The sequence below is a fragment of the Exiguobacterium sp. Leaf196 genome, from assembly GCF_001423965.1.
Classification (GTDB): domain Bacteria; phylum Bacillota; class Bacilli; order Exiguobacteriales; family Exiguobacteriaceae; genus Exiguobacterium_A.
The window spans coordinates 188,783-246,453 of sequence record NZ_LMPV01000001.1 but is presented as its reverse complement, the minus strand read 5'-3'; the positions used below and the strand labels follow the sequence as shown (position 1 = coordinate 246,453).

54 protein-coding genes and 1 pseudogene (2 of these 55 running past the window's edge) are annotated in these 57,671 nt (G+C 46.9%); 7 read left to right on the top strand and 48 right to left on the bottom strand.

Annotation, left to right across the window (positions count from 1 at the left end):
• The 12 genes from recO to rpsU all read right to left on the bottom strand — a co-directional run.
• Nucleotides 1-559: the 5' portion of a DNA repair protein RecO gene (gene recO, locus ASG02_RS01295; protein WP_035409211.1), read on the bottom strand. Its footprint begins 191 nt before the window's first position; only the first 559 of its 750 coding nucleotides appear in the window; the start codon lies at nt 557-559; its stop codon lies off the left edge, out of view.
• A 3-nt stretch (nt 560-562) separates the two neighbouring features.
• Nucleotides 563-1,471 (bottom strand): GTPase Era, encoded by a 909-nt coding sequence (era, locus tag ASG02_RS01290; protein ID WP_023467500.1) that lies wholly within the window; start codon nt 1,469-1,471, stop codon nt 563-565.
• Nucleotides 1,464-1,862 (bottom strand): cytidine deaminase, encoded by a 399-nt coding sequence (locus ASG02_RS01285; protein WP_056060125.1) that lies wholly within the window; start codon nt 1,860-1,862, stop codon nt 1,464-1,466. Before ASG02_RS01285 ends, era begins: the two co-directional genes overlap by 8 nt.
• A 48-nt stretch (nt 1,863-1,910) precedes the next feature.
• Nucleotides 1,911-2,261 (bottom strand): diacylglycerol kinase family protein, encoded by a 351-nt coding sequence (locus ASG02_RS01280; RefSeq protein ID WP_035409213.1) that lies wholly within the window; start codon nt 2,259-2,261, stop codon nt 1,911-1,913.
• Complete coding sequence (gene ybeY / locus ASG02_RS01275; RefSeq protein WP_056060122.1) at nt 2,258-2,734, bottom strand: rRNA maturation RNase YbeY; 477 nt, start codon at nt 2,732-2,734, stop codon at nt 2,258-2,260. The genes ASG02_RS01280 and ybeY overlap by 4 nt, the downstream gene beginning before the upstream one ends.
• Nucleotides 2,731-4,788 (bottom strand): HD family phosphohydrolase, encoded by a 2,058-nt coding sequence (locus ASG02_RS01270; protein WP_056060120.1) that lies wholly within the window; start codon nt 4,786-4,788, stop codon nt 2,731-2,733. The genes ybeY and ASG02_RS01270 overlap by 4 nt, the downstream gene beginning before the upstream one ends.
• Nucleotides 4,789-4,824: 36 nt before the next feature.
• The gene (locus tag ASG02_RS01265) at nt 4,825-5,787 is read right to left on the bottom strand and encodes a PhoH family protein (RefSeq protein WP_056060117.1); all 963 of its coding nucleotides are present in this window, start codon (nt 5,785-5,787) and stop codon (nt 4,825-4,827) included.
• 171 nt (nt 5,788-5,958) lie between these two features.
• Nucleotides 5,959-6,429 carry a hypothetical protein gene (locus ASG02_RS01260; RefSeq protein ID WP_035409220.1) on the bottom strand — a complete coding sequence of 157 codons (471 nt, stop codon included), beginning with the start codon at nt 6,427-6,429 and terminating at the stop codon, nt 5,959-5,961.
• 13 nt (nt 6,430-6,442) lie between these two features.
• Entirely contained in the window at nt 6,443-7,426 is a 984-nt protein-coding gene (gene floA / locus ASG02_RS01255) for a flotillin-like protein FloA (RefSeq protein WP_035409222.1), read from the bottom strand.
• On the bottom strand, nt 7,423-7,932 hold the full coding sequence (locus ASG02_RS01250; protein ID WP_035409223.1) for an NfeD family protein: 510 nt from the start codon (nt 7,930-7,932) through the stop codon (nt 7,423-7,425). The genes floA and ASG02_RS01250 overlap by 4 nt, the downstream gene beginning before the upstream one ends.
• A gap of 181 nt (nt 7,933-8,113) precedes the next feature.
• Nucleotides 8,114-8,560 (bottom strand): GatB/YqeY domain-containing protein, encoded by a 447-nt coding sequence (locus ASG02_RS01245; protein ID WP_035409225.1) that lies wholly within the window; start codon nt 8,558-8,560, stop codon nt 8,114-8,116.
• Between the two features lie 21 nt (nt 8,561-8,581).
• Nucleotides 8,582-8,755 carry a 30S ribosomal protein S21 gene (gene rpsU / locus ASG02_RS01240; protein ID WP_012369719.1) on the bottom strand — a complete coding sequence of 58 codons (174 nt, stop codon included), beginning with the start codon at nt 8,753-8,755 and terminating at the stop codon, nt 8,582-8,584.
• A gap of 312 nt (nt 8,756-9,067) precedes the next feature.
• Here rpsU and ASG02_RS01235 point away from each other — a divergent pair, with 312 nt between their 5' ends.
• Nucleotides 9,068-10,321 (top strand): dicarboxylate/amino acid:cation symporter, encoded by a 1,254-nt coding sequence (locus ASG02_RS01235; RefSeq protein WP_056060114.1) that lies wholly within the window; start codon nt 9,068-9,070, stop codon nt 10,319-10,321.
• Between the two features lie 67 nt (nt 10,322-10,388).
• Here the strand turns inward: ASG02_RS01235 and pulA are convergent, their stop codons facing one another.
• The 13 genes and pseudogenes from pulA to ASG02_RS01170 form a co-directional block, all read right to left on the bottom strand.
• Nucleotides 10,389-13,301 (bottom strand): type I pullulanase, encoded by a 2,913-nt coding sequence (gene pulA, locus ASG02_RS01230; protein WP_056060111.1) that lies wholly within the window; start codon nt 13,299-13,301, stop codon nt 10,389-10,391.
• A gap of 178 nt (nt 13,302-13,479) precedes the next feature.
• Complete coding sequence (locus ASG02_RS01225) at nt 13,480-14,406, bottom strand: LCP family protein (RefSeq protein WP_056060109.1); 927 nt, start codon at nt 14,404-14,406, stop codon at nt 13,480-13,482.
• Nucleotides 14,407-14,419: 13 nt separating this feature from the next.
• Complete coding sequence (locus ASG02_RS01220; RefSeq protein WP_056060107.1) at nt 14,420-15,592, bottom strand: DHHW family protein; 1,173 nt, start codon at nt 15,590-15,592, stop codon at nt 14,420-14,422.
• 15 nt (nt 15,593-15,607) lie between these two features.
• Nucleotides 15,608-16,996: an MBOAT family protein gene (locus ASG02_RS01215; RefSeq protein ID WP_056060103.1), complete on the bottom strand. Its 1,389-nt coding sequence runs from the start codon at nt 16,994-16,996 to the stop codon at nt 15,608-15,610.
• Entirely contained in the window at nt 16,986-17,471 is a 486-nt protein-coding gene (locus tag ASG02_RS01210) for a hypothetical protein (RefSeq protein WP_035409236.1), read from the bottom strand. Before ASG02_RS01210 ends, ASG02_RS01215 begins: the two co-directional genes overlap by 11 nt.
• Nucleotides 17,468-18,568, bottom strand: a complete 1,101-nt coding sequence (wecB, locus tag ASG02_RS01205) for a non-hydrolyzing UDP-N-acetylglucosamine 2-epimerase (protein WP_035409238.1) — start codon at nt 18,566-18,568, stop codon at nt 17,468-17,470. Before wecB ends, ASG02_RS01210 begins: the two co-directional genes overlap by 4 nt.
• Nucleotides 18,569-18,680: 112 nt before the next feature.
• Nucleotides 18,681-19,421, bottom strand: a pseudogene (tagH, locus tag ASG02_RS01200) (teichoic acids export ABC transporter ATP-binding subunit TagH); the annotation flags it as partial.
• 11 nt (nt 19,422-19,432) lie between these two features.
• A complete protein-coding gene (locus tag ASG02_RS01195) occupies nt 19,433-20,233 on the bottom strand; it encodes an ABC transporter permease (RefSeq protein WP_035409242.1) in 801 nt (266 codons plus the stop codon).
• Nucleotides 20,230-21,522: a nucleotide sugar dehydrogenase gene (locus ASG02_RS01190; protein WP_035409245.1), complete on the bottom strand. Its 1,293-nt coding sequence runs from the start codon at nt 21,520-21,522 to the stop codon at nt 20,230-20,232. Before ASG02_RS01190 ends, ASG02_RS01195 begins: the two co-directional genes overlap by 4 nt.
• A 278-nt stretch (nt 21,523-21,800) precedes the next feature.
• Complete coding sequence (locus ASG02_RS01185) at nt 21,801-23,054, bottom strand: glycosyltransferase (RefSeq protein WP_056060100.1); 1,254 nt, start codon at nt 23,052-23,054, stop codon at nt 21,801-21,803.
• Entirely contained in the window at nt 23,051-24,367 is a 1,317-nt protein-coding gene (locus ASG02_RS01180) for a glycosyltransferase family 4 protein (RefSeq protein ID WP_235513989.1), read from the bottom strand. Before ASG02_RS01180 ends, ASG02_RS01185 begins: the two co-directional genes overlap by 4 nt.
• Complete coding sequence (locus ASG02_RS01175) at nt 24,262-25,266, bottom strand: bifunctional 2-polyprenyl-6-hydroxyphenol methylase/3-demethylubiquinol 3-O-methyltransferase UbiG (protein ID WP_056060095.1); 1,005 nt, start codon at nt 25,264-25,266, stop codon at nt 24,262-24,264. Before ASG02_RS01175 ends, ASG02_RS01180 begins: the two co-directional genes overlap by 106 nt.
• Nucleotides 25,263-27,887, bottom strand: a complete 2,625-nt coding sequence (locus ASG02_RS01170; RefSeq protein WP_056060092.1) for a glycosyltransferase — start codon at nt 27,885-27,887, stop codon at nt 25,263-25,265. Before ASG02_RS01170 ends, ASG02_RS01175 begins: the two co-directional genes overlap by 4 nt.
• A 287-nt stretch (nt 27,888-28,174) precedes the next feature.
• Here ASG02_RS01170 and ASG02_RS15675 point away from each other — a divergent pair, with 287 nt between their 5' ends.
• Nucleotides 28,175-28,339 (top strand): hypothetical protein, encoded by a 165-nt coding sequence (locus ASG02_RS15675; RefSeq protein ID WP_197026223.1) that lies wholly within the window; start codon nt 28,175-28,177, stop codon nt 28,337-28,339.
• Between the two features lie 55 nt (nt 28,340-28,394).
• On the opposite strand, the gene ASG02_RS01165 is transcribed toward ASG02_RS15675, so the two are convergent.
• Nucleotides 28,395-29,390 (bottom strand): NADP-dependent oxidoreductase, encoded by a 996-nt coding sequence (locus ASG02_RS01165; RefSeq protein WP_056060089.1) that lies wholly within the window; start codon nt 29,388-29,390, stop codon nt 28,395-28,397.
• A gap of 187 nt (nt 29,391-29,577) precedes the next feature.
• On the opposite strand from ASG02_RS01165, the gene ASG02_RS01160 reads away from it, so the two are divergent.
• The gene (locus ASG02_RS01160; protein WP_056060085.1) at nt 29,578-30,636 is read left to right on the top strand and encodes a PTS transporter subunit IIC; all 1,059 of its coding nucleotides are present in this window, start codon (nt 29,578-29,580) and stop codon (nt 30,634-30,636) included.
• Nucleotides 30,637-30,722: 86 nt separating this feature from the next.
• Here ASG02_RS01160 and ASG02_RS01155 read toward each other — a convergent pair whose 3' ends face one another.
• From ASG02_RS01155 to ASG02_RS01145, 3 genes are all read right to left on the bottom strand, one after another.
• Nucleotides 30,723-31,355: an HAD family hydrolase gene (locus ASG02_RS01155; protein WP_056060084.1), complete on the bottom strand. Its 633-nt coding sequence runs from the start codon at nt 31,353-31,355 to the stop codon at nt 30,723-30,725.
• A gap of 13 nt (nt 31,356-31,368) precedes the next feature.
• Complete coding sequence (locus ASG02_RS01150) at nt 31,369-31,932, bottom strand: DedA family protein (protein ID WP_035409260.1); 564 nt, start codon at nt 31,930-31,932, stop codon at nt 31,369-31,371.
• Between the two features lie 130 nt (nt 31,933-32,062).
• Nucleotides 32,063-32,497, bottom strand: a complete 435-nt coding sequence (locus ASG02_RS01145; RefSeq protein WP_035409261.1) for a YkvA family protein — start codon at nt 32,495-32,497, stop codon at nt 32,063-32,065.
• Nucleotides 32,498-32,633: 136 nt separating this feature from the next.
• Here ASG02_RS01145 and ASG02_RS01140 point away from each other — a divergent pair, with 136 nt between their 5' ends.
• Both ASG02_RS01140 and ASG02_RS01135 read left to right on the top strand, forming a co-directional pair.
• A complete protein-coding gene (locus ASG02_RS01140) occupies nt 32,634-33,383 on the top strand; it encodes an SDR family NAD(P)-dependent oxidoreductase (RefSeq protein ID WP_035409264.1) in 750 nt (249 codons plus the stop codon).
• Between the two features lie 334 nt (nt 33,384-33,717).
• Nucleotides 33,718-34,965 (top strand): murein hydrolase activator EnvC, encoded by a 1,248-nt coding sequence (locus ASG02_RS01135; RefSeq protein ID WP_035409266.1) that lies wholly within the window; start codon nt 33,718-33,720, stop codon nt 34,963-34,965.
• Nucleotides 34,966-35,028: 63 nt separating this feature from the next.
• On the opposite strand, the gene ASG02_RS01130 is transcribed toward ASG02_RS01135, so the two are convergent.
• The 15 genes from ASG02_RS01130 to lepA form a co-directional block, all read right to left on the bottom strand.
• Nucleotides 35,029-36,678 (bottom strand): methyl-accepting chemotaxis protein, encoded by a 1,650-nt coding sequence (locus ASG02_RS01130; RefSeq protein WP_056060081.1) that lies wholly within the window; start codon nt 36,676-36,678, stop codon nt 35,029-35,031.
• The gene (locus ASG02_RS01125; protein WP_056060078.1) at nt 36,675-37,649 is read right to left on the bottom strand and encodes a BMP family protein; all 975 of its coding nucleotides are present in this window, start codon (nt 37,647-37,649) and stop codon (nt 36,675-36,677) included. Before ASG02_RS01125 ends, ASG02_RS01130 begins: the two co-directional genes overlap by 4 nt.
• Before the next feature lie 137 nt (nt 37,650-37,786).
• Nucleotides 37,787-38,452 carry a deoxyribose-phosphate aldolase gene (gene deoC, locus ASG02_RS01120; RefSeq protein WP_035409273.1) on the bottom strand — a complete coding sequence of 222 codons (666 nt, stop codon included), beginning with the start codon at nt 38,450-38,452 and terminating at the stop codon, nt 37,787-37,789.
• A 75-nt stretch (nt 38,453-38,527) separates the two neighbouring features.
• On the bottom strand, nt 38,528-39,412 hold the full coding sequence (rarD, locus tag ASG02_RS01115; RefSeq protein WP_035409275.1) for an EamA family transporter RarD: 885 nt from the start codon (nt 39,410-39,412) through the stop codon (nt 38,528-38,530).
• 16 nt (nt 39,413-39,428) lie between these two features.
• A complete protein-coding gene (gene rarD, locus ASG02_RS01110) occupies nt 39,429-40,310 on the bottom strand; it encodes an EamA family transporter RarD (protein WP_235513988.1) in 882 nt (293 codons plus the stop codon).
• A gap of 47 nt (nt 40,311-40,357) precedes the next feature.
• Nucleotides 40,358-41,053, bottom strand: coding sequence for a 23S rRNA pseudouridine(2604) synthase RluF (rluF, locus tag ASG02_RS01105; protein ID WP_056060072.1), 696 nt, complete (start codon nt 41,051-41,053; stop codon nt 40,358-40,360).
• 524 nt (nt 41,054-41,577) lie between these two features.
• Nucleotides 41,578-42,912, bottom strand: a complete 1,335-nt coding sequence (mtaB, locus tag ASG02_RS01100; RefSeq protein ID WP_023467445.1) for a tRNA (N(6)-L-threonylcarbamoyladenosine(37)-C(2))-methylthiotransferase MtaB — start codon at nt 42,910-42,912, stop codon at nt 41,578-41,580.
• Nucleotides 42,913-42,917: 5 nt separating this feature from the next.
• On the bottom strand, nt 42,918-43,664 hold the full coding sequence (locus ASG02_RS01095) for a 16S rRNA (uracil(1498)-N(3))-methyltransferase (protein ID WP_056060069.1): 747 nt from the start codon (nt 43,662-43,664) through the stop codon (nt 42,918-42,920).
• A 4-nt stretch (nt 43,665-43,668) separates the two neighbouring features.
• Entirely contained in the window at nt 43,669-44,616 is a 948-nt protein-coding gene (gene prmA, locus ASG02_RS01090) for a 50S ribosomal protein L11 methyltransferase (protein ID WP_056060066.1), read from the bottom strand.
• A gap of 25 nt (nt 44,617-44,641) precedes the next feature.
• On the bottom strand, nt 44,642-45,748 hold the full coding sequence (gene dnaJ / locus ASG02_RS01085; RefSeq protein ID WP_023467442.1) for a molecular chaperone DnaJ: 1,107 nt from the start codon (nt 45,746-45,748) through the stop codon (nt 44,642-44,644).
• A 132-nt stretch (nt 45,749-45,880) separates the two neighbouring features.
• Nucleotides 45,881-47,707 (bottom strand): molecular chaperone DnaK, encoded by a 1,827-nt coding sequence (gene dnaK / locus ASG02_RS01080; protein ID WP_056060063.1) that lies wholly within the window; start codon nt 47,705-47,707, stop codon nt 45,881-45,883.
• A 48-nt stretch (nt 47,708-47,755) separates the two neighbouring features.
• A complete protein-coding gene (gene grpE / locus ASG02_RS01075; protein WP_023467440.1) occupies nt 47,756-48,313 on the bottom strand; it encodes a nucleotide exchange factor GrpE in 558 nt (185 codons plus the stop codon).
• Nucleotides 48,314-48,337: 24 nt separating this feature from the next.
• Complete coding sequence (gene hrcA, locus ASG02_RS01070) at nt 48,338-49,372, bottom strand: heat-inducible transcriptional repressor HrcA (protein WP_035409289.1); 1,035 nt, start codon at nt 49,370-49,372, stop codon at nt 48,338-48,340.
• A gap of 326 nt (nt 49,373-49,698) precedes the next feature.
• Nucleotides 49,699-50,838, bottom strand: a complete 1,140-nt coding sequence (gene hemW / locus ASG02_RS01065; protein ID WP_290773627.1) for a radical SAM family heme chaperone HemW — start codon at nt 50,836-50,838, stop codon at nt 49,699-49,701.
• Nucleotides 50,839-50,902: 64 nt separating this feature from the next.
• A complete protein-coding gene (lepA, locus tag ASG02_RS01060; RefSeq protein WP_056060060.1) occupies nt 50,903-52,726 on the bottom strand; it encodes a translation elongation factor 4 in 1,824 nt (607 codons plus the stop codon).
• A gap of 232 nt (nt 52,727-52,958) precedes the next feature.
• Between lepA and rpsT the strand changes: the two genes are divergently transcribed.
• Nucleotides 52,959-53,219: a 30S ribosomal protein S20 gene (gene rpsT, locus ASG02_RS01055; RefSeq protein ID WP_023467434.1), complete on the top strand. Its 261-nt coding sequence runs from the start codon at nt 52,959-52,961 to the stop codon at nt 53,217-53,219.
• Nucleotides 53,220-53,346: 127 nt separating this feature from the next.
• Here the strand turns inward: rpsT and ASG02_RS01050 are convergent, their stop codons facing one another.
• Nucleotides 53,347-53,790: a GNAT family N-acetyltransferase gene (locus ASG02_RS01050; RefSeq protein WP_035409297.1), complete on the bottom strand. Its 444-nt coding sequence runs from the start codon at nt 53,788-53,790 to the stop codon at nt 53,347-53,349.
• Between the two features lie 12 nt (nt 53,791-53,802).
• Nucleotides 53,803-54,804, bottom strand: coding sequence for a DNA polymerase III subunit delta (gene holA, locus ASG02_RS01045; protein WP_023467432.1), 1,002 nt, complete (start codon nt 54,802-54,804; stop codon nt 53,803-53,805).
• 100 nt (nt 54,805-54,904) lie between these two features.
• On the opposite strand from holA, the gene ASG02_RS15400 reads away from it, so the two are divergent.
• Complete coding sequence (locus ASG02_RS15400) at nt 54,905-55,066, top strand: YqzM family protein (protein ID WP_023467431.1); 162 nt, start codon at nt 54,905-54,907, stop codon at nt 55,064-55,066.
• Nucleotides 55,067-55,102: 36 nt separating this feature from the next.
• Here the strand turns inward: ASG02_RS15400 and ASG02_RS01040 are convergent, their stop codons facing one another.
• Together ASG02_RS01040 and ASG02_RS01035 are read right to left on the bottom strand one after the other, a co-directional pair.
• Nucleotides 55,103-57,265, bottom strand: coding sequence for a DNA internalization-related competence protein ComEC/Rec2 (locus tag ASG02_RS01040; protein WP_056060057.1), 2,163 nt, complete (start codon nt 57,263-57,265; stop codon nt 55,103-55,105).
• A protein-coding gene (locus tag ASG02_RS01035; RefSeq protein ID WP_056060054.1) for a helix-hairpin-helix domain-containing protein crosses the window boundary here: on the bottom strand, nt 57,265-57,671 show its 3' portion. 202 nt of this gene lie beyond the right edge of the window; the window shows 407 of its 609 coding nt (coding positions 203-609); its start codon lies beyond the right edge, outside the window; its stop codon occupies nt 57,265-57,267. The genes ASG02_RS01040 and ASG02_RS01035 overlap by 1 nt, the downstream gene beginning before the upstream one ends.

Here is a 57,671-nt window from a genome sequence, read left to right as displayed (position 1 = left end):
ACATATAGACAGCATGTTCATCCTCATGGCGATGCCGGCGACAGAGTAGACCGCCGTGGTGTAACGAAAAAGCGAATGGCGCTTCAGCACTTCCGCAAATCGTACAACCATTCAAATGTGGAGCAATGCCTAGATGACGCAACAGACGCAATTCGATGATGAAAGAGACGACGTCAGGATCTAGTCCTTCATCCATCGCCTCTAGTCCTTCGACGAATAAATCGTACAGCGCCGGTTGCGGCACCCGTTCATCAAGCGCTTTATCCGCAAGCTCCAATAGATACATCGCATAGGCCATCAACACGACATCTTGCCGAATATGCGCATGACTTGTAATGACGTCTGCTGATTTTAACTGACCGAGACCCCGTGAACGTGGATAGATATAGACAGCTCGGACGAAAGGCTGACTAGCCGCGTTAAAACGGCTACCCGGCTTCTTCGCTCCTCGCGCCATGACGGCGAGCTTGCCGAATTCACGTGTCAGTAGCGTAACGATCTTATTCGATTCACCATATACGACCGTTCGTAATACAAGCCCTTCCGCCTTATCGATCATCGCTTAATACTCATCATCGCGGAAGCCGAGTTCACGCAATTGACCGGCCTTGTTGCGCCAATCCTTTTGGACTTTGACCCACAAGTTCAGGTAAACTTTCGTCCCGAGTAACATCTCGATGTCCGTTCGTGCTTCAGAGCCGATTTCTTTTAGAAGTGCTCCGCGTTTACCGATGATGATTCCTTTTTGGGAATCGCGCTCGATCAAGATCGTCGCATGGACATCAACCATATTTCCATTCTCACGCGTCTTGATTTGATCAATCGCGACGGCAATCGAGTGTGGTACTTCATCGCGTGTCTTTTGCAAGACTTTTTCACGAATCATCTCTGAGATGATGAAGCGCTCTGGGTGGTCAGTGACTTGATCCGCTGGGTAATACATCGGTCCTTCTGGTAGAATTTTTGCGATTTCTTCAAGTAACGGTCCGACGTTATTCCCTTGTAGCGCCGAAATCGGAACGACTGCCGCGAACTCGAGTTCATTTTTGTACGACTCGATGATCGGTGGAATATCATTCGGATGAATCAAATCGACTTTATTCATGACGAGAATGATTGGTGTATCGAGTTCCTTCAATTTTTCAATAATGAAGTCGTCACCTTTTCCTTTTGGTTCCGTCACGTTGACCATGAACAAGATCGCATCGACTTCACGCAATGCGTTCGTCGCGACCTTCATCATGAAATCGCCGAGTTTATGTTTTGGTTTATGGATCCCAGGTGTATCGATGAAAATCGTCTGAACATCTTCTGTCGTGTAGACACCTTGAATCTTATTACGCGTCGTTTGTGGTTTATCAGACATGATGGCAATTTTTTGTCCGATGACACGGTTGAGGAATGTCGATTTTCCGACGTTCGGGCGTCCGATGATCGAGACAAAGCCCGATTTGAATCCTTCTTTAAACATGTAAATCTCCTTTCGTGAATGCTCCCGGTAATAGAGCGCCCACTGTTGTTTCTGTGACATCCCCTTTAAGGTTCGTCAAATAGATTGGCATATCCGCATCACACATCTCTGATAACACTTGGCGGCATTGTCCGCATGGTGCGACCGGTCCTTCTGTGTCCGCAACGACAGCCATCGCTGCATATTCGCGCGCATCTTGTGCCCACGCAGAGAAGATAGCTGTCCGTTCTGCACAGTTACAAAGACCATACGCTGCGTTTTCAATATTGCAGCCATGGAAGACTTGTCCGTCTTTCGTTAAGAGAGCAGCACCGACTTGGAATTTTGAATATGGAACATACGCTTTTTCGCGTGCATGTTTAGCTTGTTCGAGTAATTGTTCTGTTTTCATGTGAGTATCCCCTTTTTAGGAACGGTATTGGCCAAAAAGGCCGGATTCTTATTGTACCAAATATGGGATGAAGATGCATAGCGCAATCGCAACAGATGTAAGCGCCAACACTAAAACAGCACCACTCGCGATATCTTTGACTGCTTTTGCCAGTGGATGCCACTCCTGTGTCACGAGATCCACGACGCGCTCAAACGCTGTATTGAACATCTCGGCACTTATGACGATCCCGACCGTCAGAAAAAGAATCGCTCGCTCGACAGATGTCAACGGTAATAAAAAGGCGACAAGTAATACGATGCCGCCAATGATGACATGAACTTTCATATGCCGTTCTTCTCGAATCGATTGGCGCAACCCATGCATCGCATGTCGAAATGGTTGCCACCAGCTTTTCACAATGTGCCCCGGAATAACTCGAAGTGATGCAGGATTTCCTCCTGTCGCTTCGTCATGATTTCCTCATCTGCCTTTTCAATGTGATCATATCCGAGTAAGTGGAGGAAACCATGGACGGCGAGAAAACCGAGTTCACGCTCGAAATGATTGCCATATTCAGCCGCCTGTTCGCGACATCGTTCCACGGAAATGATCAAATCACCGAGGACGACTGGTTCATCTTCCAATAATCCAAAATCGATTTCATCTTCTCCGAGTTCTTCCATCGCGAAGGAAATGACGTCTGTCGCCTGATCTTTCCCACGCCATTCACGATTAATCTCTTGAATTTCATCGTTTGAGACGAAAGTCACGGACAACTCACTGTTCGGATCGACTTCTTCTTGTTCCGCCGTGTAAATCAAAATCGATTCGACAAGCTGTCGTTGCTCTTCCGTTAGACGATTATTTTCGTCTGTCATATAAATGTTCATTTCGTTGCCTCTTTCTTTAATTCTGGATACTCGATTCGTTCATGGAACAAACCGGATAAGGTATGACATGCACTTTCACCAACGCGATAAATCTCGCGTGTCGTGATGTCACATTCCGCAAATTGGTCGTCCATCATCTTTTCACGAATGATTTTCGCGACTAGGTCCCGAATTCCTTCTTCCGAAGGAGCTTTCATTGAACGAACAGCCGCTTCAATCGAGTCGACGATCATGATGACCGCCGCTTCACGCGTTTGTGGTTTAGGTCCTGTATAACGGAACGTATCCTCATCGACTTCACCTTGTTCTGCTGCCTTGACATAAAAATATCGGAGCAACGATGTTCCATGATGCTGGCGACAAATATCGATGATCGCTGCCGGGAGTTTTGCTTTTTCGAGCAATTCAACACCATCCTCTGTATGTGCCAAGATGACACGTGCCGACTCTTCCGGCGTCAATCGATCATGCGGATTGCGTCCATGCTGGTTTTCAATGAAATAAAGTGGTCGTCGTGTTTTTCCTAAATCATGATAGTAGGCACCGACTCGCGCAAGCAACCCATCTGCACCGATTGCTTCACAGGCTGTTTCTGCTAGGTTCGCGACCATCATGCTATGATGATACGTTCCTGGCGCTTCGACCAAGAGTTTCTTCAACAAGGGATGCGTCGGGTTCAACAGTTCGAGCAGACGCGTCGGTGCTAAGATACCAAATGTCATTTCGAGGAACGGCAATAACCCAATCGCAAGAATGGCACTCAAGATCCCACTAGCAATCGCAAAACCGACTAAAGTCAATGTTTCACGTAATTCGAATGTGCCACTACGTAATAGAACGAATGCAAAGAAAATCGCGATGTTTGCTCCGGCAATCGAAATACTGCTCATGAAAATACGACGACGTGACAAACTAGACTGTAGGAAAAACGTTGCGACTAAACCACCGACTAACAAATAGATCGCGATATTGAAGCTGAAGTTTTGATTCGTACTATAGAAGAATGTTCCGGCAAGTGCCGTGAAGAGTGAACTTGACAATGCAATCCGTTCGTTTAATAAATTGCGCAGAACAAGCGCAACAAAAGCGGTCGGTGTGAGTAAGTAAAGTGCAGGATTGATATCGTTTGCTAAAAACGCCATGCCATACATGACAAGCAATTGTAAGCTGACGACGAGGTAGACAAGCCCAAACAACCGGATCCGCCCCATCTGTGCATACCGTAGTTTCGAGCGATGAATGAAGCCGAATAGGAAAGCAGTCATCAATGCACTGACAAGCATCGCTCCAAGTAACGGTTTCAACGACTGACGGTCAGAAATCAAGCCGACGAGTTGTAGCTGGCGGTAAGCATCTTGCGAAATCACTTCGCCTCGCTTCACGATCACTTCCCCTTCCGAGATGATGACCGGCTCCACTTTATCACTTGTTTGTTTACGAAGCTGTTCCGTCTTTTCCGGATCATAGACGTAGTTCGTCACGATCAGTTGATCGGTCAACGCTTTGGCAATCGCCTTTAGCGAGAAAGAAAGCGGTGAACGTTCGATATCAGTTCGGGCATTTTCACGTGCTTCAGCCACTTCGCCGCCATCAGACGAGATGCGCTGACGCATCGCTTCTTCGATTGCTGTAATGACGACATCCCGTGTCGTGTCTCGAAGCGCTGTCGTTGAAGCTACAAGTAAACGTAGTTCGTCGTCCTTTAAAAGAGTTGCCGCTTCTGTCCCACGCAAACGCTGTTTGATTTTACTGATCTCGTCTGCTTTTTTAATGCCGGATAAACTAGCAAAAAGTTGTTCGACTTTATCAATTTGCTGTGCTGCATACTCTTGTTTGATCGTATACTGACTCTCGATTGCAGCAATCGCATTTTCCTTGATTTGACTCGTCGCGACCCGATCCTCCATCGTCAATGGCGACCGGATGTCTTCTTCTGCAATTGAGAATGGTTCTGCGGACAAGGCTTCTGGTCGGACACTGACATACATCATCGTCGATACGACGAGATAGAACACTACTGTCAAAAGTCCAACCCAGACCCTAACCTTGCGCATATCATCTCCCCCTTTTTCCATTATTCACGTAACGGCTTATGTCAATTCCTGACTGTAAGCATCAACGATTTTCCGGACAAGTGGGTGACGCACGACATCAGCTGAGCCGAAGTGTTCGAAATGAATGCCTTTGACATTTCCGAGCAGATGCAATGCTTCTTGTAGACCAGACGTTTTTCCGCGCGGAAGATCAACTTGTGTCAAATCGCCTGTGACGATCATCTTCGAATGAAAACCAAGACGTGTCAGGAACATCTTCATTTGTTCACGTGTCGTGTTTTGCGCTTCATCTAGAATGACAAAGGCATGTTCAAGTGTCCGCCCACGCATATAAGCGAGTGGCGCAATTTCGATGACACCACGCTCAAGTAGTCGAGCCGTATGTTCGACACCAAGGACGTCGTGTAACGCATCGTATAGAGGACGTAGATATGGATCAACTTTTTCTTTAAGATCACCAGGAAGAAATCCAAGATTCTCTCCTGCTTCTACTGCTGGACGCGTCAGGACGAGTCGTTTGACATGTCCTTCCTTCAGTGCTTTTGCAGCCATCACGACTGCGAGATATGTTTTTCCGGTCCCCGCTGGTCCAATACCAAATGTCAAATCACAGCGATCAATTCCGCGGACGTAACGTGCTTGACCGAGCGTTTTCGCACGAAGTGGTTTTCCTTTATGATTCGTATGGATGATCGTATCGTAAAGTTCCAGTAGTTCATCCACCCGATCTTGACGTGCGAGTTGAATGGCGCTCGTTGCGTCACGCTCCGTCAAAACAGCTCCACGATTGACGAGTTGCTTCAGGACACCAACGACTTGTCCTGCCAAGATCACAGACTGTTCCTGTTCGGATTGTGCCAACAGCTCATCTCCTCGATGTGTAAGCTGGACTTCAAGTTCCGCTTCCATCGTACGTAAGACTGCGTCATTCGGACCGACGAATGCTTGAATCTGTTCTGAATTCGAAAATGCAAATGGGATTCTTTCGTTGAATATCACGTTGTGAATGGCCTCCTAGTCATGGATAACAAGTTGTCATCGCTTCATATCTAATCTCTTCCACTTTAGCACTTCCACCGAAAAGATGGAAAGAAAAACCCGTTTCCACCTTTTGGAAAACAAAAAGAGTCGATCCTACACGTTTCGTAGGATCGACTTCCTGTCCAACCATCATCGTTTTCGTTTAGAGACAGGCGCTCCGAGAACCTCACTCCAGACGATCGCACGTCGCATTTCGTCTTGCGAAAGCGTCGTTGCTGATGCCGAACGACTCGATGTTCCAATAGCACCGTCTGCGACGCTGTCTTTGATTTCACCAATACTCGAAGAAGGCACCCCTTTTTTCGAATGTTGTTTCTGACGTTGGTCCAAACGTTGTTGCAATTCCGTTCGTTCATGAACTGGTCGTGCTTTCGTTTGGGTTACCCCAGGTTGTTTCTTCGCAGGTGCTTTTTTACGAACGACAGGTGGAGGTGTCGTCTCTTGTCGAACCGTATCCACCTGTTCGACCATTTGCTTCACATACTCCCCGAACTCTTTTGAAGGTGTCCGGTTCGTCTGCTTCGGTTTTTTATCTGCTGCTTTTGAGATGACGGAGATGACACCGAATGCGATCATCAATCCGACCCATATGATATCCATACCGTCTCACCCTTTACTGTGAGTCATGTGGTGATGATTGTCCACCGATTGCTTGACGCATTTTCGTATCGGCTGTCACGTTCAAGTAGTTCGCATAATCCATGACGCCAAAATTTCCGTCACGCATCGCTTCTGCGATAGCAAGTGGTACTTCCGCTTCAGCAGCGACAACCTTCGCTCGCATCTCTTCAACACGTGATTTCATCTCTTGTTCGCTTGCGATCGCCATTGCGCGACGCTCTTCCGCCTTCGCTTGCGCAATGTTCTTATCTGCTTCCGCTTGATCCGTTTGAAGGACCGCACCGATGTTCTTACCAATATCAATGTCCGCGATATCGATCGAGAGAATTTCAAACGCCGTTCCTGAATCGAGTCCTTTTGCAAGGACTGTCCGTGAGATCATTTCTGGATTCTCAAGTACTTCTTTTTGGTCATTACATGATCCGATGGTTGAGATGACGCCCTCACCAACACGCGCGATAACTGTTTCTTCCCCAGCACCACCGACGAGACGATCAATATTCGCACGTACCGTGATCCGGGCTTTCGCTTTCACTTCAATCCCATTCATCGCGACACCGGCGATGAACGGTGTTTCGATGACTTTTGGGTTAACCGACATTTGAACAGCTTCTAAAACATTACGACCAGCAAGATCAATCGCCGCTGCGCGTTCGAAGCTCAGCTCGATATTCGCCCGGTGTGCTGCAATCAAGGCATTGACGACACGGTCAACGTTACCCCCTGCAAGGAAATGACTTTCCAGTTGGTTCGTATTCAAGTTCAATCCCGCTTTAACTGCCTTGATCAACGGATTGACGATTTTTGATGGTGTTACTCGACGAAGACGCATCCCGACTAATGTAAAGATTGATACGCGTACGCCTGCTGCGAGCGAGCTAATCCAGAGTGGAATCGGGACGAGCGTGAAGAAAATAGCGAGGAAAATTAAGATTCCTCCAGATATGAGTAATACGGTCAATAATTCAGGTGTCATGTGTGGGACTCCTCCTTCGTATGTTGGACTCTAACAATGACGCGTCCGTGCGTCACTTCTTTTACAACGATCGTTTCCCCCGCTTGAATGAAGGTTCCTTCTGTAACGGCATCGATTCGGTTCCCATCGATTTCAATCGTTCCTGACGGACGTAATGGTGTCAGACTGACTCCTTCTTGTCCTAACAGTTGTACTTTGTCTTGATGAGAAAGGTAGCCCTTTTCAGACGATGTAGAATCCGTCAAAATCAAACCTCTCCAAAGCAATGACTGATTTGATTTTATTCTGCGATACGCCCAGAACCCGGCCGCAAGTGACAGAAAAACTGCAAGCCCAACGGCTAAACCGACTTGTCCGACGGTCGCACCTGCCATAATCAAGCTAGCAAGGACAGCACCGATCCCAAGGACGCCAAAGATTCCAAACCCTGTGACGAATATTTCAACCAGTAACATGAGTACCCCGATCATGAAGACCGTCAAAATCATCCCTAAGCTAAACGTCATGCGTACGTTCACCCCTTTTCATTCGTGTCAGAAGCTACTTCTTTTGCACTTTGATTCGTTACTACAATTATATACGCTTTCAAAACAAAAAGGTTTCATGACTATTCTGAATTCATCAAGAAACTTTAAAACGTGACAGGAACGACAAAAAAAGGTGTCCCTCGGGACACCTTTCCATGTATTAAGCGAGACGTTGTTTGACGAGTCGATTAATTAAGGCACCGTCTGCCTTGCCCTTAAGCTGCGGCATGACGACACCCATTACTTTCCCCATATCCGAAGGAGCAGAGGCACCCGTCTGCGCAATAGCTGCGTCGACGATTTCCTGTACTTCTTCCTCGGAAAGCTGTTTTGGCATATAAGCTTCGAGCACGACAATCTCTGCTTGAATTTTCTCGACGAGATCGTGACGACCAGCGCTTTCGAATTCTCGGAGGGAGTCGTTGCGCTGCTTCATTTCACGTGAAAGAATCGTTAATTCTTCCTCGTCTGTCAATTCTTGCTTACCGAGTTTGATCGTTTCATTTTGCAGCGATGATTTCACCATGCGAATCGTCGTAAGACGATCTTTTTCACGAAGACGCATGGCATCTTTCATATCCGCTGTCAAACGCTCCTGAAGACTCATGAGGATACACCCTCTCTAACGTTAGAACTTCTTACGCTTACGCGCAGCCTCCGATTTAAGCTTACGTTTTACACTTGGCTTTTCGTAGTGTTTACGTTTACGAACTTCTGCAAGCGTACCATCTTTTGAAACACCACGTTTGAAGCGACGAAGTGCGTCTTCAAGTGATTCATTTTTACGTACACGAGTTTCCACTAGTTTTCCCTCCCTCCGATATTACCGACTAAAGGAAACGTGTCAGACACGTCATACAACATTATAGTAGGAATATACAATTTGGTCAACAGTTGATTCAAGCGACTTTTCTGTACCCTACGCTGTTCCTTTTTGTTCTTTTCTATCCTCTCATGCTTGCATCCGTTTGACAACAAAATCTGATCATTCCTGCATCAAAATTCAGAAACTTTTTTGTAAGCGTTATCATCATTTTTTAAAATGTTTTGTCAAAAAGGGTGATGATGTGTCAAAATATAGGCAATTATCAAACAAAGGAGTGTGACATCACGTATGAAAGAAGCAAAACGTATCATTTTCGGACTTATCCTCGGATTGATTCTCGGAATCGTCCTCGCTGCATTGCCCGATAAGTCGATTTATGAGGGATTGAATAAATATGCTCTACAACCGATCGGGACGATATTCTTGAACCTGATCAAGATGCTCGTCGTACCGATCGTCTTCTTCTCGATCACCCTCGGCGTCATGGGACTCGGTAATCCAAAAGAATTGGGTCGTGTTGGCGGAAAAGCGATCACTTACTTCATGACGACGACGGCTGTCGCGATCGTCATCGCTCTCGGTTTGTCATTATTGATTAAACCGGGTACGTTCGGTAACTTCGAGACGCAAGGTCTTGAATACGATAACGGAAATCTACCAGATACGAGCTTGATCAATACAATCGTCGGTATGTTCCCGACGAACCCGATCACGTCGATGGCGGAAGGCAACATGCTACAAATCATCGTTTTCAGTGTGTTCGTCGGTTTTGGAATCACGTTCCTTGGTAAAAAAGTTTCGACGTTACGGACATTCGTCGAACAAGGGAACGAATTGATGACGTACTTGATCACGCTCGTCATGAAGATGGCCCCGCTCGGTGCGTTCGCTTTGATTGCATCGGCAGTCGGTTCACAAGGCTTTGATTCCTTAAAAGCGATGGGACTTTATATGGGTGTCGTCATTTTATCTTTGATCGTTCATTCTGTATTGACATATGGCTCGACTGTCTCACTTCTTGGGAAAATGAATCCGTTCTTCTTCTTTAGAAAATTCGCACCTGTCATGTTGTTTGCTTTCTCGACGTCTTCGTCGAACGCAACACTTCCTGTCGCTATGCAAACGGCTCAAAAAGAGCTGAAGGTTCCACGCTCCGTCTCTAGTTTCGTTCAGCCACTCGGTGCGACGATCAACATGGATGGGACGGCAATCATGCAAGGAGTTGCGACTGTTTTCATTGCGCAAGTCTATGCGGTTGATTTAACACCTGGGCAACTTGCGACGGTCGTTCTGACAGCTGTTCTCGCATCGGTCGGAACAGCTGGTGTTCCGGGTGTCGGTCTCGTCATGCTAACGATGGTTCTTCAGTCGGTCAATTTACCCGTAGAAGGGATCGCTTTGATCATCGGTGTCGATCGTCTTCTGGATATGATGCGTACAGCCGTCAATATCACGGGTGACGCAGCATGTGCCGTCATCGTCTCGAAATCAGAAGAAGGTAACCTCAAAGAAGGCGAAGAAACCGATGAACGCTATGCGTAATCGTATGTCTCTTACTCCAAGAAAGGACGTTCCGCAGTTTGCGGAACGTCCTTTGTCGTTTGTTTGATTATTTTGCTAAGACGAACGAGCTGAGTCCCTCAACACGAACCGTACCTGAAACAGTGCGGATCGTTTTTGTTCCTGCTTGTTTACCATCTACGAGAAGCTTCCATTTCCCTTTCGGTAGCTTCATGTCAACTACTGTTCGATTTGCATTGTGAATGACATATAAATCGTTCTTCTGTTGTGGAGCGTCGTCATCTAGTCGATACGCAATGACTTGTGCCGGTGCTGCTTCAAACGTCAAGTAACGACGGATATCTTTCGCTGTTGCTAAGTGAAGTGCAGGGTTCTTCTTGCGTAATTCGATTAATCCTGTCATATAATCGACGTCTTGTTGACGATCCATCTTCCGTTTCCAATCGAGCTGGTTGACAGAGTCCGGTGATTTATATGAGTTATGATCGCCACCTTTTGTCCGCATGAAGTCCTGACCTGCATGGATGAACGTCGTTCCTTGTGACGTCAGCAAAATACTTGAAGCTAGACGGTGCATCTTCGTCTTCGTTGCGTCATTGTCTTGTGGATTCGTCAGGTTCAACTTATCCCAGAGGGTATGGTTATCATGTGCTTCAACGTACGTGATCGCTTGATCTGGTTCTTGCGTAAATCCTTGAATGTCTTTATCGTAAGCAATCTCGCCGACGATACCACGTTTGATACGTGTCTCAAGACCCGCTTTCCCGTTGATGAATCCAGCATCCGTGTCTTCGAAGACACTACCTTTGAGCGCATCACGCAGGTTGTCATTGAAATGTCCGATTCCCGGCATTTGTTTTGTGTTCGTTTGGTTTGCTTTCTCTGAATCTGGAAGAGGAGTTCCGAGGCTCCACCCTTCTCCGAACACTAGAATCGACGGATCAATTCGCTTCGTCGCCTGTTTGACAGCGTTCATCGTCTTGACGTCGTGAATGCCCATCAAGTCGAAGCGGAAGCCATCCCAGTGGTATTCCTTTGCCCAGTACGAGACAGAATCAACGATTAGTTTATGCATCATTTGACGTTCAGAGGCTGTATCATTCCCGACACCTGTACCGTTCGCTAAATCGCCGCCTTCTGTATAGCGGTAGTAGTAACCCGGTACGATCTTATCAAGATTTGATGCTTTGGCGTCAAACATGTGGTTATAGACGACGTCCATGACGGCACGTAGACCATTGTCATGGAGTCCTTGGATCATCTGTTTCATTTCCGTGATCCGGACTTTTGGATCATATGGATTTGTCGCATACGATCCTTCTGGTGCATTGTAGTTCTTCGGATCATAACCCCAGTTGTATGATTTAAGCGGATTCGTCTCATCGACGGACGCTGTATTGAAATCATAAACAGGAATGAACTGGACATGCGTGATACCAAGTTCCTTTAAGTGATCGAGTCCCGTCTTTGTCTTCGTTTTTTTTCCATCCTTCGTTAAACGTGTACCTGGCTCGATGACACCAAGATATTTTCCTTTTTGTTTGATACCTGAATCGTAACCTGAATTCGTCACATCAAACATCGATAGATCACGGACATGTGATTCATAAATGATCGCGTCTGTTGCGTGACGAAGTGGCATTTTCCCATTCGTCCAACGTTTTGGATCCGTCTCGCGTAAATCAACGACGACACCTTGGTCTCCGTTAACAGCGACCGCTGTCGCATACGGATCAACGGCACGCGTCGATTCTTTTGCGTGTTTGACTTCATATGTGTAACCGACACCGTCAAGATCACCCTTGACCGTCACTTGATAGACACCACGATCCGTCCGTTTCATCTGGATTTCACGCGTGATATCTTTTGTCGTAGCTGCTTGTTGTTTCGGTAAACGATATAACTCGAGTTCAACGGCTTGCGCTGTCGGCGCCCAGACCTTGAATGTCGTCTTCGATTTCTGATAGTCGACGCCGAGCTTACCACCATAGGCATACTTTTGATCGAATGCTTTCGAACGCAGTACCTTCCCTGCTTCAAGAACTGCTTCTCCAAAAACAGGATGCGTCACGCGGACGACTTTTGCTAAATCGATATCAGAAGCGACTTCGACTTTCGCCGTCTTGGCATCGATCGCTGATACGACTGGATTCGTCACACCTTCGAACGTAAATGCCTTTAAGTCTTCTGCCGTCATCGGTGTATTCGTTTTAAGCGTCATCGTCCGGAAGTCATCAGCCAAAAAGCTCGTGATTTTTGGCGTCCGATCAATTTCCGGTTTGCTGTAGTACACTGTCTGGTCCCCTTCGATCAACCAGATGTCCTTCGCACCTGCATAAAAGAAACGATCGGCTCCGTCTTTTTCCGACCAGCCCTCAAGATGAGGAATGACGCCTGCAAGACGTGCTTTCGTTGGGTTATCAAGCGTTACTTTGGCAATGGCACCGAACTCATCCTGCTGATCGAATTCGAATCGTTTGCCATCTTGCGCTTCCGGCCAAGACCAGACGCCGTATTTATCATAATCATTGTCATACCGATAATAGTGGATATTCGTGTCGATTTTTTCGACGTCTGCTTCATTAGTCGGATTGACCGTCGAGATATCCTTGCTTCCCGACTCGATCCAGATTTCAGCAACTCCGTTTTTAATCATATCTTTCGTGATGAAACGATCGTTCTCAGATCCCCCATCCTTGTTCCAGTTATCATCTCGCACGATGAAGCCGACTTTTTCCGGCTGATCGACTGGAAATTCATAGGCTGCGATTTTTCCGTAAGCATCTTCACCATTAAAGGCATGTGCTTTATTCGGAAAATAATCCGGACCATTTGTCCATAACCACAGGTTCCAATCCTTCGTGGCATTCGGGTCTTCCTTGTAGTGAATGATGACCAATGTAGACTTTCCTTTTTCCAGTGCTTGACCGGATAAAGACAGTCCACTAAATATTAGTGCAAACGTTAGCGCAACGATACAAACGGATCTTATGCGTTTCATACGATAGCCATCTCCTTTGTTATGTAATCGTTTTCATTTTGCATCCGTTTACAAGTCCTGTCAAAGCCTATTTGATGATTCGAACAGAAAATAAGACTTTTGAACCAAAGTGATTCGGTTGGATGGAAAACAACAAAAAAAGAACCGTCCGTGTGGTAGACAGTCCTTTTTACCGGGTTTAAGAAGACGCGAGGATGGCATGAATCTTGGCTTTCGTTTGTCTCATGGATTCATCCGATGCAAAGAAGTACCATACCCCATCGTTTGCGATATAGCCTTCTCCGTCTAGCTTTAATGGTTTCAGCTGTTTGAATCCCGGCTGATTTTCTTGAGCAAGTTGTGCCGCCACGTCAAAACCGATGTTCGTCGCGAAATTATGCTTCATGACATTCGTGATTTCTTCCATCTTGGTCAGTAAACGAGGTCCAGCCAGTTTAGCACCGACGGCTTCTAAAACTTGACGTTGCCGAATCTGTCTGCCCATATCGCCGAGTGGATCTTGTTTTCGCATACGTGCGTAACCACTTGCTTCTAGACCAGTTAAATGAATCTTTCCTTTTTTATACTCCTTTTGTAAACGACGGTCGTTCCAGCTGAAGGCGGATGGATTATCCACTGTGACACCGCCAACAGCATCAACCAATTCAATCAACCCATCCATATTGATCTTAGCGTAATATGGGATATCGACATCAAACGTTTGTTCCACCGTCTCGACCGTCTCCTTCACACCACCATAGGCATACGTATGATTGATTTTCGTCTTCTCACCTGTCGGTATCGTAACTTGCATGTCGCGTGGAATGGACAACGAAGTCGCTTGCTTCGTTTTCGGATTAAACGAGAGCAACATGATGGCATCTGCCCGTCCCTTATCATTCTTTCGCTCGTCGACGCCAATCAAGAGGACATTGACTGGCTTCATCGATGCGAGTGGCTTTGCTTTTTCCCCACCCAACGGTTGTAAAAAGGAATGCGCCGTCTGTTGGATTTTTAAAAATGCCAGTCCCGTCGAAGCGCTAGCAATCAAGACGATCACGAGCAGAAGCGCACTGATGACGCGACAGAGGATCGGAGGTCTTCGTTTATCGATGCGTGATTTCATACTCTGTTCTCCTTCACAATTTGTCCTCGTACGTCTTCATCAAACCGGCAATGTTCGAGTTGTGCAGAAACAGCACCGAATCGATCTGCTTTTGTTTGGCAAATCGGGAAACATCAAATGATTTTGGAACGTATCGAATATCCACGACTTCTAAGTTGGCACTTTTCGCAAGCAATGGTAACACAGGATTTGCAAACGAATCCTTTAAAACCAAAATAGTCGGGCGATTTCGATTCGCCGCTGACTTCATTGACATGATGTCGTGGTTTCCGCGAAGAAATACTTCATATCGATCGACATAATCACCTTCTTGTTTGACGAATGATTCATCAATGACAGGACGTCCACATTTCCCTTCATAACAAACATCGATACCGTTGAAGAACGCAGGGGCGTAGTAATCTAGACGGTCACCGGACGCCGCATAGGAGAGCGTCGTTTTTCGTGCTAATGATCCATAGTAGGCGTGTTGATCTTCCTTCCGCCACTTCGTCTCAGGTAACGTCTTTGACAGTCCCATTCTTTTCGTGATGACTTGGTAAGCTTCTGTTGCACCGTCGATGTTCCAGTGATGATCTGTCTTGAAGTAGCCACTTAACTTCAATCCTTGCAAAGAAAGATTGGTCATCCCCGCCGCTTGAAAGTCTCGTACCATTTTTTCATAGCGCTCGTTTGCATTGGAAGCGACATAAGACGGAATTAGTTTGTCCCGTTCTGCGATGACGGTTTTAGACGGTGCTAACGCCATATAGACCGGACGATCGACTTCTCCAACGAATTGTTTGAATGCTTGCGGAATTTTTACGTTTCCTGATGCACTCGGTTCAATCATATAATCGTTTTTTGCCGTATAAATGCCATTACGAAACGGCTGTCGAAAGACATCTTTTGATAAAAGCGCCTGTATCTCGACGAACGTTCCTCGCAACAGTAATTGATCCGTGAAATAGGTCTCCATTTTGAGCATATCCTTGCCTGTCGCGATTCCCTCGACGGTGGGCTCAACGGACTGGGCAAGTGTACGATTTTCCAGCTGGGACCGGACACGGTCTTCCCGGACAAGCGTTCCGAGTCCGATCGTCAGTAAGACGAGAATAAAACTGACAGTCGTCACCCACATCATGATTCGCTCGAAAGAAGGTGTCTGATTCGTCTCCTGTTGCGTTTTCATCAATGGCTGCTCCATGGATAGTCCTCCTTTTTAGAACCGGAAATAGATGAACGGATTAAACGTGCTCGCAACGAGTGCCGATGTCGCAAGGAACAACATCAACATGGCGTACCCATACTGCATCGTTGTTCCGATCTTCCCGAGAGAGACGACGACACGTTCTCCGAGATACTTCGGAATCGGTGTCGCAGCGATACACGCGACAAGTAGTAGGACTCCGTTCTGAACGAGTTGGTAACTCGCCCGTTCATCCCATAGCACATCCGGTACGAACATTGCTTGAATATACATAACGGCTTCTGGAAACGTCTCTGAGCGGAAAAAGACCCAACCGACGAGCACGAGGATGAGCGTCCAGACTGTCGAGACGACAGGCATACGCTCGAGCCATCTCCCGAGAAATGCCTTCTCGAGCATGATCCAAACTCCGTAATATGCGCCCCACGCGACGAATGTCCAACTCGCACCGTGCCAAAGGCCCGTCAACATCCAGACGATCGCCAGATTTCGATACTGCCGCCACGGCGATACACGGTTTCCCCCTAACGGAATATAAACATAGTCGCGGAACCAAGAGCCGAGCGAAATATGCCATCGACGCCAAAATTCTGACACGGATTTTGAAATATATGGGTAGTTGAAGTTCTCCAAGAAATGAAATCCGAACATCAGTGCTAAACCAATCGCCATATCGCTATAGCCCGAAAAATCAAAATAGATCTGTAAGGCATAAGCGATGATTCCAATCCATGCTAGCCCCATCGAAAGGTCTTTCATATTAAAAACAGCGTCTGCGACCTGACCACATCCGTTCGCAAGAATCAATTTTTTTGATAGACCAATCGTAAAGCGGCGAACACCACGTGCAAAATCAGATACCGTCTCTTGACGACACTCGATCTGACTCGCAATCGTGTTGTAGCGGACAATTGGCCCCGCGACGAGTTGCGGGAAAAACGCGATATAAAGGGCGAGGTCGAGTGGATTCTTTTGCACCGCTTCCTTCCCTTTATAAATGTCGATGACGTAACTCATCGCATGGAATGTATAAAAGGAAATTCCAAGCGGTAAGACGACTTCTGGAATGAACCAACTCAGACCAAACGATTCGTTGACGGAGCGGACGAAAAATCCGCTGTACTTAAACCAACCGAGCAATCCAAGGTTGACGACGATCATGCTGAACATGATCCACTTCACTCCGACACGTTGCCGGTAGAAATTAACGAATAAGGCAAAGAAGTAATTGATCGTGACGCTGAGTAGCATCAGTAAGGCAAAGCGTGGTTCTCCGAATGCATAAAAGAACAGGCTGGCAACTAACAGCCAGCCGTTACGGAATGTCCGAGGCAACACGTAGTACACGAGCAGTACTGTCGGCAAGAACAAAAATAAAAAAATCGTCGAACTAAACAGCATAGGTTGCTTCCTCCTCTGCCTTGACGTATTGCGCGATGGCGAGTTCGCGGAGATGGACCCGGAAGCTCCCTTCGTTTAAAAACTTCCAGGCCATTTTGAAATAAACCGCTCCTGGCACACGCTCCATCTCGAACTGGACGATCGTCTCATTCGTCAACGTCAGATGCTCCGTCTCAGAGACCATCCGCTTCTTTTGCCCATACTGCATCTTGAATACTTGAACGAGACATGGTTCCGCCACTTCAAAACGGCACGTTACCTGAATGATGTCACCTATCAGTTCAGCATCTTTTCGATACAGTTTTGAAGGCGGATGTTGAAAGCCTTGATCGAACAGTTGCAGATACAGTTTGTCAGTCGCTATCGCATCCTGAAAATCAAAACACACCCCCGGCGCTGCATCTTCGAGCAAAATCTTTTCCTGAGTACCGAACGGAAAAAACTGATAGCTCGCGACGGTCAGCTCCTTATTCATACCGGTACCTCACTCATGATCGCATCGACGATTCGTTCTGCTGCCTGTCCATCGCCATACGGATTCGCGGCTTGCGCCATCGATTGATAGAAGATTTCGTCCGTCAATAATTGATGGCTCATCGCATAGATATGCTCTGGATTCGTACCGACCAGTTTCAAGGTTCCTGCTTCGACGCCTTCAGGTCGTTCCGTCGTCTCCCGTAAGACAAGAACGGGAACACCGAGTGAAGGCGCTTCTTCTTGAATCCCGCCTGAATCTGTCAGGATGAAGGAAGCACGAGCTGCCAGGTTGTGGAAATCAAAGACATCAAGCGGCTCAATCAACTGAATCCGTGGATGATGCTCTAGGCGAGCTGCTGCTTCTAGCACGACTGGATTCGGATGGACTGGATAAACGATTTCTATTTCCGGATGATCATTTGCCAACTGTTCAATCGCTTCAAAAATCGTTGCCAGTTGTAAATGGTTCTCACGACGATGAACCGTCAGCAAGACGAGTTTTCGCCCCGACTTCTCAAGTCGTGTCAGAACAGGATGCGTATAGCTAGCAGAAACGGTTGTCTTAAGTGCATCAATGACCGTATTACCCGTTACGATGATTGGTGTCTGTTTGTTCTCAGCACGTAAATTCATCGCCGCTTGTTCGGTTGGAGCAAAATGATAATCCGCCAACACACCTGTCAATTGACGATTCATCTCTTCCGGAAACGGTGCATACTTTTCATATGTCCGCAGTCCTGCTTCGACATGACCGACTGGAATCTGTTGATAGAATGCCGCTAACGAAGCAGCGAACGTCGTCGTCGTATCCCCATGGACAAGAACGAGATCCGGCTGTTCCTTTTCGAGGACACGACGCATCGCATTCAGAATACGTGCCGTCATCTCCTCTAACGTTTGACGCGGACGCATCAAATCCAAGTCATGGTCCGGAGTGATCTGGAACAATTCGAGTACCTGATCAAGCATTTCCCGGTGTTGCGCCGTTACGACGACAATCGGTTCGACGTCTGGGCGGTTTTCAAGTGCTTTTACGACAGGTGCCATCTTAATGGCCTCAGGTCGTGTTCCGAATACGAGCATGACACGTTTCATCTACTTCATCCCCTATCTCATTTCATGACGATCGTTCGATCGTCTCGCCTCTCATCTGTTGCTCAATGTCACCGATTCGACCGGTTCGTTTTTTCGAAACATAGTGAGTGGCTTGCTTTTTGGATAACTGTTTGTACCAATATAAATATTTATTGTATTCCGCGAGTGTTTCATTCGTTGGACCAAATAAACGCACTTCACCGTATTCCAGCCAAAGGATCTTCGTACAAAAGCTTTTGACTTGATTCAAAGAATGGCTGACGAAAAAAATCGTTTTTCCTTGATCCCGGAATTCGCGCATCTTATCGAGACACTTCTCCGTAAATGTTTGATCGCCGACAGATAAGGCTTCATCGATGATCAAGATATCCGGATTGATATTGATCGAGATAGCAAAACCGAGACGTGCCCGCATCCCACTCGAATAGGTTTTGACTGGCTGATCGATGAACTCTCCGATATCCGCGAATTCGAGAATTTCCGGTGTGATCTCCTCGATTTGCCGTTTGGTCAGTCCCATCATCAATCCTTTGAGCTCGATGTTATCGCGACCTGTCAGTTGACTGTTCAATCCACTTGAGATGGCAATCAGTGCTGATTTTCCTCCTAGCGTGACACATCCATACGTAGGCGGTGTGACGTTAGCAAGTAAATGGGATAACGTTGATTTCCCACTACCGTTGATGCCTACAACACCCACGATTTCTCCCTCTTCAACAGAGAAGGAGACATTTTTGAGCGCATAAAAGGATTTTCCGCTCACTTTTCCAAAGAGCACTTCCTTTAATTTATCGATTGGACGCTCATAGAGCATGTACCGTTTTGAAACGTTCTCAAACACGACGTGACTCATCGTCTTTCCTCCTATACATAATCAATGAAGTAGCGTCGGAAACGAATATGGACCGCTGCTCCGACGAGCAGGATACCGAGTGTCACACTCCAAAAATAAGCGCCATACCAGATGTGATCCATCAAGTAACCGGTTCCGATCAAGGCGGAGCGGTACCCCTCAATCAAATAGACGAGTGGATTCAACATCAATAGCATCTTAAACAGTGAATGTTCTGGGGGAATCCACATGATCGGCGTTAAATACATCAGCATCCTTATCGCGGATGTCACCATGTTCTGGACGTCTCGGATCATCGTAGCAAGAGCCGACAATAACAACGAGACGGCATAAAGAAAGATGACGCCGGCTGGAACGATATAAAACAGCTCGAGCGTATGCCATCCTGGGAAGTAACCAAATGCACTTCCTAAAACGATCGTCAGGGCAATCATCGCAAGGTGTCGATAGAATTGAGCCAAAATGACATATGCCGGAATCGTACTCAACGGAAAATGCATTTTAGAGACGAGCGCGACCCGACCGTAGATCGACCGTGATCCACTTGGAATCGTGCTTCCGATGAAGAACCATGCGATCAGTCCACTAACGAGCCAAAAGACGAATGGAATTCCATCGACAGGATGTCCACCACGGATTCCAAAACCAAAGACGACCCAGTACACCCCGATCTGGAGGAGTGGCGTCATGATCTCCCAAAACCAACCTAAATACTGCATGCTATACTGACTTTTTGTTTCATAGAGTGACAGCCGAAAGATCAGATACAGATGATCTTTCAGCTCCCCTCCAATCGTTCGTAACGCGTTCATATTGCTTTTGCATCCACTTCCGTCACGCGGTGCGTATGCAAGTTACCGAAGTTGAGGACCTTGACCGCATCGAGTTCACGGACAATTCCTTTTGTATCGAAGAGTAACGGTGTCCGCATGTAGTTTGCGAAACGACGTGAATCGAATTGTTTGAACTCATCGTGGTCGACTAAGACGAGTGCTAGATCGGCGTCTTGGATCGCTTCGATTTCATCAACGAGTTCAAAGCGTGTCGAGATGGAATGCTCGACGTGTGGATCACAGACCGCGACATCGAGTCCACGATCGAGCAATTGTTCAATGACTTCGACAGCTGGGCTCTCGCGCATATCGTCAACATTTCCTTTATACGTCACACCGAAGACAGCGATTTTTGGACGAACACGTGAACCGACGAGACGAGCGGCTTGTTCAGCGACGAATTGTGGCATTTGGACGTTCGTTTGTCGTGCCGTATGAATGATGCGTGCAAGTGATGGGACTTTTGCGACGATGAAGTACGGATCGACTGCGAGACAGTGACCACCTACACCCGGTCCTGGATGATGCAAGTTCACACGTGGGTGCATGTTTGCCATCTCGATGACATCTAAGACGTTGATCTCAAGCTGGTGACATACTTGCGTCAATTCATTTGCCAGTGCGATGTTGACATCACGGAACGTATTTTCCATCAATTTCGACATTTCGGCTGTCTTCGCGTCGGTCCGAACGATTTCTCCTTGAACGAATGTTTCATAGACGGCTGCTCCTACCTCTGCACATGCCGGTGTCAATCCTCCAACGATCCGGTTGTTATGAACGAGCTCGTGTAAGATCTGCCCTGGTAACACACGCTCTGGGCAATGAACGACATAGACGTCTTCACCGATCGTAAAGCCGGCTTCTTCAATCAGTGGACGAACATGATCGTCCATAGTGCGTGGCGCGATCGTCGATTCAACGATGACGACGTTTCCTTTTTCAAGGAACGGCAACATGTTGTTGACGGCTGACACGACGTATTTTAAATCACATGATTTATACGTATCGTTCAAGTTCGGCGTCGGGACGGCGATTAAGAAAACATCGGCCCGTTCTGGCGTAAGTGTCGCTCGGAATTTTCCGTTAGCGACGACTCGTTTGATGACATCCTCGAGTCCTGGTTCCTCAATATGAATCGTTCCCGTGTTCAGAAGATTGACGATGTGTGGATCGATGTCGACACCGACGACCTCCGTGCCGTGATCCGCGAACATCGCCGAAGAAGGTAATCCAATATATCCTAGTCCGATTGTGCAAAGTTTCATTTTGTCATTCCTCCATCGAGTTAGTCATACTAGCCAACGAACGGTCTGTGGCTTGGCTGTAACTAGACCATAACGACATTTCCTTTGCTTTCCAATGCTTCTAACCATCTCTTAAACCATTCTTCACAGACCTTACATTTCCAGCGTTTTCTATTGTTTTTGTAAATCTTATGAAGCTTTCACGAATACTTCGTTGCCATTCATATCAAACAAAACGACCCGTCAAGAATCCACCTTCATTCCACGTGGATTTCCCTTCGAGTCGTTGACTATTTTTCTTATTTTGTCCCAGATTCCATGAAAATCGAGTCATAGACAGCAAGAAGTCGGCCTTTTTCTTGCTCCCAGTTGTATTGTCTCCTTGCTACGCTTGCTCGCTCCTGCATCACTCCGCGCAAGCTCTTATCCTTCACTAGACGATTGACCGCCTCGGCGATACTATGCGGCGATTCGACATCGACGATCAAACCGATTCCTTCTGTTTCGACGACACGACGGATTTCCGGTAAGTCTGCCGCAACGACAGGAATTAACGCTGCCATGTATTCGAATAGTTTATTCGAAGAAGCTGAATAATGATTGAAGCAGACGTTTTGAAGGACCTGAAAGCCGACAGTCGCCGCTGCCGTATAGCTTGGTAGTTCAGCAAGCGGAACCTTCTCAATGAAGCGGATGCGAGACTTTTCCGATGATTGCGCAGCCAGTTGCATCAGTTTTTCTTTTAATTTTCCATCTCCAACGAAAATCAATGTTCCACGATCGATGAACGGCATTGCTTCAATGAGCCGCTCTAGTCCACGACCTTCCTGAATCCCACCTTGATATAATAAAATCGGCTCATCTGATGCAAGTGCTAACTCTTCTCGCAACGGTCGCGGTTGCGGAACGTCTGATTCGTAAAACGGATAATTGTGTAAGACGGACGGTCGTGTTCCGTATAACTTCTGGTGATAATCTGCACGCGTGTCATTTTCAACGATGGTCTGGTCGACGAAGTGAAGCAGCCACCGTTCTAGTTTCCCTTGCATGCTACCATAGCCTGTCCGATCGGTTTGGACTTCATGTGAATCGTAGACGATTTTTGTACCACGTGCCGCCCCAATCGCTTGCGGTAATGTATTGACATCATTCGCATGCATGACGTCGTAATTATGCTTCCGGGCAGCACGTGTCATGCGAAGAATGCCAAAACTGTTGTACAGGGCGTAACGGATGAATCGACTTCGCATGAGCAAAAAGAGCACGATCATCACGGGAATGAGCCAAGGTGCAAGAAGCGCACCAATCACTCCGATAGCAAGTGTCCGTTTTTTTTGTTTGCGAAAGAACGGGAGCCACCTTGCAAAAGGTGGCGTCCGGTCGATTCGAATGACGCGAAACCCCGGCATCGGAAATTCGACTTCCGGAAGTGTGCCGTCATTTAAGCAGTATAGATCCACGCAGTGTCCTGCTTCGGCGAGTGCCGTACATTCACGTAAGACACGGGCGTCATTCGTAAAAGGATTCCAAACAAACATTCCAATGCGTTTCATTCTGCGACCGCCTTTCGTGACTGCGTTTGTTTGATTGCTTCAAACAAGCGCTGTTCATTCTGTTCCCAATCGAAATGGCGTTGGACGTAATCTACACCTGCCCGTCCCATCACTGCACGTTTCTCTGGATTTCTAGATAACTCAAGGATTTGTGCAACGATTTCTTCCTTTTTACGCTGGATCGAGACATACCCAGCTCCTGCTTCTTCGATGACATGCGCCGCATGACCGGATACCGCACCAACGATGGCACAGCCCATCGCCATGTAGTCGATGATTTTGCCTGGTGTCACTGTATCGAACGCTGTACTCTCGACGAGTGTCGCAAAGGCAATGTCACTCTTCGCGAGTTGTTTCAATGCATCCCAGCGTGGCATCGCGTCAAGAAACTCGATATTCGTCAATCCTCGTTCCTTAACGAGTCGTTCGAACGTTTGTTTGTGATAACCATAACCGACGACTTGAAAGCAGATATCTTGCTCCTGCTGAAGTTCCTGTGCGACATCGAGTAACAAGAATACATCTTGCGCGAGCCCGATATTCCCTGTATACACGACGCGAACTTGTTCCGATACTTTTCGACGTTTGATTAACCACTCGTTTTCCTCGATCGAGTTCGGGATATAATGAATTTTTTCCGGTGCAATGCCTCGTCCTTCGATATACGATCGAAAACCTTCACTGTTGATGACCAATTGATCCGCCTGTCGATACATCCACTTTTCAAGCCAGTAGAGCGGAGTCAATAAGAGACGCGATTTCGTAATGCCGACGCCAATCAACGATTCTGGCCATAAATCACGCACATCAAGAATCAAAGGAGCCTTTTTGACATGTTTCGCGACGACCCCGACAAGCCCCATGAAGATAGACGGCGTCGTCGCATAGATGTAGGCGTAGGATTTTGGATCATGTCGAACCTCTTTCACCGCAAGTACGAATTGTTCCACGAACAAGCGAAGGCGCCGCCATAAATTATTCGTCGCCCGGACGTCACGCGGTTGGATACGAGTCACATGTGCCATGTCGAGGCTCGGTTCATCCCAGAACATCGAGTCCGTATAAAGTTCTGCCGTCGGATAAAGCGGTTCTGACGTCAGGACATGAACGTCACTTCCCGCTTGTTCCATCCGCTTGAAGATATTCTTCATTCGGTTTGCCGCACTGCCAATTTCCGGATAGAAATTTTGACAAATCATCAAGACGTTCATCGACGACTCCGGCGCTGTTTGAGTTGACGTCGGAACTTCCAGTAGCGGACGACGATTTTTCCGAGCTTTGAACGCGCGAGTGAGCGGTATTTTGATTTCCATGATGCATTCACCTCCAGCAATTCTAGATTTGACACCAATGACGCTTCGAATCGATCAAGAAGTGCGGCATATTGTTCTTCGAGCATCTTATATTGTTCACGCTGTTCCTGTAATTGCTGTTCATGACGTAGTGATTCCGCTTGTGCTTGCTCGAATAAATCTGTTTGTTCCGCTAACCGCTGTACTTTTCGTTCTAGATTCTGTTGCTTGCGTTTTAAATCAATGATCGTTGCAAGATGCAATCGTTCCACCTCTTCAAAGGCGTCTTCGAGCCATTCGACTTCCGCTGATAAAATGGCTCGACCCTCTCGAGGTTCCGGATAGACTTGAATCGTGATCCCTAGCCACTTATCAATCCGCTCGACCGTCTCGATTTTACCGAAGGGTGTCAACTGTTCAAGCAGTCGGTTTAAATAATACGTCCGTTTGTGATCCGCATAATCGTTCACTCCAAATGGGACTGTGATGACGAGTCGTCCTTCTGGTGCGATGAAGGAGACGGCACGGGCGATGAAGCGTTCCGGCTCCCCGATATGCTCCAGTACTTCCGTCATCAAGACTGTATCGAATTGAATGTCAGGTGTGTACGTCATGACATTTGCTTCATGTAATTCCACTTTTTCTTTTACGGATGTTGGTTCCTCCAGTAACGCTTGTTTGGCCTCGATGATCGCTTCTGGTAATACATCGATCCCGACGACATGTTTCCCTTCCCGTCCAAGCAAAATCGGAACAACTCCACCGGAACAACCGATATCTAAAATGTGCTCCCCTTTTGCTTGTCGAACGATCCAGTGAACACGCGCGCGCACTTTTTTACCGAATACCCCCCCTAATTGATCGTAGTAAGCTGCTCGGATTTGATCTTTTGGTCGTGCTGTCTTCATCGATGCCGTCATTTCTGCACCTCCTCAAGTAATAGATGTTGAAGGCGATCTGTCTCCTGACGGTCTGCAAGCTCCATGAATCGACGGATCAACGGGTTCGTCAATGTGATCGGTTCATAGAAACCAATGATTGTGCGCAACAATGCGACACTTGGTGCGAAATCCTTATCACTGCAGTAGCGTAATTTAACGAGATACCAATGCTCGAAGAAATGCTCGAATCGTGTTTCCTTGTATTCCTCAAGCACTCCATAACGAGCGAATTTCTCAGCTCGTGCCCGTTCTCGGACAACACTGCGTTCAAAAAATTTCACCGTCAATGCATTCACGGTCGATCCTGCAACTGCTGCATAATAATAATGGATGACCCGATTGACGAGTAAGACACGATTGGCGCGAAGCATCAATTCCTGGAAAAACAAGGAGTCCTGACCGACTGCACCGACGACCTGTTCCAATTGATGTTCGAGCAAGAAGGTACGACGGACGACGAGTGCTTGAATGCTTTGTACCGCAAAGCGATGTTTCAATAGAAAAGCTTTTGGATTTTCACAAACCGTTCGTCCTTGTTTGCGAATCGTCGGCAAGGCGATGATACTCGTCTTCTCGGCAAGTTTTTTCATATGACCCGCTACAAAATCAAGTGAGGGATCGTTCTCTAATTCCTGAAGCAAAAAGGCATAACGATCGCTGAGTACCTCGTTATCTGGATCAAGGAACGTCACATAGTCAGCTCGTGCCATCTCGACTCCCTTGTTGCGAGGACGCGAAGCACTACCACTACCACCTGTCTCGAAGAAATAGGTTCTGACATTGCCATAACGTCGCGCGAGACGTTCTACGGCTTGACGTGCCTCTATGTCCGTCGATCCATCATCTACGAGTAAAATCTCTGACTCCATGAATCGATCCATCCGTGTTAGACTGGCGAAGCATTTATACGTGAGATGTTTCCCATTGTTATAGATGGGAACAACGACCGACAGTTGCGGTGTGTGATCCGTCGGAACTACCGTCTGCTCGTTCCACTCAAATTGATCGAGCAACAGCGTTTTTCCGTTCAATTCACCTGCTTGGAACGCGTCATATTTGATATCTGACCGCCAGATAATCGCACCGTTTCGGCTACCGCTCATCTCATGTAGATGATATGGATGTTGGCTCCCCTTTCGGACAATGCTGGCATCGCTATATTTAAAGCCATTCACGAGGTCCTCTAAATAATATTCACCGTAAGATTCATGCCCATCCATCCAAGCAACGAGATCTGCTTGATCATAGGTTTGCTCCGTCAATGCATCCGCTGAGACGATTTCGTCTGGTGTGAGACTTTGACGATTGATCACGTCACGAATGACTTCCCCATCCTGAGCGACAACGATTAGTAAACGATGTTTTCGTGTTTCAGGTACTCGTCCAATGAACGCTAGAATCTGATCCATCCGTTCGAAGACTGTATGCTCCGTCATGACGGCACGAAGTCCTTCTGCTCGTAAACGTTCGATTTCTTCTTGCGATGTGCGTTCTACGATCGCCGTCGCCTCCTGTGCGTCATGTACGGTGAAGATGTTCGGAAACTCGTTGTTGACGGCGATACTGTAATTCGACAGGATCAAATTACCGAGTGCTTGCGATTCATAGACGCGACGGGCACACATCGTCTTACTATATTTGATGCTATTTAGGTTCAGGACCCAGTCATAACATTTACTGACTTGTTGTAAGGCATCATAAGGAATCGCTGGTGCGACCCGTGATTGATAGCGTTCCGGAAACTGATAGGCTGGTAAGTCGAGATGATAATTCCGGTCCACGATATCGAGTTCGTGCGAAGACTGCATGACCCCATCAAACAACATCTCCGTATCTTTCACACGCTCCGGATATTTCGCCATCCAGCTACCGGCGAATAAAACGCCCTTCTTTCGGCTACGTGTCGCTCCAATCGGATTGTGAATCAATGGATTGACTCCAAACGGCATCGCCATGATTCGATCATGTCCACATAAAACACGATATTCAGGAATCATCGCCTCATCTGAAGTCAGGACATAATTGGCAGCTTGAGCCACGTCTTGAAACCGTTCATGGTTACTCGGGTCTTCCGTCGATTGAAAGACGACTGGAATTCCTTTAGCTTTGACTTCCTGCATCATCGAAAGTAACCGTTGGCGTTTCTTTGAATTTGGTGTGGCGACACCTTTCCAATCATCCCCTCGTAATCCTTTCCACGAAGATACGACCAAAAAGAGATCAATCTCGCGCTCGAAAACTTCTTCGAATGTGTTCGCATTGACATAATGGAGATGAACGGCATCTTCATAATAGGCATACATGAATTCCGAGCAGACGATTGCCATCTCGATTGGTCGTTTTTCATAATAACGCGTCGTCGTCCGTACCGGAATATGTGAGACATCCAATTGATCTAGTAATGACGCTTGGCTATTTTGTTGATAACGTGTCGTCGTGTTTTTAGAAGTTCGAACCGTTGGCAGACGCAAGACGTCCAGCTGACGAAGTTTTTCGAGTGACTCTTTACTTGCTGTCGTCTCGCTTGTGAGCCGTTTTTTCTCTTCGCGAACCCAGTTCAGTTGTTGCATGATTTGTCGTTTCCATTTTTGATCACTCACACGTAAACACCCTTCCTCTTTTCAACTCTTTTTTAGTCTACGGAAGCAATTCAAAGGCTACTTGAAGGACTTGCAAGGTTTTTGTAAAGACTTAGTGAAGCTTTTTTGGATTTTCCTTACATTCCATTTCAGTCAACCTGTATTTCCTAGGAAATCGACCGGTTTCGCTTTCTTGTCCGTGGAAATCATTTACGCGTTTTCGAAAACGACTCTTATGCACTCTCATTGTTTTGGATTTAAAAAACGGGGAAACATTACTACGTACTGATAAAAGGAGATGACTGGACATGTTAAACGAAAAAAATCATGATTTACCAGATGAAAAGGCAGACGTTGGTCTTCACCCGGACCCTGATCCAGCTGAGACATCAGATCCCGGAATCAAGCCTGCGGAAACACAACATCCGGATCCAGATCCAGAAGAACTCAAGCGCGATCAAAAGGATTCATGAATCTCATGCCATAAAAAAGAGGTTGCGGAATAATTCCGCAACCTCTTTTGGCGTATTACTTAACTTTTACTAATAGTTTCCCTGTGTTCGAGCCATCGAATAATCCGAGGAAAGCATCTGGTACACGATCGAAGCCTTCAAAGATCGTCTCTTCATATCGTAATTTCCCTTCACTGACCCATTGACCGAGTTGCTCAGCCGCTTCCTTGAATCGTTTGCCATAATCCCCCACTAAGAAACCTTGCATGCGCGCACGCGCAATGATTAATTTCGATTGAACACGTGGACCGATGTCCTGTTGTGCGTTATACCCAGAAATAGCGCCGCAGACCGGTACCCGCGCGAATGGATTAAGCCGATCCAGAACCGCATCGCCGATCTCTCCACCGACATTTTCAAAATAAACATCGATGCCGTCTGGACACGTCCGGTCTAATGCTTTCCGGATGTCTTCCGTTTTGTAGTTGATGACTTCGTCAAAACCAAGATCTGCTTTTAAGTGCTGTAACTTTTCGTCACTTCCTGCAATCCCAACTACTCGTGCACCTTTGATTTTAGCGATTTGACCAACGATCGATCCAACAGCCCCTGCTGCTGCCGATACGACAACAGTTTCTCCTGGCTGTGGATTCCCGATATCAAGCAACCCGAAATACGCCGTCATCCCTGTCATTCCGAGAACACCGAGCGCTGTTGAGATTGGAGCGATCTGCTCATCGATTTTACGGACACTTTTCGCATCGACGACTGCTTTCGTTGCCCAATCGAGCATCCCCACGACGACATCACCTGACTTGAACGCCTCACTTTTAGACTCGATGACACGCGCTACGACACCCCCGTGAATCGGTTCATCAATCTCAAACGGTTGCGAATAAGAACGCGTATCGTTCATACGTCCCCGCATATATGGATCGACTGAGATATAGAGTGACTCCAGTGCGACTTGCCCTTCTCGTAAATCTGCTAACTCAAATGATTCATAACGGAATGTTTCCCCTGTTGGTTTTCCGTTTGGTCGTTCCGCTAATACGATACGTTGTTCTGACATGATTCATGACCTCCTCATTCAATATACTTCTTCACTGTAACAATTCCGTTTCTGAAAGACGAATCCTTTGCTCGTTTGGAATTTTCTAACTTTTTCTTGACGTCCTTCTGTTCTTACCGTAAGATAAAACACAATTCATAACTTTTATACTGTTATGCACAAAAGCGTTACATAAGGAGAGGATTTTGTGGATTCATCTATTTTGCGTCAGCCACGTCAATTTGCAGTGCATGTTTTAAACGGTCTCAGTATTGGAATTCTCGTTGCCCTTATTCCAGGAGCCTTACTCGGTGAACTCGCTAAGGCATTATTGCCATACGTTTCTGGTGCCCAACACGTTTTGGACGCAACGACACTCGCGATGCGACTTTTACCAATGGTGATTGGTGTCGCCGTAGCGATGCAATTTAAAGTAACACCGATCGCCACCACATCGATTGGACTCGCGACGGTCGTCGGCTCAGGTGTTGCGACCCGTGCGGATGCGACATTCGTTTTCGTCGGTACAGGTGATGTCATCAATGCTGGTTTGACGGCAGCTATTGCAACAGCAATCGTCTTATTGATTGGTGAACGCTTCAAAACATATACGGTCCTTGTCATGCCAACGATTTTGATTGTCGGTGCCGGTGGAATTGGTGTTCTGACGTATCCGTTCGTCACACGGATCACAACAGCAATAGGACATGTCATCTCAGACTTCACGGCACTTCAACCCGTCTTGATGGGCATTCTAATTGCGGTCGCCTTTTCCGTTCTCATCGTCTCTCCGCTTTCGACGGTCGGCATTGCGACCGCGATCAGTTTATCGGGTGTTGCTGCCGGAGCTGCCAATCTAGGTGTCTGTGCCGCTGGGTTTGGTCTTGCGATTGCCGGTTGGCAAGCGAATTCACGCGGAACGTCGATTGCTCATTTTCTCGGTTCTCCTAAAATTCAGATGGCGAACTTCATTCGTAATCCATTGATGATTCTACCTGTCATGTGTAGTGCCGCTATCCTTGGTGCATTAGCTGGAATGCTCGGTGTTCAAGGTACACCGTTTAGTGCCGGATTTGGAATGTCTGGTTTAATCGGTCCAATCAATGCGCTACACCTGATGTCAGGAGGATGGACGCTCTTCAATATGACATTCGTGCTTGGTCTTTTTATCGTCTTACCCATTATTCTCTGTTTATTGTTCCATCTACTCTTCCGGAAGTTCCGTCCATGGATGAGCGCAGAACCGTACCGACTTGATTTCGAGTAAGTGCATCTTGATTGATATTTTAACCACAAAAAAGCCAAGCCGACCGTCTGAAAAAATCGACGTGTCTAGCTTGGCTTCTTACTTCTTTATTTTTCAATCACTGTTAACAAATCAAGCGGTGTCTCGATGACATGATCTGCCGAATTCCACTCGGATGGCGTACCAAAACCATATTGACATAAGACGACCGGCATATGTTCCTTACGAGCCGCTTCGACATCAGAAGACCGATCTCCAATCATCCAGTAAGATCCTTCTCCAAACTCATCGCGGTGAGCGCGTAAGATATCCGATTTTTCTTTTCCATTGACGGATTCCAAGCATTTCGGACTTGTGAAGAACGAGCGGATTTCCTGACTATCAAGCACAAGGTTTAGATAATGGTTGCCGCAATTACTTGCAGTTGAGACCGTGTGTCCCGCTGAAACAAGAGCTTGCAATAATGATCGAATTCCGTCGAACAAGACGTTCTGTTCAACCATCGTTGCTTCTAGATGACCATGTCTCTTTTTTCGAATTAAACGAATATCCTCTTCTGAGGCTTCCGGAATCGCTTTTCGCCAAAAGGCGCTTCCTGCAAGACCGTAGCTTGCCTGAACACTTTCTTGCGAAGGTTTTGGAAGATGCGGCATGTCCTCCATCGCCCGATGGATTGCTTCTGTCATTTGTTCCGTTGAGTCAATCAATGTACCGTCAATATCGAATAAGATAATTGCCATGTTCCCACTCCTTTTACATCTCTTTTTTTGCTTTTCTCTTTTTCTGAATCAAATAGCCAACCGTAATCAACACGCCTAAACCAATCCAAACTATCGGATGATTGAGGTGATGCAATTTTCGCCATTCATGACCAACAGCTTTCCCGCCCCAAATGAAGAGCGTCGACCAGAGGAAAAAGGAAATCGTCGTCACGACGGTAAACGTCCAGCGTGAAACACCAGTTAGACCGGCACCAATCGCAAATCCGATACGCCACATCGGAGAAAGAAGAAGAATATAGCGTCCTTTCGTCTCCATTTGCGTCTGAAACTGGAGCATTTTTGTTTCCGAAATCCGAAACCATTTGAATAAACGATTCAATAACCGTTCACTCCCGAACTGTCCAATCGTAAAAAAGAGGTTCTGACTAATGACGAAGCTTACTACAGCAAGGAACACCATGAATAGCAGATTCGCCTGTGCCGTATGCACGAGATATCCTGCATACGCGAGCGGTACTTCGCTCGGTATGAATGGAAACATGAGCGTCATCATGATCCCGATATAACCGTATGATTCCATCCAGTGGTGTCCCATTTTCGCCCTCCCTCTCTCTTTACCAACTATTTCTAGTGTATCGAAATTTCAAGAGGGCGTACAGGAAACGGCTCTTTTTACATCAGAAAGAGCGACTTCTTGTGTGAAGTCGCTCGGATCATCTATTTGATCAATACGCATCCTCGCTTTGCAATGGTTGCGTACGACGTTTTTGTTGTTCATCTTGCCAGTCGCTGAAACGTGTCAATTCTTCAAAGACTGTTTTCGTGACGAAAAGGATGACCGCGATATCGTCTGCAAATCCAAATCCGAGTACGAAATCAGGTACGAGGTCAATTGGTGACACGAGATAAACCAATGCGCCGATTACTTTTAAGATCGTCGTACGACGAATGTTACGGTATTCACCTGACTGGTACGCGCGAATCATATCGACGAACAACGTCAACGGTGAAAAGACGACGGACAAACGAGAGTTCCCGTTTACCTTTGCAGTTGCTCGTTGTAACAGCGAGTTCGTCTTTTTCGGGCGATCAATATAATCTTTTGCATCTTCGGCATATTGATTTTGTTGTTTTTCTAATTGTTGATTCGAGAATTTCATTCCTATTTTCCCCCATTCTAAAGTAACTTCGACGCTTTTCTATTTCCCTGTTCCTACGGATGATAATCCTGTCAGGTTTCAGGATATGATGGAACGGTAAAAAAGGGAGAGAAGCGTTACAGAAAGGATGATTTTTATGAATCATGTTAATCAAACCGTCATCATTACGGGAGCCGCGAATGGCATTGGTGCAGAACTCGCCCGCACCTACGCTGCGCATGGCGCAAATGTCGTTCTTGCTGACATCGATCAGATGACAGGAGACGAATTAGTTCAACAAATTGAAGAAGATGGTGGGACGGCTTACTTCTATCACCTCGATATCCAACACGAAAAAGACGTTCAACTGTTGATTGAGAAAGCGATTGAACATACTGGTCGTATCGACATCGTCATCAATAACGCCGGTATCATGATTCGAAAACCCTTACTCGAATTGTCACTTGAGGAATGGGATCGGGTTCATCATACGAACCTGCGTAGTATCTTTTTAACGACTAAGGCCGCTACACCTTATTTGAAACAAAGTAAAAGTGGTGGTCGGATCGTCAACCTGGCTTCGACCCGCGCCTTCATGTCGGAACCGCATACAGAATCTTATGCATCGACGAAAGGTGGCATTTTTGCTCTGACCCATGCACTTGCTGTCTCACTCGGAGAAGACGGAATTCTCGTCAACGCGATTGCTCCTGGTTGGATTGAAACCGGTGACTATCAAGAATTATCACCTGAAGATCATAGTCAACATCCAGCTGGTCGCGTCGGAAAACCAAGTGATGTCGCTCGTGCGGCTCTCTATCTAACACACCCGGATAACGATTTCTTGACGGGCGAAACACTGGTCCTAGACGGTGGGATGACACGAAAGATGATTTATGAAGAATGATTCGGATGGAGTGCCTTTCGGGGCACTTTTTCATTTCACAAAAACTATATTTATACCTTTTTCAAACATTAATAAACCTTCTATTTATACGATGTTACAAAAATATATCTTCTGACATCATTCGGAAATCAATCAATTACATAATGATTTTTCCTTTCATATCAACATATTCTATTTATTCTTCTGTTCACGCATCATTATTTTCATAAATTCTTCATACTTTCTGCTAGCTTCTCTTGTATTTTTTTAAAAGAATTGTAAAGTGGATTTTCTGATTTTCTTGTTAGAGTGGGATAGGTAACACTTCACAAGGGAAAGGAATGACGCTTAGTTTATGAAACGACCTTTCGGAAAGTCACTCGGGCTATCGCTCATGACACTCACTTTACTCGCAAGTCCGCTCATGACGACAACTCCCGTCGACGCAGCAAGTTCATATAGAGAAAAGCAACAACAAAACCAGCAACAACAATCGAAGCAACGCGAGGCGTTGTCTCAAAAAAATAATCAATTATCTAAAGCACAGCAACAAGTCTACGCCCTGGATCAACAGATTAATGGGCTGACATTACAAGTCGTCGAGAATCAAAAGAAAATCGACGAAAACACGAAACAGATTGCTCGATTAGAAGATAAGATCGAGAAGTTGCAAAAGAAAATCAAGAAACAAGAAAAAATGCTCGGTGATCGTCTAGCGGTCCGTCAGTCGAAAGCCGATAACGCCCCACTGCTTGAAGCCGTCTTCGGCGCAAAAGATGTCGGTGATATGATTAGCCGTTTCAACGCCTTCAATACAATCGCGGAAAGTGATGCTTCTTTATTAAAAGATTACGAATCAAACAAAAAAGAACTGGCAGCTGCGAAAGAAGAACTGAAGCAGACACGCCAAGACTTGATTGAAGATCGTAATGTTTTAAAAAAGAAACAACGTGAATTAAAACAAGAAAAACAAAAGCGAACAGCACTTCTGAAACGTCTGACGTCGCAAAAGAAAAAAATCGAATCCAGTATCCTTAGCCTGAAAGAGGCATCGGCCCAACTGAAGGCACAGGAAGAGGCAGAAAAAGCTGCAGCACGTGCCGCGAAAGCAGCTGCAGCAAAAGCTGCAAAACAATCGGCAGTGCCAGCATCTGTTAGCAAGGCCAGCACGAAAGTCATCTCAAAAGCAAAAGGTAAATTCATCAAACCTGCTCAAGGCTCTGTTTCGCAAGGAATGGGTGCAGCAAGCGGAAGTAATGGTTATGCGTACCACAATGGAACCGACTTCGCTGGTCCACTCAACTCGCCAATCGTTGCGTCTGCAAATGGAACAGTCATCTTAGCAAGTTCCGGTGGTCCTTACGGCAACCACGTCTATATCTCTCATAATATCGACGGAAAAACGTATACGACCGTGTATGCCCATATGAATGCCTTGAACGTTAAACAGGGACAACAAGTCAAACAAGGACAGCAAATCGGTGTTCTCGGAAGCACCGGTAACTCGACTGGTCCACACTTGCATTTTGAAATCCACGATGGTGGATACCAGTATGATGCGAATGGACGGACGAATGAGCTCGATCCAGAAAGCTTCTTCTAAGTCGATTCAAGAAAAAGTGCACGCCTTCTCTTCCTGAGAATGCGTGCACTTTTGCTGTGTTCATTAAATTTTGAATTGATGTGTCTGACTGTCAAGTGACGTCGTCGTCGACTCGAGTTCTTGCATCAATTGATGAATCTGTTCGAACGATGCCTGTTGATCACGCATCGAAGCAGCAATCTCTTCATTTCCGGCTGCAAGTTCTTCCATGACACCACTAACTGTACTGACTTGACCAACGACATGGCGGGCTTGTTGTTTCGAATGTACGAGTTGTTTCGTCACATAATCGAGTGTTTCGGTCACACTCGCTACTTTTTGACGCGTCTCACCGAATGCTTGTTGGACGTGTGTAAAATTCTCGACCTGGTTCGTCTGTTCCCGCTCCGCTTGCACGAGTGCTTCTTGTAAAACAGCGCCGTCTTGGCGAATCGAACGGACGAGTGAGAAGATCGAACGCGTCGCTTCGTGTGTCTCATCTGCTAACTTTTTAACTTCACTCGCCACGACGGCAAATCCACGACCGGCTTCCCCTGCTCGCGCCGCTTCGATTGCCGCATTGAGTGACAATAAGTTCGTCTGCGCAGAGACTCCAGCGACGAGTTGCGCCATCTGTTCGATTTGTTGCGTTTGCTCAAGGAAACCTTCTAATTTCTGACCGAGTTCACGATTTTGTTCTGTTGACGCGCGTAATGAAGTAGCCTGTTGTTCCATGACAGAACTACTTTGAACCATCACGTGGTCTGCCGCCTGTCCTTCTGCATAAGCGGTTTGTGCGCGTTGTTCGCTCTCCTCGAAGAGTTGTTGCATATCAGCCATCGTACTGACCGTTGTCTGGATATCATCCGACACCGTTTGTGTACCGCTCGCCATCTCATTAATCGCATGGGTCATGTTACCAGAAACTTCGACGATGTTCGCGTTCTCTGTCGTCGCTTCCGTACTCATTTGACGAATCGTGTTCGACGAACGACTGATCGTTCCGATGACCTCATGTAAAGTTCCTTGCATCTGCGCAACAGCCGTCTCGAGTCGACCAATCTCATCTTTTCGACCGGATACGACCAGTTCCTGTGACAAGTCTCCATCCGAAATTTGCTCTGCTGTCCGGACGACACGGCTGATTGGTCGCGTGATACTACGTGCGAAGTACCAATTGTATAACGCTAGACCAATCAAGAGGAGGAATGTCGCGATTAGGACGGTCCGCGTCAAATTCAATGTCTCGTCTTTTGCCTCACGTTGTAAGACATCATAGAACTCCCCATTTTTCGTATGTAACGTATAGAGATCACTGAGGACACCTTCAATTCGTGCGGCATGGGAGCGAATGTCAATCGGATTCACTGCGTCCGTCAGTTCCGTCCGTTTTGCAGCGAGCGTCTTATACTTCATATCCGCCCGGTTCAACTCTTCTTGAAACGCTGGAATCAAATATGTCTTCTGTAGTTGATTCAAAGCTTGCTCGTTCTTCCTACTAAGAGCCTGAACCTGCTCCGCCTGACTCTCAGACGGTTGGCTTGCCAGTCGGTTCCATGCTGCCTGTTCATATAAGAGCTTCGTTTCGAGTTCTGAAATTTCAACGAGTTGTTTCCCGTAGTCTTCGTTATAGGATTGAATTTGACGGAGTTGGAACAAGGTCCATCCCATCAAGATGACGACACTCAAAATCGTCACTAATGTTGAGAGTAAAAATCGTTTCCGTAACGTCATTGGATCGTCACCTTACCTTCGAGCACATCTTGTTGCAGCTGCTCTAATTTTTTTCGTTCCCCGTCCGTAAAGTTCGTATTACGGATTGGAGCCAACTGGATTGCCCCTTCTTTGACACCAAGGACGACTTGTCCAGATTGGAGTCCTTTTGCATCCACATCTTGTCCGATTTTCGTAATCGCAAGATCAACTTGTTTTAGCATCGACGTCATGACGGCGTCAGGCGCGATCGGGGTCTGATCGCTATCAACACCGATAGCTTTTTTCCCCTTCGTTTGCGCTGCCTCAAGGACGCCGCTCCCTGTTAATCCAGCAGCTGCATATAACACGTCTGCCTTTTTCTGCATCATTTCGTTTGCAAGCGTCCGTCCCTTTTCGGGCGCCGCAAAGTCCTCCGCATATTCGACGAGTACCTTTGTTTTCGGATTGACGGCTTTAGCGCCAGCTATGTATCCTTTTTCGAACTTCTCAATCAAAGGCGACTTCATCCCACCGACGAAACCAATCGTATTCGTCTTGGTTTGGATTCCTGCAGCGGCACCCGCTAAGTAGCTTCCTTCGTCCTCTTTGAACGTAACCGAGAGTACGTTCGGTAACGTCGAGACGGCATCAATCAAGGCGAATTGTTGTTTCGGATATTTTTTAGCAACGGTCTCAAGATCTGTCTGCCCCATGTAGCCGAGTCCGACGATAACGGTCGGCTTCTTTTTCGCTAACGCTTCAAATGCTGTTTTATAGGTCTTCGTTTCGTTTAATTCCCGGTAATCGATCGACCAGCCTTCCTTCTCCCGTAACAACGCCATACCGCTCATCGCTGCATCGCTGAATGATTGATCGCCAAGACCAACATCCGATAAGACGACCGCCATTTCCTTTCGCTCCTTAACTGCCCGTTCTGGATCATCGATGACACTACCGCATCCTGCAAGGCTTAGTGTCGATGCCAGTATGATTCCACTCCATCGTTTCATTCATTCCACACCCTTCCGACATTCTACATCTGATTATCGGAAGCGATGTCTGACTTTTTAATACAAAATCCAAATTCAGAATAATCCCACAACAAAAAAACATGCCCCTCTAAAAAAGAGGGACATGTGACATATTCTTAGTAGTCGCTATCAGACGTACCACCAGTAACGATTGCGATTCCTGCTGAAGCACCAATGCGTGATGCACCTGCATCGATCATTGCTTTTGCACCTTCGAAGTCACGAACGCCACCAGACGCTTTAACACCGATATCAGGACCGACTGTCTCACGCATGAGACGGATATCTTCGACTGTTGCACCACCTGTTGAGAAACCAGTTGATGTTTTCACAAAGTTAGCACCTGCTTTAACTGAAAGTTCAGCAGCTGTTTTGATTTCTTCTTTTGTAAGAAGACAGTTTTCAAAGATGACTTTAACGAGCGTACCGTTCGCCGCTTCGACAACTGCACGAATATCACGTTCTACTAACTCAAGATTTCCATCTTTTAGTGCGCCGATGTTTAAAACCATATCGATTTCTGTTGCACCGTTTTGAATGGCATCCTTTGTTTCGAATGCTTTTACTTCTGGCGTGTTTGCTCCAAGTGGGAACCCGATGACTGTACATACTTTCACGTCATCATCTGACTTTAAGAGTTCTGATGCTAACGCGACGTATGTCGGGTTAACGCAGACGCTTGCGAATTTGTATTCTAATGCTTCTTTACAGAGTGTTTCGATTTGAGCACGTGATGTTTCTGGCTTCAGTGCCGTATGGTCGATCATTCCTGCTAAATTCATGATTGTTATCCTCCTTAAGGCTTCCCTTTGACTCTGATATTATTCTATCACGCAAGAGGTCTGACTTCTATCTTTTTACGCGACTTTTCGAAGCTGTTTTTTTCGAATCCAGACTCCATTGAGCGTAAAGACAATCGCTGCTGTCCAAATACATGTAAACGCCACCATATGTGTTTTAGTAAACGGTTCATGATAGAGCAAAACACCGAGTCCAAGTGATAAGGTTGGTGCGACGAATTGCAAGAATCCAACCCATGTGAATGGAATTCGTTGTGCCCCGAATCCAAATAACAAAAGTGGCACAGCGGTGACAATCCCCGTTAAGATGAGTCCAGTCATCGTACCGACAGATTCGGTTATCGAAGACGTTCCCTGTACTTGCCAATATCCGAGGAAGATCAAAGCCAGTGGAAGCGGCGCCATCGTCTCAAGTGTCAGACTGACCGTTGATTCAAGCGGACGACGTTTTTTGACGACGCCGTAAAAACCGAAGCTTAAGGCAAGCGCAATCGAGATCCATGGAAATTCGCCGTAGCCAATCGTTAAAATCAGAACACCGATCGTCGCAAGGACAATCGAGATCCATTCAATCCGTGAGAGCTTTTCTTGAAAGAAGAAGACACCAAAAACGATGCTGACGAGCGGATTGATGTAATAGCCGAGCGACGCCTCAACGATAAATTGATGATTGACAGCCCAGATGTAGATGAACCAATTCAAGCTGATGATCAGTCCATTTAAGAAAAAGAGTCGGCGCGTGAATGGATCACGCAATGCCGTCTTCCATTTTCCAAGTGCTTTTTGAAACGACAGTAAGATGAGTAGAAATAGAAACGACCAGATGATCCGGTGCGCTAGTATCTCTTCACTCGGTACATTAGCGAGCATCTTCCAGTAAAGCGGTAAGAGCCCCCAAATGATATATGCGACAAGCGTCGCAAAAAATCCCGGTAGATTCACATAATCCCTTCTTTCGTTATGACACCTTCTTCATCCGTATCTTTCCTGCTGATAAACCGCTGATCGTAAACAAAGCAACGGCAATCCAAATGAACAGGAAAGCGATGAAGTGAATCGTCGTAAAGACGTCATTAAATAGATAAATTCCAAGGAGTAGCGTTAACGTTGGTGCAATGTACTGCAGAATTCCGACGTAAACGAACGGGATTTTCGGCATCCCGTATCCAAATAACATCAATTGAACTGCTGTTGCGATTCCGAGCATGATGATTGCAAGCAGTGCACTCGTCGGCATCGCAAGCGGTTGACTATCCGTCACGCCTAGCGTCAAGAGAGCGAACGGGAGCGTGACGAGCGTCTCTAAAAATAATCCCGATAATGGCTCGGCTGCCGCCTTTTTCTTCAGCACACCGTAAAATGCGAACGAGATGGCAAGTGAAAAGGCAATGATCGGAAATTGACCATAACCGAGCGTTAAAATCATCACACCAGTGATTGCTGATACAATCGCGATGATTTGTGGACGCGTTAATCGTTCCTTAAAAAAGATCAAACCGAACAAGACGCTGACGAGCGGATTGATATAATACCCGAGCGACGACTCGACGATATACCCTTCTCCGATGGCATACAGATAGAGTGACCAGTTCCCACCTAATACGAGACCTGCCGCAAGCACGGTATAACGTTGGCGTTTGTTTTGCCACAGGTGACGAACGAATTGAAACTTCTTCGTCAAGCGTAACAATAGTGTCACGAAGATGAACGCACTTAAAATCCGGATTGAAACGACCGTCCATGCTGGAATTCCAGCAGCAAACACTTTGTAGATTGGCAACAGTCCACCAATCACGTAGGCGACGAATGTCGCACTCATACCCCGTTTATCCACGGTCATCCCCCTTATGTATGAAGAAAGCCGCCAGTGGCGACTTTCATTGAACCTTATTGTGCGTCAAGCGTCTTAAACAATTCGCGTAATTCCTCTTCCGTCAAATCACGCCAAGAACCAATCGGTAAATCGCCAAGCTCGATGTTCATGATCCGGACGCGCTGCAGCCGTTTGACCCGGTAGCCGAACTCTTTACACATTCGACGAATCTGACGATTTAACCCTTGCGTTAAAATGATGCGAAATGTCCGTGTCTCAAGTGGTTCAACGATACATTCCTTCGTCGTTGTACCAAGAATGTCAACACCACTCGCCATTCCTTGAATGAATGTGTCCGTGATCGGGGCATCGACAGTCACGATATATTCCTTATCGTGATTGTTTTCTGCCCGGAGAATCCGGTTGACGACATCACCGTCATTCGTCAAAAGAATCAAGCCGTCTGAATCCTTGTCGAGACGACCGATCGGGAAAATCCGCTTCGGATGATTAACGAAATCGATGATATTTCCTTCGATATCAAGCTCCGTCGTACACGTAATGCCGACCGGTTTATTTAAGACGATGTAGACGGGTTTTGGTTTCGTTTGGAGTGGCTGACCGTCGATTTCGACGACGTCCGTCTCTTCAGCTTGCGAGCCGAGTTCTGCCGTCAGACCGTTGATCGTCACACGACCTGCATCGACTAATTTATCGGCAGCACGCCTTGAGCAAAAGCCCGTTTCACTAATGAATTTGTTGATTCGCATGAATAATATCCTCTTTCCTTAATTGAACTGTATTCAGTGTAGCGCATTCCTGAAATGAAAACAAAATAACATGCGATGCTTCTCTAAGTAAGAAAAGCAATGCATGTCGTCTTTAGTCTTCAATGCAATGATTGATTCATTGTTTTTTCTTATCTATGTTTAAAAACGTCAAACAAGTAATACTTATTATTAGCACGACCAAAATGATTGAACTATGCGCAACTGCATCTTGATTAAATAAAACGATGAACATCAATACTGTTAAGGTGACTGATAGAACTGATAATCCGTTTGTTTTCATTTTGGAAAATTCCTTTGTACGTGAAGTAATATGCCACTGTTACAAGGCTTTATTTCGGTAATCATCTACTTATAAAAACCATAACATAAAATCATTTTCTAAAATGAATCGATTACAAGTTGTTTTAAAAATCTAAAGCACCCTCTATAGTAACGTAAGAAAACAGCCCCTATTTCGAGGCTGTTTTCTTATATACGTATACCAAGACCGCTTTTACGAATCATTAGACCGCAGCGTCTTTTAATGTCTGCATGATGCGAACAAATTGACCATCGTTCATCGGATAACCGGCTTTCGTGATTTTGACACGAACGAGTTGTCCGATCATCGACTCATCGCCTTCGATTGCGACACGCAAATAGTTATCTGTGTAACCAACGAGACGACCGCCTGCTTCTTCCGAGAATTCTTCCGGAATGATCTCAAGCAGTTCCCCTTCGTATTTCGAAGCATATTCCTTCGCGAGTTGATCCGATAAAGCGATCAAACGCGCGACGCGTTCTTCTTTGATTGATTCCTCGACTTGATCATCCATCATCGCAGCGGGTGTTCCGGTCCGTTTTGAGTACGGGAAGACATGCAACTCACTGAACTTATGATCGTTGATGAAGTTGAACGTTTCCATGAACTCTTCTTCCGTCTCACCTGGGAAACCAACGATGACATCTGACGTAATCGCGCAGTCAGGCAGGACTTCCTTCAAACGCGTAATCCGTTCTCCGAATTCTGCCATCGTATACTTCCGGCGCATCCGGCGAAGGACCGTATCGGAAGCCGACTGGATCGGAACGTGCAAGTGACGAACGACAATCGGTGAATCCTTCAGGACATCAAGTACCTCGTCCGTGATTTGACTAGCTTCGATCGACGAAATCCGCAAACGTTCGAGTCCATTGACGGATTCGAGTGCTTTAAGTAATTTCGCTAAGTTGTAGTCTTTTAAGTCTTCTCCGTAGCCACCTGTATGGATGCCCGTCAAGACGATTTCTTTATAACCCGCATCAACGAGCTGTTGTGCTTGCTTCAAGACATCTTCTGGTTGACGAGACCGCATGAGACCACGCGCCCATGGGATGATACAGAACGTACAGAAATTGTTACAGCCTTCCTGAATTTTCAGAGAAGCCCGTGTCCGGTCCGTAAAGGCCGGTACATCCAGTTCTTCATAGACTTTTGCTTTCATGATGTTTCCGACCGCATTGATTGGCATGCGTTCTTCACGGAATTGTTCGATGTATCCAATCATTTTATGCCGATCTTGTGTTCCGACGACGACATCGACGCCAGGAATCGCCATGATTTCAGCAGGAGATGTTTGGGCATAACAGCCCGTTACGCAGATGACACTATCCGGATTTTGGCGAATCGCCCGTCGGATGACTTGGCGACTTTTCTTATCTCCGGTATTCGTGACCGTACATGTATTGACGACATAAACGTCCGCATGATCAGCAAAATCAACGCGTGCGTAACCAGCGTCCTTGAACAGTTGCCAGACAGCTTCTGTTTCGTAATGGTTGACTTTACAGCCAAGCGTTTGAAAGGCAACAGTTGCCATTTCGTTCACCCTTTCAATTCAAAATGATACGAGACGGCGGAAAGGACATAAAATGGTGCCGTTTCCGTCCGTAAGATGCGGCGCCCTAGAGCGGCTTGTTTAAAACCGGCATCCGTCAAACGTGCGATTTCTGCTTCAGCGAACCCACCTTCAGGTCCGATGACGACAAGAAGGGAATCTCCCTCTTGCAGTCCAGCAAGCGTCGTAGCGAGGACGGAAGCCTCCCCTTGTTTCGCTGATTCTTCATAGGCAACCAGACAAGCCGTATAGTTCGATGCATCCTGTAAGACTTCATCATACGCCACGAAGTCGACCGTCGGCAAGTGGGCACGGTACGATTGTTCCGCTGCTTCCTTGACGATTTTTTCGAGTCGTTCAATCTTTTTCGGAACCTTCTTCTGATCCCATTTCGAGACGGAACGGTCGGCTTCGAAAATCCGTAGATGATGGATCCCGAGTTCCGTTGCTTTTTGGGCAACGAGTTCGATCTTATCGCCTTTTGGCAATCCATGGGCGATCGTCACACGAATCGGTAGCTCCGTCTCGATCGGTAGCGTCTCTTCGATACGGGCAGAAGCTGCCTGTTTCTCGAGTGCTTCCAGGCGACACCGGTAAAGACCTGTTCCATCGAGCACGAGAATCTCTCCGCCGACTTCCATCCGCATGACGTTTTTCATATGGTGTGCATCATCTTTCGGGAGATGAAAAACATTTCCCTGACGCATCGAAGGCTCGACGAAATACCGTTGCATGCGCTTATGCCTCCCGTTTCGCGATGATTGCGACCCAGTCCTCAAGCTTCGTCGTCTCGACGATCGTAAATCCTGCTTCTTGCATCGCTTGTACGACCATATCTTTCTTCTGACTAATGATACCGGAAGCGATGAAATGCCCGCCTGGTAACGTCAGCGTATAGGCATCCTTGACGAAGAGGAGGATGACTTCCGCTAAGATATTCGCGACGATCAACTCGACCGGCTCACTCAATTCCTTCATCAAATCGCCTTGACGGACCGTGATCTGCTCACTGACGTTGTTCAAAGCGACGTTTTCCGTCGCTGATTTGACAGCGACTTCGTCTAAATCGAGTGCAAAGACATCCTTTGCCCCAAGCTTCGCAGCTGCAATCGCTAAGACACCGGATCCTGTACCGACATCGACGACACGATCTTGCTCTTGCAAGTAGTTTTCGATTGCTTGAATGCAAAGAACCGTCGTCGGGTGTGTTCCCGTTCCGAACGCCATGCCTGGATCGAGCTCGATGATCTTTTCACCCGGCTGTGGCGTGTAGTCTTCCCACATCGGGACGACTGTCAGGTGGCGGCTGATCTTGACCGGTTTATAGAATTGTTTCCATGAATGTGCCCAGTCTTCTTCATCTACTTGAGTCAGCGTGACAGCACCCGTGCCAATCGACAGACCGAAGTTCGTCAATTGTTGGATGTCCTGTTCGATGCCTTTGATCGTGTCCGTCAAATCGCTGCTTTCTGCAAGATATGCCTTCACGAGTACACCTTGAGTCGGGTACTCATCTCGTTTCGTCTCATCCCAAATTTCACCGAAGTTATCTTCGCGGTGGGACATCATCTCGAAATCTTCGACGTCCTCGATGACGACTCCGCTTGCTCCCGCTTCATGTAAGATGTTTGAAACTGCTTCGATGGCTTCTTGTGTCGTATGGACACAGATCTCTGACCATTTCATTTCTTGTCACGCTCCTCTGTAGTGATCACCCTGTAAAGAATGTCTTGATCCGGCTGAAGACACCTTCGTGTTGCTCTTCGACACCTTTTTCATCGCTGATTTCATTGAATTCCCGTAATAGTTCTTTTTGACGTTCCGTCAGATTCTTCGGTGTGATGACGACGACGTTGACGTATTGATCACCATGATGACCGGACCGGACGTTCGGCATCCCTTTTCCGCGGAGACGGAAACGTGATCCTGTCTGTGTGCCCGCTGGAATCTTCAGACTGACCTTGCCATGAACGGTCGGCACTTCGATCTCATCTCCAAGTGTTGCTTGCGCAAATGTAAGTGGCATATCCATGACGATATGATCGTCGACGCGTTCGAACAGTTCGTGTGCTGCGACACGGACGACGACATACAAGTCACCTGCTGGTCCACCGTTGACACCGGCTTCCCCTTTGCCTGCTAAACGAATTTGTTGCCCATTGTCGATCCCTGCTGGAATTTTGACACGGACATCTTTGTTTTTACGGACACGACCAGCTCCACGACACGTTTCACATGGCTCCTTGACGATTTGTCCACGACCATGACATGTCGAACACGTTGTTTGGTTGACGACACGACCGAACATCGTGTTTTGTTCGACGTTGATGTGCCCCGAACCACCGCATCGTTTACATGTTTCTGGATGTGTTCCTGGTTTAGCACCCGAACCATGACATGTACCGCAATCTTCTTCGACTGGGATCGTGATCGTCTTCTCGACGCCTGTGACCGATTCCATGAAGTCGATTTCCTCAACGTATTGTAAGTCCTGTCCTTTACGTGGGGCATTTGGATCTTGACGACGTCCGCCACCGAAGAACATGTCGAAGATGTCGCCAAATCCTTCAGCTCCACTGAATCCACCGCCACCTTGTGATGGATCTTGATGACCAAATTGGTCATAACGTGCTCGTTTATTGTCATCGGACAACACTTCATACGCTTCCGATAATTCCTTGAATTTTGCATCCGCATCGGCTTCCTTGTTGACGTCCGGGTGGTACGTCCGGGCAAGCTTTCGGTAGGCGCGTTTGATTTCCGCTGATGAGGCATCGCGCGCGACGCCTAGTACTTCATAATAATCGCGTTTTTCCACGTGCAGTCTTCCTCTCTCTATTCCGATTCATTTCATACTGTTTGATTTTACCGAACTTCGTGCGACATGGAAAGAGCCAAAGCGCGGATACGCTTTGGCTCTCTCTAGCGCCCGAAAAATCGGTCGGATGAATTACTTGTTGTCTTTCTCGTCGACTTCTTCGAACTCAGCGTCCATGACATTGTCGTCTTGACCACTAGCTTGTGCGCCTTCAGCGCCAGCTTGTTGCTGTGCCATGTTCTCGTAGACTTTTTGTGTCAACTCTTGAACGACTGTCGACAATTCGTCTTTTGCAGCACGGATTGCTTCGATGTCTGTTCCTTCGAGAGCTTTTGTTACTTTTTCTTTTGCAGCTTCTGCTTTTTCTTTATCAGCGTCAGCGACTTGCTCACCAAGATCTTTAATCGCTTTGTCTGTTGCGAAGACGAGTTGGTCTGCTTCGTTGCGTAATTCAACTTCTTCTTTACGCTTGTTGTCTGCATCCGCATTTGCTTCTGCATCCTTGACCATTTGCTCGATGTCCGCTTCAGTCAAGCCGCTTGATGATTGGATCGTGATTGACTGTTCTTTGTTTGTTCCGAGATCTTTTGCAGAAACGTTAACAATACCGTTCGCATCGATGTCGAATTTAACTTCGATTTGTGGCACGCCACGTGGTGCTGGTGGAATGTCCGTCAACTGGAAGCGACCGAGCGTTTTGTTATCTGCTGCCATTGGACGTTCCCCTTGGAGGACGTGGATATCAACAGCTGGTTGGCTGTCTGCTGCAGTTGAGAAGACTTGTGATTTTGAAGTTGGGATCGTCGTGTTACGATCGATCAATTTCGTCATCACGCCACCCATTGTTTCGATACCGAGTGAGAGTGGAGTTACGTCGAGAAGAACGACGTCTTTGACGTCTCCAGTCAATACGCCACCTTGAACCGCTGCACCGAGGGCAACGACTTCATCCGGGTTAACTCCTTTGAACGATTCTTTACCAGTGAAGTCCTGGATTGCTTTTTGAACTGCAGGAATACGAGTTGAACCACCAACGAGGATGATTTTGTCGATTTTGTCTGGTGTCAGACCTGCATCGTTCATAGCACGGCGTGTTGGTTCCATCGTACGTTCAACAAGATCTGCTGTGAGATCATCGAATTTCGCACGTGAAAGCGTCATTTCCAAGTGAAGTGGACCTGATGCGCCAGCTGTGATGAACGGAAGGCTGATTTGTGTTGAAGAAACACCTGAAAGATCTTTTTTCGCTTTTTCAGCTGCATCTTTCAAACGTTGAAGCGCCATCTTATCTTGAGCAAGATCGATGCCGTTTTCTTTTTTGAATTCTGCTACGAGATGATCGATGATTTTTTGGTCGAAATCATCTCCACCAAGACGGCTGTCACCTGCAGTTGAAACTACTTCAAAGACGCCATCACCGAGCTCAAGGATCGACACGTCGAACGTACCGCCACCAAGGTCATAGATGAGGATCGTGTGATCTTCGCCTTTTTCGAGACCGTAAGCGAGTGCTGCTGCTGTAGGCTCGTTGATAATCCGTTTTACATCAAGACCAGCAATTGTACCAGCGTCTTTTGTCGCTTGGCGTTCTGCATCGTTGAAGTAAGCCGGTACTGTGATGACAGCTTCTGTGACTTTTTCACCGAGGTAGTCTTCTGCTTGCGCTTTTAATTTTTGAAGGATGATCGCAGAGACTTCTTGTGGTGTGTAGTCTTTGCCTTCAACTTCTACTTTATAGTCTGTACCCATATGACGTTTGATCGACATGATCGTGTTCGGGTTCGTGATTGCTTGACGTTTTGCAACTTCCCCTACTTGACGCTCACCGTTTTTGAATGCGACGACAGATGGTGTCGTACGGTTTCCTTCTGCGTTAGCGATGACGACGGGTTCGCCACCTTCCATTACTGCAACACATGAGTTCGTTGTACCTAAGTCAATACCGATGATTTTTGCCATGATCTATTTCCTCGCTTTCAATGATTGGAATAATGAAGTACAGGCTGATTACTCAGCTACTTTAACCATACTCGGACGAATCACACGATCGTGCAATTTGTACCCTTTTTGGAATTCAGCGATGACGACACCTGACTCGTGTTCTTCGCTCGCTTCTTGAACGACCGCTTGGTGTAAGTTCGGATCGAACGCTTCACCGACAGCTGGAATCTCGACGACGCCTTCATTTTGAAGCGTTTCGACGAGTTGACGTTTTACCATCTCGACACCCGTCAAGACAGATTTCGTCTCCTCGTTTTCCGTCTCGATTTGGAGCGCCCGGTCCAAGTTATCGACGAGTGGCAACAGCTTTTCGACGATCGCTTGTGAAGAATACTTCGCGCGGTTCTCTGCTTCGACACGGTTACGACGCTTGAAGTTCTCAAAATCCGCACGGAGGCGTAATTCTGAAGCTTTTGCTTCTGCGAGTTGTGCTTCGAAGTCCGGCTTCTCGTCTTCGACGAGATCCGCTTGGATGACTTCTTCTTCTGTGACTTCGACGGTTTCAGTCGGCTCTGTCACGTTTTCTTCTTGTTGGAGGTTTTGATTCTGTTCTTTTTCTTCCACTCTGAATCGAGCCCCTTTCTATATTCAATCCAAATTGTTCTTATGCAATTCGGTTTGGAATGCTTGAAGTAGATGGATGATCGAGTTGATTCCCCGGTTGTAATCCATCCGTTTCGGTCCGATCAATGCGAGTGTCCCAATTGAGACACCGTCGACCGAATAATGGGCCCGGATGACGCTACAATCTTTTAATGCATCCATATTGTTCTCACTCCCGATCGTAATCAAGATTTGATTATCGAGATTCGGTCGTAGGAAATCGAGAACAGCTTCTTGCTGTTCGATCAGTTCGAGAACAGGTCGTAGTTTTGCGACGTCCTGAAATTCAGGCTGATCGAACATGTTGGCTTTCCCGCCCAAATAAATGAACGGTCGCTCCTCTTGATCCGTCAAGACGAGATCAAGTGCTTTCGAGAGCAATACCGTCTGCTCAGAATGCTCTGAACGGAAGCGACGGATTTCCTCAAGCAGACGACTGCGTAAGGCTGAGAGCGGCGTACCGCGCAACGTCTGGTTCAGACGTTCCATCAGTCGGCTCGCTGCTTCCTGGGACAACGCTTGATTCAATTGCAATGTCTTGTGTTCAACATGTCCCGTCTCTGTGACGAGAACGATGACGACACGACCCTCGGCAAGAGGAATCAATTCTAGATGATGCAGTCGTTGTCCGTCTTCTTTCGGTCCAAGTACAAGTGTCGTGTAATGGGTTAAATCACTCAACAGGTCTGCTGTGTGCCGAATCAACCGATCATTCTCATTCACGGAATGGGCAAAGAGTGACTTCAATGCCTGTGCTTCTTTTGGTGTGATGTTTTCCGGACGAATCAGATGGTCGACATAAAAACGATATCCGAGTTCGGAAGGAATCCGTCCTGCGGAAGTGTGTGGCTTTTCAATCAGACCCATCTCTTCGAGGTCCGCCATCTCGTTACGAATGGTCGCGGAACTGAACGTCACGTCGTCTCGTTTTGAGAGCGTCCGTGAGCCGACGGGTTGAGCAGTCTTGATATAATCATCGACGATTGCACGTAAAATCAACAATTGACGATCCGTCAGCACCTTCTTCACCACCTTATTTTGTTAGCACTCACTTTTAACGAGTGCTAATTACATCTTTTACTATAAGGAATTGTCCGCCCGATGTCAACCGAATTGCGTGACCCTTTGAACAGTTTCCCATTCTGCGATACAGTGAAACAAAGAACGGAAAGGATGAATCGGATGATTGAATTATTGGCAATGGCGGGAGTCTTTGTCTGGCTGTTCATCGCGGTCATCGGAACGACTGCGTATTTTTTAAGGAAGTCGAAAAAATGAGAGAAGCGGTGTTCCACATTTGGGAAACACCGCTTCTCTCATTTTCATTGATTTCAGCTACTCTTATGTCATTGTACTTGCGCTTCACCAATGAACTCTGCAAAGACTTCGTTCGCTAGCGGAATTCCGGCTGGCGTCAAACGGATATGTGTCTCCGTCTGCTCGACGAGACCGTTTGGCAACAACCGTTTCATGACTTCACCAAATACATCTTTAAACGCTACTCCATACTTCTCCTGGAAACGCTCGAGCGATACGCCGTCCTTCATTCGAAGACCGAGGAACATCTCTTCTTCCATCCGCTCAACGTTCGTCAACGGCGTCTCTTTTCGAACCGGTAACCCTTCCGCCTTGATATAGTGCGGAATCGGTGCGATGTTCGCACGACGCGTCTGATTGATATAGCTATGTGAGCCTGCACCAAATCCGTAGTACTCATCGTTTTCCCAGTAGACGCGATTATGACGACTCTCTTTTCCAACTTCTGCGAAGTTCGAGATCTCATACTGTGCATAACCACCTGCTTCAATCGTTTCGATCATCACTTGATACATCTCTGCCTCGAGATCTTGCGTCGGTAGCGGTAGTTTTCCTTTTCGCTCTTGAATCGCAAAAACCGTGTGTGGTTCTAAAATCAATGAATAGGATGAAATATGCGTAATCGGTAATTGTAGCGCCCGTGTAACGTCGTAGCGGACCTGATCGAGCGTCTGATTCGGTAATCCGAACATCAAGTCGACGGAGATGTTATTAAATCGTTTCGCTGCTGCATCGAGCGTCTGCGCGACTTTCGCTTCCCGGTGCGTTCGACCGATGCGTTCGAGCAAACCATCGTCAAACGATTGGACACCGAAACTGACACGATTGACACCACCTGTCTTCATGATATCAAGTTTCTCTTCCGATACACCGTCCGGATTCGACTCGACCGTATACTCTAAATCGTCACCTGTTAGTGGCAACAAATGCTTTTGAATGATTTCCATTAAACGTTGCATCTGTGGTTCATTCAAAGCAGTTGGTGTGCCACCACCAATGAAGATCGTCTCGAGATGATCCGTCGGGTATTGTTTCAGCGTCAGTTCGATTTCGCGTTCAAGCGCATCGAGGTATTCATCGACGGGCTGATTCTTTAAAAAGACTTTATTGAAATCACAGTAGTAACAAATATGTTCACAAAAAGGGATGTGGACATATGCGGCGCGTATTCCCATTTCGCCTCATCCTTTCTCTATAAAAACCAAAAAGGGGACGCAAGCGCCCCCCACCTGTTTAATCTTCGTCCATAGATAGAACGGACATGAAGGCTTCTTGCGGTACCTCTACTGAGCCTACCATCTTCATGCGTTTCTTACCTTCTTTTTGCTTCTCGAGCAACTTCCGTTTCCGAGAGATGTCTCCCCCGTAACATTTCGCGAGAACGTTCTTCCGTAATGCTTTAATCGTCGAACGCGCGACAATCTTTGTTCCGACTGCTGCCTGAATCGGCACTTCGAACTGCATCCGCGGAATCAATTCCTTCAGCTTATCAACGATGACCTTTCCACGTTCGTACGCAAAGTCACGGTGAACGATGAAGCTGAGCGCATCGACGTTTTCGTTATTAAGAAGGATATCCATCTTGACGAGACGCGACTGTTGATAGCCGATCAATTCATAATCAAGTGACGCATATCCTTTTGTACTCGATTTCAACTGATCAAAGAAATCGTAGACGATCTCAGATAACGGCAATTCATAGGTGATTTTGACACGTGTCGTATCGATGTATTGCATATCGACGAATGTTCCGCGTTTCTTCTGACACAACTCCATGATTGCACCAACGTAATCATTCGGTGTCATGACAGCAGCCTTAACGAACGGCTCTTCAATGAATTCAACTTTTTGCTGATCCGGCATCTTCGATGGGTTATCAACATGCAAGACTTCACCCGCTGTCGTCGTCACGTGATAGATAACGGACGGTGCCGTCGTGATCATATCGATGTTGAACTCACGTTCGATCCGCTCCTGAATGATTTCCATGTGGAGCATCCCGAGGAATCCACAACGGAATCCGAATCCGAGTGCTTGTGAAGTCTCTGGTTCGAATTCGAGCGCCGCGTCACTGAGTTGCAGTTTTTCAAGTGCTTCTCGTAAATCATTGTATTTCGCAGCATCGATCGGATAGAGTCCGCAGTACACCATCGGATTCATTTTTCGGTATCCTGGTAGTGCTTCAGCAGCCGGCTGTTTCGCGAGCGTAATCGTATCCCCGACACGTACATCGCCGACCGTTTTGATCGAGGCCGACAACGTTCCAACATCACCAACTGTCAATTCTTGCTGACGTAATGGTTTTGGTGTTGCGACAGCAAGTTCAAGGACTTCAAAATCCTTACCTGTCGACATCATTCGGATTTTATCGCCAACCTTAACTGTTCCGTTGACGACTCGAATCGAGGCAACGACACCACGATACGCATCATAGTACGAGTCGAAGATCAATGCTTCAAGCGGTGCAGAGGGATCACCCGTCGGAGCTGGTACTTTCTCGACGATCTGTTCGAGAATTTCTTCGATTCCGATTCCGGCTTTCGCGGATGTCGGAACGGCTTCAGACGCATCAAGTCCGATGACATCTTCGATTTCTTGACGGACGCGTTCGACGTCTGCAGAAGGCAAATCGATTTTGTTGATGATCGGAAGGATTTCGAGATCGTTGTCGAGTGCTAAGTAAACATTCGCAAGCGTCTGCGCTTCGATGCCTTGTGCCGCATCAACGACGAGGACAGCTCCTTCACAAGCTGCAAGTGAACGCGAGACTTCATATGTGAAGTCGACGTGTCCCGGTGTATCGATGAGGTGAAGAATGTAATCTTCCCCGTCTTTTGCTGTATACTTCAATTGAACAGCATTCAGTTTAATCGTGATGCCACGCTCACGTTCGAGCTCCATGGCATCAAGTGTCTGGTCTTTCATTTCGCGCGATGTCAGCGCGCCAGTTTTTTCTAAAATCCGGTCAGCGAGTGTCGACTTCCCGTGATCGATATGGGCAATGATCGAGAAGTTACGAATACTCTTCTGCCGCTTTAAACGGTCTTCATTCGTCATGTTTAGAGTCACCTTACCTTATTTTCAAACGTACATACGGTTCATTATACCAAAAAGCGCTTCACTGTACTATCTCGTTTTGTTTTACCCGAAAAACAAAATGTGAAGATTCCCTAGACGTCGTATTGCTTTTAAGAAAAACGTTTGCTACAATTGTGTTTGTTCTGTTGAACGATAACTGCAGATATGCGAATATAAATCTCGAATGAGTTTTATTGGAGGTGAATCATCCATGGCTAACATTAAATCAGCAATCAAACGCGTTAAAACAGCTGAAAAACGCCGCGTCGCTAACGTACAACGTAAATCGGCAATGCGTTCAGCGATTAAAGCAGTCGAAACTTTCGCAGCTGAAGGTAACAAAGACCAAGCGGTCCTTGCTTTCGCTACAGCTTCTAAAAAAATCGACAAAGCTGCTGCTAAAGGTCTCATCCACAGCAACAAAGCTGGTCGTGACAAATCACGTCTCGCTAAACTCGTAAACGCACTTTAATTCTTTCCGAAGAATACGGTGATGGGTCGCCACTAGGAGGTATCTCCAGTGGCGATTTTTTTATATGATGTGAAATGGCGGACGAAGGACTCGTGTGAAACGATTCCTTCGTCCGCCATTTGTTGTCTTAGTTGTCGTCTAGACGGTCGATCATGACATAGTGAAGACCAATTCCTTCAATGAGGAACGGTTCTCCAACACGTTCTAGTCCAAGACGCTCATAAAAAGGAAGGGCCGTAACGCGGGCGTTACACCACCAAGCTGTCACTTGTCGTTCTTTCAAGAGACGACGGGCTTCTTCGATCAGCGCCCGACCATATCCTTCACCACGCACTTGTTCACTCGACGCCATGCCACGAAGTTGGTACGTCGCTCCTGGCGCTTGTTCATGTGATTGTTCCGAGAAACTACCGATCGCGACAATTTGTTGTGCTTTTATCCCGCCGAGATGAAACGTCGAGGCACGCGCATCGTCTGGATAAACACACGCTTCACGTGGTTGATGCGGACGCAACACTTCATGCCGTAATGGGATGACTTCTTCTGCTGTTATGAGCTGGACTTCCATCATCATTCTCCTCCTCTATAGTGTCGCTAAGCGAACGATCAACGCATCGAATAGAATCTTCTTATCACCGCGCCCCGTCTTCATGCCTTCATCCGTCGTCGTGATGGCGATGAGTGCTTGCTCGAGCTGCGCAAAGGTAAACCTCTTCGCAGATTGTAATGCCAATTTGATCGCATAGGGATGGGCTCCGACTTTCGATGCGATTTGTCGTTCTCCGTATCCTTGTTCTGCTAATCGTTTCGATAACAGCATCATCCGATATTGCCGTGCCATCAGCCCAAGAAGGGCCAACACTTCCTGTCCCTGTTTTTCAAGGTCACGAATCAAACGGATTGCTGGTTCGAGTTGACGCTTCATCAAGTAGTCCGTTAATTGAAAAACGTTGTCCTCTAATGTCCGCGGAACCAACAAATCGACATCCTCGATTTCGATCGTCGGTCGATCTCCTGCGAACAACATCAACTTCTCCAGTTCGTGCGCTAATGTCCCCCACATCTCAGCAGTCAGGAAAATAAGCCGCTCGATCGCCGGACGTTCCATCCGGTACCCTTTGTCATTGACGGCATCCAGGACGAAGCGGAACAGCTCTTCGGTCGTCGGTTTTTTCGCCTCCAGCACCGTCGCGCGCTCCTTCAATCGTTTAACGACGGTTTTTCGTTCATCGAGCTTTTCTGCTTCGACAATCAAGACAACGACCGCATAGTCTGCCGGTTGTAGGATATAATCTGCTAACCGTTCGAGGTTATGTTGTTTTTTATCTTTTGCTCCTGTCAGAAACGTTGCAGGTTTTGCAACGACGACACGGTAGTCACTCAAGAATGGCACCGTCTCTGCTTCATCAAGCACCGCATCAAGCGGTTGGTCGTTCAAATCGATTTTCATATAATCAAAGCGTTCTCCGTCCGGAAGAGCCGCTTTCACGATTTCACGTTCCCATTCTTCTAACAGATGTCGTTCCGTTCCATATAATAAGTATAAATTCGCTAATTTTCCGTTGACGAGCCAAGGAGTTTTCATCATTCCCACCACATTTCACAGTTTGTTCTTAACTTCATCATAGATAATCCTCTTTTATTCCGCTATACTAGAAGCGGAATCTATTAAGGGGGAATGCAGCATGGCACATTCAGTACGCCCACCAAGTGAAAACGCGTTCGAGAACGATATTCAATCAAAACGCAACGATGCGCTCGACTCTGCCGTTGGTTTTGGTGCATCATTCGGCTTCTTCGCAGTCTTGTTCATCATCGGTGTCGCAATTAAGTTCTTAAGTCTATAATCAGTAAAACAGCAACCTTGGGGGGTTGCTGTTTTTTTATTTTATCATAGGTTCACAGCCCGCTGAAGAACAAGTTACACTCCCGTCCTCATCCGTTCGAAAGACGATCCGATCTGTCCCGATTCGTTCGAGGACGTCCGGATGTGGATGCCCGTATCGATTTTTTCGTCCGACTGACAAGATGACAATCTTCGGATTCGTCTTTCGTAAGAGTTCTTCACCGGTCGACGTGTTCGAACCATGATGACCTGCTTTTAGAATATCGATCGGACCAATCTTTAACTCGTCTTCGATTGCTAGTCCAGCGTCGCCCGTCAGTAAAACACGTTGCTTGGCAATCTGTGCGAGTAATATGATAGACCGATCGTTTTCTTCTTCTTTTCGTCCAGTTGGTGCAAGTACCTGTAACCAAGGACGAATCGTTTGCCCCTTTTGAACGAACTCAACACGCGTTCCAGTGGCTTCGATAGAACGAATCAAATCATTTCGCTTCTCATCCATGTTGTCATATGCACCTAAATAAATGGTTTTCACGCGAACTTGGCGCAGTACACCTAGAAGTCCACCGACGTGATCGTGATCAGCATGTGTCACGATCAGACCGTCAATTTCGGCTTCTCCTCGTGTGAATAAAAAGGGAGCGACGATATGACTACCTGGATCAAACGGACGAAGCAGTGGATGCGTCGTTTGTTGATAAACGCCACCGGTATCCACGACGAATGTCTCTCCTGCTTTCTCAAGCACGATACTATCGCCTTGCCCAACATCTAAAAACGTGACTTGCTCAGGTGCGCGCCACTCGGTGTAGCCCCATGCCGCAAGTAAAAGGATCAACGGGAGAACATGCCCCCACCATCTCCGCTCAGCAATGAACCAAGCGATTCCCATTCCGACAACGACGATCGTCAAGACGATCGGAGAAAATGCCGGAACGGCAACCATCGCCAACGGTAAATCCTCCGCCAGTCGTAACACTTGATCCATCCATTGAATCGCATACTGATGCGCGATCTGAAACGTTGAACGAATCGGTAAGAACGGAAGTGTCGCGAGAATGAACGATCCCGGCAGAATCACCCATTCAATCCAGCTACCAATCAATAGGTTTAACAATGGCGACCAAATTGAAACAGTCGTCTGTTCAATACCCTGCAAAAAGAGGAGTGTTCCAAACTGTGCCCAAGCACTGATCAGCAGCCAGTTCCAAGGACGACGAACCGAACCCATTAGTCGTCTCGACAGCACAAGAAACAGCGTCAGTCCGACCGTCAATTGAAATCCGATATCGTAAATGACAGTCGGTTGAATCGCCAATTGAAAAGCCGCTACCCCTGCAATGACCTCCACCGGATCTAACGGTTTGTGGAAACGACGACCGAGCAACAGAATGATCGCGACAAGAACAGCTCGTGTGACTGGAGGGCTCCACTCCGTCAACCATCCGTAAATCGGCAGTAAGATAAGAACGATATCGAGTCGTTTTTCTTTTGTCATTCTGATTTTTCGTAAGACATACAGCAGACTAAATACTAAAAAAGCGATATGTGATCCTGAGATGACGATTGCATGTAATAAGCCGAATTTCTTAAACCGTTCGAGCGTCACTTGATCCATTAGTCGATCCTCACCAAACACAAGCGCTTCGACGTAGAATGCTTGCTTTTGTGGTAACAATTCTTCGATCCGCTTTAGCCATACTTCACGTACCCGTCTTCCTTCTGCCGCATACCCAGGTGTCCGATGACAGGAATCAAATGAACGGACTTCCCACTTTCCAGCGTAACGATGTGTATGCATGAATTGCTGTTCATCAAACCCTCCCGCATTCGATTGTTGGCGGACATCGAGCGGTTCCGTATTTACGCGACAGGAGTGCCCGATTCGTTCGTATCCTGTTTCTTCTTCCGTAATCGTTGCCGTCAATAGAACCGATTGACCGTTACTCTCTGCCTCATAACGAATTCGATCCCCATTACGCTTCCCTGACAAGATGTCAACAGACGAGACGTCATGCGGTTCAGGTGACAGATGACCCATTCCGATGAATAGGCAACTCAGAATGAACAGAAAAAAGAGACGACCGATTGAAAAAGACCATGATTTCAAGACAGCGAAGAGCATGAGGAGCACTAACCACCAAATCGATTCTTTGATGGCAACGATGAGTAAGAGGACGAACAGCACATGAAGTGGCATCAGTAGACGATCAGGTAGGATTTAAGCGATTCTAACGTCTTTTCCCCAAAGCCCTTCACATCTCCGAGTGATTCATATGTCGCAAATCCCCCCTTCTCCTCACGATAGGCTAAGATCGCTTCTGCTTTGGCGGGACCAATTCCCGGAACCTCCATCAACTGTTCCGCCGTTGCCGCATTGAGGTCAATCAATCCTTTCGGTATCTCTGCTTTTGAGCGTTTCGTTGGTTTCGACTGATCTTTCGTCTTTTTTACCGGCACGATGACTTCCTGTCCATCAATGAGACGTGCCGCGAGATTCATTTGTCGAATGTCAGCTTTCGCAGTCGTCTTTGCTTTTTCGATTGCATCCTTCACTCGATCACCCAAATGGAATTGATAAGGTCCAGGCGCTTCTACTGCTCCTT

Coding starts and splice junctions, on each gene's coding strand:
- ASG02_RS01185 (WP_056060100.1), bottom strand. CDS start 23,054: ATGAAACGCATTGGAATGTTTGTTTGGAATCCTTTTACGAATGACGCC.
- ASG02_RS01095 (WP_056060069.1), bottom strand. CDS start 43,664: ATGCAACGGTATTTCGTCGAGCCTTCGATGCGTCAGGGAAATGTTTTT.
- ASG02_RS01180 (WP_235513989.1), bottom strand. CDS start 24,367: ATGGAAATCAAAATACCGCTCACTCGCGCGTTCAAAGCTCGGAAAAAT.
- mtaB (WP_023467445.1), bottom strand. CDS start 42,912: ATGGCAACTGTTGCCTTTCAAACGCTTGGCTGTAAAGTCAACCATTAC.
- ASG02_RS01260 (WP_035409220.1), bottom strand. CDS start 6,429: ATGGATATCATATGGGTCGGATTGATGATCGCATTCGGTGTCATCTCC.
- rarD (WP_235513988.1), bottom strand. CDS start 40,310: ATGACCGTGGATAAACGGGGTATGAGTGCGACATTCGTCGCCTACGTG.
- prmA (WP_056060066.1), bottom strand. CDS start 44,616: ATGAAATGGTCAGAGATCTGTGTCCATACGACACAAGAAGCCATCGAA.
- ASG02_RS01225 (WP_056060109.1), bottom strand. CDS start 14,406: ATGAAATCACGCATCGATAAACGAAGACCTCCGATCCTCTGTCGCGTC.
- ASG02_RS01040 (WP_056060057.1), bottom strand. CDS start 57,265: ATGCCACTTCATGTGCTGTTCGTCCTCTTACTCATCGTTGCCATCAAA.
- dnaK (WP_056060063.1), bottom strand. CDS start 47,707: ATGGCAAAAATCATCGGTATTGACTTAGGTACAACGAACTCATGTGTT.
- ASG02_RS01150 (WP_035409260.1), bottom strand. CDS start 31,932: ATGGGACACCACTGGATGGAATCATACGGTTATATCGGGATCATGATG.
- ASG02_RS01210 (WP_035409236.1), bottom strand. CDS start 17,471: ATGAATAAGGAGCTGACCGTCGCGAGCTATCAGTTTTTTCCGTTCGGT.
- floA (WP_035409222.1), bottom strand. CDS start 7,426: ATGACACCTGAATTATTGACCGTATTACTCATATCTGGAGGAATCTTA.
- pulA (WP_056060111.1), bottom strand. CDS start 13,301: ATGAAACGCATAAGATCCGTTTGTATCGTTGCGCTAACGTTTGCACTA.
- deoC (WP_035409273.1), bottom strand. CDS start 38,452: ATGAATTTAGCAGGAATGATCGACCATACGGCACTGAAGCCAGAAACA.
- ASG02_RS01215 (WP_056060103.1), bottom strand. CDS start 16,996: ATGCTGTTTAGTTCGACGATTTTTTTATTTTTGTTCTTGCCGACAGTA.
- wecB (WP_035409238.1), bottom strand. CDS start 18,568: ATGAAACGTGTCATGCTCGTATTCGGAACACGACCTGAGGCCATTAAG.
- ASG02_RS01270 (WP_056060120.1), bottom strand. CDS start 4,788: ATGCGCAAGGTTAGGGTCTGGGTTGGACTTTTGACAGTAGTGTTCTAT.
- rluF (WP_056060072.1), bottom strand. CDS start 41,053: ATGCGAATCAACAAATTCATTAGTGAAACGGGCTTTTGCTCAAGGCGT.
- ASG02_RS01190 (WP_035409245.1), bottom strand. CDS start 21,522: ATGAAACTTTGCACAATCGGACTAGGATATATTGGATTACCTTCTTCG.
- era (WP_023467500.1), bottom strand. CDS start 1,471: ATGTTTAAAGAAGGATTCAAATCGGGCTTTGTCTCGATCATCGGACGC.
- ybeY (WP_056060122.1), bottom strand. CDS start 2,734: ATGAACATTTATATGACAGACGAAAATAATCGTCTAACGGAAGAGCAA.
- ASG02_RS01155 (WP_056060084.1), bottom strand. CDS start 31,355: ATGGCAATTATCTTATTCGATATTGACGGTACATTGATTGACTCAACG.
- rpsT (WP_023467434.1), top strand. CDS start 52,959: ATGGCTAACATTAAATCAGCAATCAAACGCGTTAAAACAGCTGAAAAA.
- ASG02_RS01135 (WP_035409266.1), top strand. CDS start 33,718: ATGAAACGACCTTTCGGAAAGTCACTCGGGCTATCGCTCATGACACTC.
- ASG02_RS15400 (WP_023467431.1), top strand. CDS start 54,905: ATGGCACATTCAGTACGCCCACCAAGTGAAAACGCGTTCGAGAACGAT.
- ASG02_RS01165 (WP_056060089.1), bottom strand. CDS start 29,390: ATGTCAGAACAACGTATCGTATTAGCGGAACGACCAAACGGAAAACCA.
- ASG02_RS01220 (WP_056060107.1), bottom strand. CDS start 15,592: ATGGAGCAGCCATTGATGAAAACGCAACAGGAGACGAATCAGACACCT.
- ASG02_RS01125 (WP_056060078.1), bottom strand. CDS start 37,649: ATGAAACGATGGAGTGGAATCATACTGGCATCGACACTAAGCCTTGCA.
- lepA (WP_056060060.1), bottom strand. CDS start 52,726: ATGACGAATGAAGACCGTTTAAAGCGGCAGAAGAGTATTCGTAACTTC.
- ASG02_RS01140 (WP_035409264.1), top strand. CDS start 32,634: ATGAATCATGTTAATCAAACCGTCATCATTACGGGAGCCGCGAATGGC.
- ASG02_RS01145 (WP_035409261.1), bottom strand. CDS start 32,497: ATGAAATTCTCGAATCAACAATTAGAAAAACAACAAAATCAATATGCC.
- holA (WP_023467432.1), bottom strand. CDS start 54,804: ATGAAAACTCCTTGGCTCGTCAACGGAAAATTAGCGAATTTATACTTA.
- ASG02_RS01285 (WP_056060125.1), bottom strand. CDS start 1,862: ATGAAAACAGAACAATTACTCGAACAAGCTAAACATGCACGCGAAAAA.
- ASG02_RS01250 (WP_035409223.1), bottom strand. CDS start 7,932: ATGACGTTTAGCTTAGGGATGATTTTGACGGTCTTCATGATCGGGGTA.
- ASG02_RS01130 (WP_056060081.1), bottom strand. CDS start 36,678: ATGACGTTACGGAAACGATTTTTACTCTCAACATTAGTGACGATTTTG.
- ASG02_RS01050 (WP_035409297.1), bottom strand. CDS start 53,790: ATGATGGAAGTCCAGCTCATAACAGCAGAAGAAGTCATCCCATTACGG.
- ASG02_RS01195 (WP_035409242.1), bottom strand. CDS start 20,233: ATGAACGCGTTACGAACGATTGGAGGGGAGCTGAAAGATCATCTGTAT.
- ASG02_RS15675 (WP_197026223.1), top strand. CDS start 28,175: ATGTTAAACGAAAAAAATCATGATTTACCAGATGAAAAGGCAGACGTT.
- ASG02_RS01245 (WP_035409225.1), bottom strand. CDS start 8,560: ATGAGTCTTCAGGAGCGTTTGACAGCGGATATGAAAGATGCCATGCGT.
- ASG02_RS01175 (WP_056060095.1), bottom strand. CDS start 25,266: ATGACGGCATCGATGAAGACAGCACGACCAAAAGATCAAATCCGAGCA.
- ASG02_RS01235 (WP_056060114.1), top strand. CDS start 9,068: ATGAAAGAAGCAAAACGTATCATTTTCGGACTTATCCTCGGATTGATT.